Below are 57,671 nucleotides of genomic sequence, written 5' to 3'. Positions count from 1 at the left end.
GAGATCCTTCGTTTGCTAGGCAGTCTGGTCAACGTATCAAAATTGGGGGTCGTCATTAATGATTTACAAAGGAGTAAAATGGCTTACCGGCTTTTTCAAACCATTGCTGTTCTTTTTAGGTTAAATAGAATGACAAAAGTGGACGGGCTTGTTTCTATACTGCGTGGGTTTAAAAAAGAGGAACTTACTCAATTCTCCAATAAACTGAAATTAGAAAATTATAGCATCCAATGGAAATGGGCCTTTCGTTACCAGTGGATAATTTCCAATATATGAATGTTAAAATAATAACTGTTGCGAAGCAACTCCCTAGATACTCTTGTGCTACCGTTGATATCCTTCCGCTATTGGATATTTGGCTCCATGGACAAGAGCCTCGCTTTATTAAGAAGATCAAGAAACTTTTCGAAGGCTCCGCTGTGGAAAGACGATATGCAATTATGGATCCGAGAGAGGTCTTCACTGCGACGTCTTTTGAAGAAAAAAATAATGTGTACTGCCGGGAGGCAACGGTCTTAGGGGAGCAAGCACTTCGTAAGGCCCTTGAACAGACGGGATGGGATCCGCAGTCTCTGGATTATATCATTACAGTGAGTTGTACTGGAATTATGATCCCCTCCCTAGACGCGTATCTCATCAATAAGATGAAACTCCGACAGGATATTGTGCGGTTACCAGTTACCGAAATGGGCTGTGTTGCCGGTGTTTCAGGTATTATTTATGCTAAAAATTTTCTTCAGGCTAATCCAGGCAAACGTGCTGCGGTCATAGCCGTCGAAGCGCCAACAGCAACTTTTCAGCTGGAAGATTTCTCCATGTCAAATATGGTCAGTGCCGCAATATTTGGTGATGGTGCAGCTTGCTGTCTGCTTTCCTCCGACGAGTCAGACAATGGTCCGATGATTCTCGATCAGGAGATGTACCATTTTTACGATGCGGAAGATATTATGGGATTTAAGCTGACAAACAGCGGTATGCAGATGATACTGGATGTTGAAGTGCCGAATGTGATCGCGTCTCATTTTGACGCTGTTATACATCCATTTTTGAAGAAGAACCAGCTTAAAATTAAAGATATTGATTACATGATTTTTCATCCAGGTGGAAAAAAGATTGTAGCTACAATCGAAGATATTTTTGCTGAACTTGATAAAGATATTGAGGATACTAAGGCTGTGCTGGCACAGTATGGTAATATGTCGAGCGCTACGGTGTTATATGTCCTCGAACGTATTATGAAACGTAGTCCTCAGGTCGGTGAATTAGGGCTGATGCTGAGTTTCGGTCCTGGATTTTCGGCGCAGCGCGTTTTATTACAGTGGTAACCTACAAAATTTGAATGATGGATCTGAATTCTATACTAGCGAAATTGCCTTACAGTGCCCCGTTTTTATTTGTCGATGCGTTGACCCATGTCGATGAGGAAGGTGTTGCAGGTACCTATACCTTTGATGAAAATTTGGATTTTTATAGAGGACATTTTAATGAAAAAGCGATCACTCCAGGAGTTATTCTGATCGAAACGATGGCCCAAATAGGTTTAGCTTGTTTGGGAATTTTTCTGCTCAATAAAGACTTGAAAAAGGGTTCTTCTATTGCGTTGACTTCTACTGAAATACAATTTTTAAAACCCGTGTATCCGAAGGAAAAAGTTACGGTAATTTCAAAAAAAATATATTTTAGGTTTGGAAAGTTAAAGTGTACAGTTACAATGAAAAATGAAGCTGGCCAGGAGGTTTGTAAGGGAATATTGGCAGGTATGATTACTGAGGAGCTATGAAGAGAGTTGTTATTACTGGATTAGGGGTCGTTGCACCCAATGGAGTGGGAGTACCGGCCTTTACACAGGCGCTAAAAGAGGGTGTCTCCGGTGTTAGACATGATGTGCAGTTGGAAAAATTGCAATTTTCCTGTCAGATTGCTGGAATGCCACAAGTATCGGATGATCTCAAAAGACAATATTTCACGGAACTTGAGCTCAGGGGTTTTAACAGTACAGGCATATTATATGGTGTCATAGCAGGAATGGAGGCTTGGACAAATGCAGGTTTTCCTATTGCCTTAAATTCGGTCCCCGATTGGGATAGCGGAACAGTATTTGGTTCAGGCACCTCAGGTATCGATAAGTTTCGGGAGAGTATTTATAAAATTGATGAGCTGCAAACACGTAGGCTAGGCAGTACAGTCGTTGCCCAAACGATGAACAGTGGTGTCAGTGCATATTTAGGTGGGAAATTAGGGCTCGGAAATCAGGTAACCACCAATTCCTCTGCCTGTGCTACCGGAACCGAAGCAATTCTAATGGCATATGACCGGATTAGGTCCGGAAGAGCAAAGCGCATGCTAGCAGGTAGTACTGGAGATAGTGGACCTTATATTTGGGCTGGTTTTGATGCACTGCGTGTCTGTAGTTCGCAACATAATGACCGCCCTTCGGAAGGTTCTCGCCCAATGAGTGCAACAGCCGCAGGATTCGTCCCGGGTAGTGGAGCTGGAGCCCTGCTATTGGAGGATTTGGAAAGTGCCTTAGAACGCAAGGCCATGATATATGGCGAATTATTGGGCGGTCAAGTAAATTCTGGAGGGCAACGGGGAACGGGCAGTATGACAGCTCCAAATGCTGATGCTGTACGCCGATGCATTGCGGAAGCCCTAAAAAATTCGGGTGTCTCCGGATGGGATGTCGATGCCATAAACGGTCATTTAACGGCAACGGCCAAAGATGCTTTTGAAATAGAAAACTGGACTGAGGCCCTTGGACGTACAGGGAAAGATTTTCCATTGATAAACTCGCTAAAAGGAATGACTGGGCATTGTCTCAGTGCGGCAGGTAGCATAGAATGCGTGGCCACAGTTTTGCAGTTATATCATGGATTTGTATTTGGAAACAGTAATTGTACTGATTTACATCCTGAGATTGCAGCAATGATTGATTCATCAAGAGTACCATTACATCAAGTTGATGTCAAACCTCATATTATAGCCAAAGCGAGTTTCGGATTTGGGGATGTAAATGCCTGTTTAATATTTAAAAAATTTGATAACTAAACCTATGAACAGAGAAGAATTGATCGGTGCTTTAAAGCCAATTATAGCACCTTACACAACAAACGAAGAAGCATTTGGAAAGCTTACTGAAAAGACTGATTTTATGCGTGATCTACAAATCAATTCAGCAAATTTGGTTGATATTGTCCTGGATATCGAAGATCAATTTGGGATCGTTATTGAAAATTCCGATATGGAACGTATGCTTAATGTCGGAGCTGCAGTCGAAATAATCGAAAGCAAGTTACAAGAAAAATGATTGGTAATGACGTTATCGACCTGGTTCAGTCCAGAAAAGATAGTAATTGGAGACGTAGGGGCTTTGTTTCAAAGCTATTTAATGAGCATGAACAACTGTTGATTGTGAACAGTCCAGATCCAGAAATTGTTGTTTGGCTCTTATGGAGCATGAAAGAGGCTGCCTATAAAATATGGAATAGACAGACAGGAATTCGGAAATATATACCTAAAGGGTTGCTATGTTCAGTTACTGAACGGTCTTCTTGCAACGCAACGGGAGAAGTCATCTGCGAAGGGAAGAGGTATTACACTAAGACCATTGTTTGCCCTGATTTTATACATACCATCGCAGTTGGCGAATTGGTTCATTTAGGCAATATTGTAGAAATCGGAAAAGGTGAAATTGTTAAAGATGCTCAGGGGATACCAAGCATCATTCTGAAAGATAGCGGCACACACTTACCCGTTTCTGTAAGTAACCATGGCCGTTTTGAGAGAATAGTTGCGATTACATGAAAAGTTAGTGTCATTAACCTTTATGTTTTATGTAACTATATGTCATTAGTTGTACTATTCCAATTTATATGTTTAATGTTTTTTTTAATAGCGGCATTATACGATTGAGTTTTTTCCTGCAGCCTCCTAGTTGCATTGCATAACTAGGAGAGCCTGATGACAGCAGCTACTTTTCAATTCATAAGATAGCTAGCTAGGGTAGATCTGAAAGAAAAATTCCAAGAACCACGTATAGCTTATCAACTTAGTCAGACGAGCAAACACCTTATTGCACTTGGATTGATTCTTCCCGAAGCATCTGTTTGAATTTGGGATCTCGTATATAACGACTAAAATCATGGCTTGACATTCCTGTGAAATCAGTCATAGAAAAGATGCTGTAATTTTTCTTAAGGGCGTTATAACTTTCCTCTTTGTATCCAAGATCAGTTGGATTAAGTTTGTTCGATAAGAATCCAAAAAACTTCTTCAACATCTTGTCCGTTCCGTTGATCGTGATGTGTATTTTCTTGACTTGTGAGCTGAGATTCACAAATTTTTTTGTGTTACGCGCCGTATCCGTATATTGAAACTCGGAAAGTCCTATCGCTGGAGCCAGCATAATGCAGGTAATTCTATTTTTGTTTTCTAACAATGGCTTTGCCCGCTCGATATCAACATTGTGAACGTCTTTTGCTTGAGCAGAAAATGAGCTATTGTATTCAGGATTTGAAATAGCGCTCATAACCACAGATGCTCCACGACTATGTGATATGATGAAGACATCCTTATCGGCCATATTGTTCAGTATACGTCTTAATCCAAATTCACCGGCCATCTGGCTAAAAGAGGCCGCTGAAAACCAGTTTTTGGCGGAACGAAAAGGGGAGGTAGATCGTAGACCATCCCAATAAAATCGAATGATTTCATCGGTTTTAGGGTTTGTAACGATATGATCGGAAATATATTTATATTGTTTTACAACAGATTCTTCATCAGCATTGAAGCCATGGACTAAAATAAACACACGTTTTTTTGGGGCAATACGTTTAGACAAACGCAGCATGTTACCGCGTTCAAAAGCGAGTAATTGTTCGCGATCCCCTCTGTCGGTGGCAATTTTCATAAGCGAATAAGGATCTCGAGCAGCTTTATTGGAAGGAATGCCATAATTTTTCTTCCAATTGTCGGGGTAGAAATTACCATTTTGATCCACAAATGAATACCATAGGTTAGGATCTACACCGGTATTGGGGGTAGCCGAATCGGGAAGATTATGGATAAGGCCACACGAAGTGAACAAGCTGATAACGATGATAATATAGAAAAAATACCTTTTGTTCATATGATTTATTTTCTACTATTCCTGAATTTAATTTTTAACTAGGATCCAATGGCTACTAAATTGGATATATTTTCACAAAAAAGCGATTTGTTGTAATATAGTCATTATTTTGGATAGCGAAAAGTAGGCTTGTATTTTGAACCGTTAATGTTTGCTGAAATTTAGCGGTACCAAGCTACAAATCATTTCTTTGTGATTAAATAAAGTTTGTTGCGTTGGTTGGTGAAAAGTTGATAATTTAAAGCTGGATTCGTATAAAAACCATAGGCATTAAATTGGTCGGTATTCTCAAAGGTTAGTGTGCCGATGTTTTTATTGTTGATATCGACTTGAGACCAATGCCATTTTTCGTCCAAATATAAGCTGTCTTTAAATCTTAAGGTGTCATTTTCGACAATAAGCTGTGAGAATAGGCAGCCTTGCCAAAGATCTCCTTTTTCATATTTCCCCGTTTTGACGTCATGTCTATTGCGAACACGTTTGATTTTCTGGTAATAAACTGATCTAATGTTAGGGGGAGTAGTATTCGTTACCCATTCATTCTTATCCCAGTGACCGAAAAGATCATTTACGGTACGGCCCTTAGATGAGCTTTGTGGGTCTAAATTATTATCATCCGATATGTTTTCGTTGAATACATACCATTTATCGTCCATAAAATAAGTTCGCTTTGTATAGCTTTTCGAATTGCTTTGATCGAAATGATAGATTTTCTCTGACAGCAGATAGGTGGCTTTACTTTTAATATCATTTAGTTTTTGGTCTTGTTTATCTGTGGACCAATTTAGATTTGCGTTGAATACTTCAATTGTTTTTTTTGTAGTATCTCCATTCAATGGCCAGCTGCGAAAGTAATGTTTAGAAACGTTGATCAAATACCCTTCAAATAAAACTTCTGAATCCTCATCCTTGTCCTGTTTAAAGGAGTATTCATCAATCTGCTTACCATCTTTATCCAGTCTATAGCATGTATGAATAACTGTTGATGGACTATCAGTGTCGATTGCACCGGTTAAACAATGAATGATTAATTCATTGTTTTTGGTCAAAAACTGATCTATAGGGTGGTCACTTGCCTTGAAGAGTATGATTTCATGTTTCCCAAACTGGTTTTTTAGCTTGTTAATGTCATCATATTTGCTGTATTCATTTGGCAGTTTTGAGGAGTGGAAAAAGTTTTGAAGCCTAATATCGATATCAAAAATACCATTTGTATAAATAATAGTGCATGCGATCAGGGCACATCCCAGTAAGTAGTACTTCAAATTGCGTGTATCCTTTACCAGCAAAAAGAAATGGAAAAATATCCAGCTCAGTAAGCAAACAAGAGGTGAAAAAATAATATAACTCAACTTTTCACTGCTGCTTAGATCAAAAACGAAAAAACTGATGAGATATGCCGTCATAAAGATTAGGCATAATATAAAAGACTTCAATAACAGTTTCTTTTTGGCTTTCTTCGGTTCCTGATCTATCTGTTGCAATATCTTATAATTTAGTATACGCTATATCCGATCTAACGCTGGACCGATATAGGTGTAATTTAACTTTTTTCTTTAAGGTTTCAAATAATAGATTAAAATCGTTATTCTAGCAGCATCCATAGCGTTTCATTCATTTCTATTGGATCTTGGGAAAACTTCCTTAACTCCACCTTTTGTTAAAATAATGGAATTATAGCCATCTGTTTTGTCTTCAACAAACTCGATCGTTCTGTCGTTGTCGTCTGCTCTGAAAAATTTTGTTTTAGACTCGGGAATGAGTTCAATATCCGCATCATTATAATAGAGTTTGCCATCAATTTTTAATATCCGTATTTTTCCATACTCACCCACATAGTTATTGTATATGGTCGTATCTATTTTGGCGCGACGATGTTTGTAGGGCATTTCTACTTCTTTACCAAAGGCAATTGCTGAAAGTCCGTAACCTATGATATGGGAGGCTGAGCCGTTATTAGAAAGGACAGTGACAAAGAGTTTGTCGTCAGTAAATCGATTAAAAGAAGTCATTGTCCCAAAGAATCCGCCGTCATGTGCAATCAAATAATGTCCGTGATTATAAAATGGATTGATGATGAATCCATAGCCCCAATTTTCGGAGTTATATGGTGTAAACATTTTTTCCTTCATTGCGGCTGATAGAATCGTTGTTCCATAAAGTGCTTGGTCCCAAATGGCTAGATCTTCCACGGTTGAATAAATACCGTCGTGACCTAGGTTGATCTCCCAGTTGATATAGGGGTTATGGATAAAACCTTCGTCATTATGATAATATACTTTTGCTTTTTTCGGCACGATGGATTCATTGTTACTAACTCCGGTGTTATTCATCCCAGCTTTATCAAATATATTTTTCTTTAAAAAAGTAGCGTAATGCTCACCGGAGACTTTTTCAATAATCTTTGCTAACAAATAATAACCGATATTACTATAGGCGCTATTTGTTCCCGGTGAGAATTCGAAAGGAATTTTCTTGATGGCGGCATAAGCAGAATCGCGACTTATGCTGCTTAACGCGATTTCTTTGAAGCCCATAGCAAGTCCGGAGCTGTGTGACAGTAACATGTGGATGCTGATACTATCGGCTTTTGGATAATCGGGGAAAAATTTACTGAGTTTATCATTTAGGGATAACCGCCCACTGTCGACGAGCTGTAAAATAGCGGCTGCGGTAAATTGTTTTGTGACCGATCCCAACTGGAATTTAGTGTCTAACGTGTTTTTTATATTCCATTCATAATCTGCCAAACCGTAGGCTTTTTTTAATAAAATAGTGCCATTTTTCATGACAAGAACTGTTCCACTAAAATTATTTACATCAGCTTGTGCCTGCATATAGGCTGCAAGTTTGGCTGATGTTTTTTCTTGGGCCACAAGAAAAACTGGACAAAGCATAAGTAGGATTAAAAGCTTCATAACGTATTGCATAAATAATTATGGAGCAATGTTACTGTTTAATAAAATAGTGTGATTGTATTTTTGTAAACCTGCTAAATAAAAATCCATTTTATCTGGCTCCGTTCGAGATTAGCTATTTTGGAAAAGAAAACTTTTGGCGTAAATCCTGTTAATTTTTTAAAATCTCTAATCATGTGGGACTGATCGAAATAATCCAGGTTATAAGACAGACCTATTTTGTTTCTATCTTCGAGGTGGCTTTGAATTGCAGCTCGAAATCTGATGATTTTTTTGAATTGGGAGGGGGTTTTACAGATATGTTGATCAAATTGCTTATTTATGGTTGTTCTCGATCTTCTTGTTTTTAGCGAAAATTCTGACATCGATTGATTGACGTTGCTTGTATCTAACATTTCGGTAATTATGTTTTCGAGCAACGCATTTTCAAATGGCCAAAATTTTGATATCCAATAGTGTTCTAATGCCTTGATTCGCTCGTCCTGGTCATCTATGGACAGGATGGATCTCATAGCATCTTTATAATCCAGGTGTGGGTTAAAATCGGGAAATGTTCCGCTGTTATAATCGCTTAAATCATTGGGTATAAAAGCATTTATCCCAAGAGGTTTGAAGTAAGTGGTAATTTCATTTATTTTCCCCTCGTAACACACTAAAACAGGTTCATTAAAATTGCATACAAGGTTTGTTTCTATCGAATTGGATGGAAAATGCTTCGTAATCACCATATTTAAGCTTACCATCGTTTGGGTCTGCTCACTTATCGTCACAATGGTGTAAATACTCGGAAATGTAAAATATACCGTCGCTTTTTCTTCGTCAGTTTTCTCAAGTATATAGAAGCATTCAATATATTTTTTTAGGAGTAAGCTCTCTGGTCTATATATTTTTATCGTCATCTCTTTTCTTCATATAAATAGGCTTTGTTCTTGCCTCATCCTTTTAAATTTGAAAGTATTTGATAATCGATTTAAATATAGACAACCTTTATGATAATTTTCACCAAGCTTTATTTCTTAAAACACTTATTTTTAGATTGAGGAAAGGATGAATCCGATAGAAATTAATTTTTATTGTACTTTAGTAGCTAATTAACCGTTTAATTAAAAAACAAAATGAACGATTTGAACCCGGAAGAGAATTACATCGCAATAAACAAACACTCGTGGAATAACAGAACGGATACGCATTTAAAATCAGATTTTTACAATCTAACAGGATTTTTAAAAGGGGAGACTTCGCTGAATTCAATTGAGTTAGCATTATTGGGTGATATCAGTGGGAAAAAAATATTACACTTACAATGTCATTTTGGACAGGATACAATTTCTTTGAGTAGACTTGGCGCAAAAGTTACTGGTGTTGACCTATCTGACAAGGCTATAGAAAGTGCGCGCGAAATTGCGAAAGATACGCATGCTGATGTGCAGTTTATCTGTTGTGATCTATATGAGCTTGAGAATCATCTTGATGAACAATTTGATCTAGTCTTTACAAGTTACGGAACGATTACTTGGTTACCTGATTTAGATAAATGGGCGAAAGTAATTTCACGTTTCTTGAAACCGAAAGGGAAGTTTATTTTTGTCGAGTTTCATCCAGTTGTTTGGATGTTTGATGACAATTTTGATAAAATTGGTTATAATTATTTTAATATTGCTCCAATTGTTGAAACAGAGCAGGGAACCTATGCCGATAAAGATGCCGCTATTTCGCAGTCCTATGTCACCTGGAATCATAGTATGAGTGAGGTCGTTGGTGCTTTACTTCATAATGGGCTGAACATTCAAGACCTGAACGAATTTGACTATTCACCTTATCCCATTTTTAAAAACATGACAGAGCTAGATCCTAAAAAATTCAGAATAGCCCATTTGGGAAATAAGATTCCGATGGTCTATGCAATTGTTGCGCGTAAAAGTGAATAAATAAAATTCTGGGAATCGACCTGGTACTTATTTCTTTTTCAAATAACGATTTATCATGGGGCTAAAATCTATTTTGGAAGAAACCTGAATATGTTCGGCCAATACTGAGGCGGGAAATTCATCCAAAGTTTTGAAATTAATACAGCCTTTTTGAAACTTGGCCTTTGGTATTTTTAATTTTAGTTCTTCCATTAATTCGGGGTTAGTATAGATGACCAAGGAATGGAATGAAATATAATTCTTCGCGACTGTTAACCCGTATTTAAATACGCCTTGTTCATTAAAGCTGATTGCATTAGGGTTTGACATGAATTTTCCAAAGTTTTCCGAAACGGTATTGTCATTTTCTGATATTGCTTTCCGAAATTGACGAATTATTTGTTGCTCAGTGTCTGAAAGTGTATCAATATATTGATCTATTTCCATTAATTTTTTATTGTCCATAAAAGCTGTAGTTGTTCGCTAAAAATATTAAATTTTCTTTTATATCGATGTAGGCCAGCAGAAAAAGATTCGACGGGTTATGGCTAAGGATTGCTTAAAAGAAATTATTCAGGATTTTCTCGCGTTGGTATGATTCTGTGGCTACCCTAATATCGTGTTGTGAACGTATTTTGTATCGATTCGGACCTATTGTTGTACTATGACACTTAGTAGGAAGTTCCGTTTAGATTTTATATATTGCATCTATCAATTTTAAACCAACATTTAATTTCTCAACAATATAAATCTTCAGTTATGTGCAATAGTAGTCTTGAGGATCTTTTTCTTTTGGTGAAAGAGTCGAATGAAGATGCATTTGACGAACTTTATCATCGAACTTGGAAAAAATTGTATGAAATTGCTCTCAGACGCCTGCAACATGAAAACACAGCAAAAGAAGTTATTCAGGATCTTTACATTGATTTATGGGAGAAGCGGCATCGCAAAACAATTCAAGATGTCGATCATTACCTTTGCCAAGCCGTCCGTTTTAAAGTGATTGACAGGTTTCGAAAGGAAAAGAGGTATTTTGAAGAATTAGAAACAATGGTTGAAGAGCTAAGCGATGGATCAACCGCCGATGGCAACTATATTCAAACTGAATTAGAATCTATGCTGCATAACTGGATTGCACGTATGCCACAAAAACGCAGAGAAATATTCTTGCTTCGCTACAATGAGGATAAAACTGTTAAGGAAATTGCTAAATTATTAGGGTTGTCGACGAAAACTGTTCAAAATCAATTGCTTAATACAACAAATGCACTTAAGCTTCTAATCCAAAAAATTCTTTTTATGTTTTTTTAATTTTTTTTGGGAATTATCATTAGTCACAACGACATATAAGAAAGGAACCAATATAAACCATCTTATATGTCTGAAAGGAAACGTCATGTTCGCACAGTTTTAAAAGATCTTCTCGATCGGTATATTTCGGGAGATACCAATCCTGAAGAACGACAATTTGTTGAATACCTGTACGATGCAATGGACAGGGAGGGAGAGGTGCAAAATGATATGGACCGCATCGGAGAGGAGATTAAAGAAAAGGTTCATCATCGTATTAAAAAGCGTACTTTAAGTTTTCATATACCCAAAATAGGGTATGCTGCAGCAAGCATTATGATCCTTTTTGGGATATTTATATCCTATAGGCTCATCGATAGTTCAAAAACAAGCGAAAAAGTTCTTCATGTCACTAATCATAATCCGTCGTTAATAATCGGGAAAGAGAAACGGTTTGATTTGTTAGATACCTTGCCACAAGGAGCTCATTACACAACCATCAATGATGAAAAAGTACTAGCATTAAGTTCGGTTGCCAATGGGACAGATTTAGGGAAACTGCGCATAGAAAATCCTTCGAGAAATGTATTTTCTGTTTTACTGAACGATAGCACACAAGTATGGCTTAATTACTTGGCAACAATTGAACTTGAACCTGATTTTAATAAGAATAACCGTTCTGTCCATATTACTGGGGAGGTTTATTTTGATGTTCATAAACAATATTCTGCAGGTAAAAGGATTCCGTTTTCAGTCCGCTCTGCCTTGCAGACCATTGAGGTATTGGGAACAAAATTCAATGTAAATACATCGGGCAATTCCGAAGAAAATGTATTGCTTACAGAAGGGAGTATTCGTCTTACGCATAATCGCTATGGAACACAGGTGCTTATTAAGCCGGGACAGCAGGCTTTTCTGGAAAAAGATAAACCTAAAATCTTACTTATTCAATCTGAAAATATCGAAAAAGCAAATGCCTGGCGTAAAGGTTTGTTTTATTTTGATAATGAGAAGCTCGCTGAAGTTGCTCTCGAATTTGAACAATGGTACGGAATTCCAATTGTTATAGATTCAAAAATTGCAGGACTTCCCATTACAGGAATGATCAGCAGATATGAAAATATCAGCGAGGTTTTGGCGATCATTAAGATGACCAATAATATAAACTATATAGAAAGGAAAGGAACAATATATGTAACAGAAGCAAATCCATAAAAAATTAGGAATGCTGCTACATTCCTAATCGCGCCTTAACGGCTTTTGGTAATGATCAATTATTAATCAATTTTCAAATGTATAAATTACTTATGACATCCCGCAAACAAAATAAGTTTGCACGCAATTTTTTGTGCCTTTTTTTTGGCAGCCTTGTCTGGTTATTTAGTTCGGCCAAGCCAATCTTTGATGTACAGAAAAACATAACAATCGATTTTAATAATATTCCGGTTAAGCAGGTCTTTAAAGAGTTAAATAGTAAAACCGGTTTAAAATTTATTTATTCCCCAAATGACATCGACGACTCGAAACGTATATCCATGACATTTAGAGAGCAGCCGATAAAGACTGTTCTAGATAAGATTTTTTCAAGTTTAAAGATTTCTTACACGTTAAATGACAATACAATTATTGTGAAGCGTGACCTTCAACAAGCTTCAATACAAGAAGGCCGCGTCATTACGGGTCGGGTTCTTAATAAGCGACAGACGGCCCTGGCAAATGCTACTGTCGCGACAGGCCTTGGCAAGAATAGCACATCGACAGATGACCAAGGTCAGTTTACACTCAAGCTAGACCCGCAGGACAGTTATTTCATGGTTAGTCTTATCGGTTATGTAAGTCAGCGTGTACCACTTAAGACAAACGGAGAATATACGGTGATATTAGCTGATAGTATCAGCGCACTGGACGAGGTCGTTGTTGTCGGTTTTGGTACCCAAAGGCGTGCCTCTGTAGTAGGTGCGATCACGACGATCGAACCCAAACGCTTGCAAATAGGAACATCTCGCTCTATGAGTAACAATCTTGCGGGACAGCTTGCAGGTATTATTGCCGTACAGCGATCTGGAGAACCGGGGTACGATAATTCAAACTTTTGGATACGTGGTATCAGTACTTTCGGTGGAAGCAGAAGCCCATTGATTCTTGTGGACGGCGTTGAGCGATCTTTGGATAATATGGATCCCGAAGAAATCGAGTCGTTTTCGATATTGAAGGACGCGGCAGCGAGTGCAGTTTATGGTGTAAGGGGGGCAAACGGAGTGATTTTGATCAATACAAAGAGAGGAAAGGTGGGTAAGCCCAATGTTTCTGCTCGTTTTGAGCAGGGGATCACATCACCAGTACAGCTGCCTAAATTTGTTGGTGCAGCTGATTATTTGGAGGTAATGAATAGTATTCGGGAGGAACGTGGGGAGCAAGGCTTATATTCGAAAGAGCGGATCGAAAACATCCGTAATCATACGGATCCAGACCTTTATCCTGATGTCAATTGGTTGGATGCAGTACTTCGGGACCAAGCTGGAAATTCACGGGCGAATGTTAGTGTCAATGGAGGATCTGATATTTTGCGTTATTCCTTAGTAACTTCATATTATCGGGAAGGTGGGTTGATTGAACGCGATGAAAAACAGGCTTGGAATTCATCTTCACGGTTAAACCGTTATAATGTACGTTCCAATGTAGATATCAATGTTAGTCCAACCACTCTCTTCCGGTTGAATATTGGCGGATATCTCCAGGATAGGACAAGAGCTCCCCAAAGTGTTGATGAACTATTTCAGGAGGCTTTCACTATTCCTCCCTATGTACATCCTACCATCTATTCCTCTGGTGAAATACCTAGGACACCCCAGCGGACAAACCCCTGGGCATTGGCGACTCAACGCGGATATGAACGTATTAGCGCAAGTAAAATCGAATCTTTATTTGCGGTAGAACAGGACTTATCGTTTTGGTTGAAGGGATTAAAGGCTCGTGGGCTGTTTTCCTTTGATAGATACTCTAATACGTCTGTCGTTAGGAGTAAAAGCCCAGATTACTATAATCCAGCTATCGGAAGGGACGAAAATGGAAAATTAAAGTTAGTCATTGATAGTTATGGACAGGAATTCTTAGGCTATGAAAAAAATTCAGACTGGGGCGATAAAAGCATGTATCTTGAGGGAGCGATTAATTATGTTCAATCTTTTGGTGGCCATAACGTAGAGGGAATGTTTTTATACAATCAGCGAAATTATGATAATGGAGATCTTTTGCCTTATCGGAATCAAGGAATCGCAGGTAGATTTTCATACAATTATAGCAACAGATATATTGGGGAATTTAATTTTGGTTATAATGGATCCGAAAACTTTGCTCCAGGAAAACGTTATGGGTTCTTTCCTTCCTTTGCATTAGGCTGGTATATTTCCGAAGAGCCTTTTATGGAACATCTAAAAAGTACATTTTCCAAAATCAAACTGCGCGGATCTTATGGATTGGTGGGGAACGATAAGTTAGATGGTCGTCGGTTTGCCTATATCACAACCATTAATGAGACCGGTGGATATTCATGGGGCTTAAATAACGATTTTAAACGTAGTGGTCGTATGGAAGGTGATCAAGGTAATAGTGGACTTACTTGGGAAACAGTTGCTAAATCCAATATCGGTTTCGAATTAGGCTTATGGAAAACGCTGGAATTTCAGCTTGACCTATTTAATGAGGACCGGAAAAATATATTTATGCAACGTCGTTCTATACCCGGTTCGAGTGGTTTTACCAATGCGCCCTGGGCAAATTTTGGACGCGTAAACAATAAAGGCATCGATATGTCGCTTGAATTGAACCGGCAATTAAATCCAAACCTATTTCTTTCTGTTCGTAGCACATTTACTTATGCCCTAAACAAGATTTTAGAACAGGACGAACCTAGCGCAGTGATCGGTACCTCAAGGTCTTCTACCGGAAAGCCGATCGGACAATTGTTTGGCTTTATTGACGAGGGCCTATTTACGGACGCAGATTTTTCAGATATTGCTAACGGTACTCTTCGATCAGATATACCAAGACATACTTTTGGACCGGTGCGTCCAGGTGATATCAGATATCGGGATTTGAATGGTGATGGTGTGGTAGATGCCCTCGATAGAACTGCTATCGGTGGAACGGAAGATCCACAGATTGTATTTGGCTTCGGGTCCAACCTAAGGTACAAAGCTGTTGATTTCGGTTTCTTTTTTCAGGGTGTCTCTCGTACATACAGGATCATTGGTGGTTCAAATTTTATTCCCGGAAGTGCCAATGGAGCAATGGGAAATATTTTCGACAATGTTTCCGATCGATGGACCTTGGATAATCCTAGGCAGGACGTCTTCTATCCGCGGCTTTCTGATTATCAAAGTGCGAATAATAATTTGGCCTCCACTTGGTGGCTTAGGGACATGAGTTTTATAAGACTACGTAATATTGAATTGGGCTATAGCTTACCATCAAAAATTCTTGATCATCTCGCTATCCGTAATTTTAGAATATTTCTGCGTGGTAATAACCTGCTAACAGTGAGTGATTTTAAGCTTTGGGATCCAGAGCTTGGGGTTAATAATGGTATGCGCTATCCGATCATGAAATCTGTTTCTATGGGATTGGAATTGAATTTTAAATAGAAATAACCTATACAATGAAGACTATAAAATATAATGTTACCCGTATATTACTACTTGTTGCGCTGGGTTCCACAGTGACCTCTTGTTCGAAATATTTGGACAAGAGCCCTGATGATCAGCTTACTTTAGATATGATTTTTAAAGACAAAACCAGAACAGAGGACTGGCTGGCAGGAATATACAGCAATGTACCAGATCCATATTGGGGAAATACGCGAACACTTGGCTGGGATCCACTTTCGGATGATATGGCACCGTCTACGGGCTGGGAGCAATTTGGCTGGTCAGTTATAGGGATGCAGACCGGCAATTGGAATCCCAGTACCTCATGGGATCCTAATTATTGGGTAGAACTTCCCAAACGTATTCGTTCAGCTTATATTTTTCTGGACAATGTAAAACCAAACCCTGCGCAGTTGGTGACCGAGGAGGAGGTAAATCTTATGAAAGCTGAGGCTCGCTTTATGATCGTTTATTATTATACACTTCTGCTGGAAACCTATGGTGCTATACCGTTCCATCTTGGATTGACCGATCCGAATGCATCGGCCGAAGAATTGATGATTGGACAGACACCATTTGATCAGGTCGTGCAATGGGCAGAAAAGGAGCTATTGGATTTGTCTGCTATTTTACCCGTTAAATATAGTGCCGCTCAGAAATATGGTCGGGCGACGTCTATTATGTGCTTGGCAGTCAGAGCTCGTCTTCTACTATTTGCTGCAAGCCCATTAGTCAATGGTAATACCGCATACACCGGTTTTGTAAATAATAAGGGTGAAACCATATTCAATGGGAACTATAGTGTAGATAAATGGAAAACTGCGGCAGCGGCCTCAAAATTACTATTGGAAAAAGCTGAATCAGCTGGTCATAAATTATATATTGAATATAATGCTGATGGGTCTATAGATCCGTTTCTCTCGTATCAAAATATGTTGTTTAGACGACCTCAAGATGGGAATGATGAGATTCTTTTTGCTCGCCCTGATTGCAATATCTGGGAATATGATAGGCACGCACAACCAAGAGGTACTGGAGGAAACGGAGGACTGGGAATTACACAATCTTTAGTGGATGCCTTTTTCATGGAGAATGGCCGGAGGATTGATGACCCGTTATCTGGATATCAGGAAAAAGGATTCTCAAAGACGGCAGAAGTGCGAAATACACGCTGGACAGAATCTCAGGGAAATGGAAAGGTGACTTTGGAAGGTACCTATAATATGTATACCCATCGTGAACCACGATTTTATATTTCGGTTTTGTATAATGGTGCTTGGTATAGAAGAGAAAATCGGACAACCGAATTTTATAGTGGTAACTGGGATGGGGGACCTACACATGACGCCCCGCAAAATGGGTATCTTGTACGTAAGAAAGTCCATCCAGATCACGACCCCCGCAATGGAACAAATCCCTATAGACCAGGAATACTTTATCGGCTTGGCGAAGTGTATCTGAACTACGCCGAAGCACTAAATGAGTCCGACGCTAATCATCCTGATATATTAAAGTATGTCAATTTGATAAGGGTACGCGCAGGTGTACCACAATATGGTGTGGGAAAAGATGCTTTACCTGTGCCATCTTCGCAGGAGGGGATGCGCAAAGCAATCCGAGACGAGCGTCGGGTAGAACTAAATAATGAGGGTATCCGGTATCGTGATGTGCGACGCTGGAAAATTGGTGAAGCTGTGTTAAATGGGAATTTCTACGGAATGAATTTTTCTGGTACAGAAAAGGATGACAATGAATCTAACCCCAAAGCATTTTTCAAACGCTCAGTTTATCAAAAGCGTATATTTACAGCAAAGAATTACTGGTTTCCAATTCCACAAACGGAGATAGATAAGAATCCAAATTTGGTCCAAAATCCGGGCTGGAAATAAGTATTAAAAACCAATCCAGTTTCAATACTTATTGAATATGCTGCTTAGTTTTTTTGCTACGCGGCATATTCTTTTATAAAGAATATGTTGAATTTCTATTTCAGGTTCTAATTTAAAATTTTACCCCTCTTTATTTGTGATTTTACCCCTTGTGGTTGATAAGTTATTTATAATTTAATGTTATTAATCAAATTATAAAATTCGTGTTCGTCGGAATTAGAATACGTCTGTAAAAATTATAACAAATTATAAAACTAAAAACAACATTATGAGAAAATTTATGATGGTGATTTCTATTGGAGTCATTGGGCTACTGAGCTGCCAAAAGTCTGTTCAACTAGATTCTCCGACACCCTTAAAAACAAAAGCGAAGGCGAATCTGGCAAGTGTGGGCAATACTTACTACATAGATCCCAACGGAAACGATGATAGCACAGGAATGAGCACAACTACAGCATGGAGAACATTGGCCAAAATTAATGCCTCGGTTTTTGGCCCCGGCGACCGTATCTTATTCAAGAGCGGTGGCGTATGGAATGACACTTTGCATATGAAAAATTCGGGAACAGCTGAAGCTCCCATTATCATAGATAAATATGGCGGTGATGTTCGTCCGATTATCAACGGCGGTGGAAAGAGGAATGGATCAAATGCGCTATACCTTAATAAAGTATCTTATTTTGAAGTAAATAACCTCGAACTGACGAATACAATCCCAAGCGGGACAAGTTATGCTGCCACGGGAATCCGCGTGATTGGAGGTAGTTCTGCAGGAACAGCAATCAGCAATGTCTCCATTAGAAATTGTTATGTTCATGACGTCAATGGTGCTATCGATGGACAGACCAATTATAACAAAAGCTCTGGCGGGATTATCCTAGACGGTAAAATATACGGGGCTTTGGTACAAAGTTGTCATGTCGCCAACTGTTCCGTTGAAGGGATAAGGACCACTGGCGATAGGGCTATGGCAGCAAGATCAAAAGATATTATTATCGATAACAATTTGATTGAATATATCTACGGCGACGGCATCGTTATGTCTGGTGTGACGGGAGGAAGTAAAATTACACACAATACGGTCTATAAGGCATGTATGAACACAGGCTCTGAGAATTATGCGGGTATTTGGACAATTGGCAGCTTGAATACGCTGGTGGCTTATAATGAGGTTTACGGTATGACAGGCGGAGGGGCCAACGATGGAGTCGCGTTCGATGCCGATGGCTATGATACCAATTCAGTAACCGATGGAGATATCTTCGAATACAATTATTCGCATGATAATAACGGCGGATTTATGCTTTTTATGAATCAGTCTAAGAATATTAAAGTCCGCTACAACGTTTCTGTTAACGATATCGGTACAACAAGGTTAAAGAAGCTCTTTTTGATCGAAAAAACAACATACGATTCCCGTGAGATTTATAATAATGTATTCTACATCAAAAATCCAACCGCCAGCCTGTTTAACGTCATGAATGGCGTGAGTTCAGGAAAGCCTTATGCAACATTTTCAAATAATATTTTTTACACGACCTCGACCATTAGTAGTCTGTCTACTCAGGCCGATAACGGACTGAAGTTTAACAATAATTGTTTATTTCCGTCAAATACATTTACGTCATTGAACTGGGGAACTACCGTGCGGAACAACAATTTCTATGAAGATCCGGTATTTGTCAATCCAATTGGTGGAAATGGCCTTGACGCTGCAAAAGGTTATGATGTCGGTTCCAGTTCGGCTGCCCTTAATGCTGGTGTATTTATAAGTAACAATGGGGGCGAGGATTTCGCTGGAAATGCGCTGCCATTGGGTAATCCAGACGTTGGAGCGTTTCAGCATGCTGTTGTAGCCAATGCCGGAAGTTCTCTTGCCGATGCCTATGTCCGTAACGGTACCTATGCGAGTACAAATTATGGAACTACAGCTGATCTTGTCATCAAATCCGACGCTACATCTTACGCGCGTAAAGCATACGCTAAATTTGATATTGCGATGATTACTAAACCTAAAGTGAGTTCGGCAAAATTAAAAATGTATGTTGCAGGAGTGAATACAGCACCACAACGGACTATTAATATTTATACAACCTCCACGACATCTTGGTTGGAAAATAGCATTAATTGGAACAATGCACCAATGGATACTGTACTTGTCGGTAAGATTTCTGTTTCAGGGATAGGTTTACAGACTGTCGACGTCACCTCGGCCATTAACAGATTGCTTACCGGTACTGATCGTAAAGTATCCTTTCTATTTTTAAATACAGCTGCGGCTTCTTCTACAAATGATATGTCTTTTAGTAGCAGGGAAGCAACCGCCAATAAGCCAACGTTGGAACTGCTTTATTAACGGGTACTTATTTCAGCGGTAATTCTCTTGTATTTAGAATAGCTGGATTAAAAAGCCGCAAGGAATACCAATTCTTTGCGGCTTTTGATTGGGAGAGCGTAAAAGTCTGAAACTAATTCCTAATTGAAAGTTGTCGCTCGTGCGTCATACTATAGCCAGTTTTTAAAGTTAAATGGACGTACGATGCTCACAAAAATTATTATTTCGTAAATTCATACTATGAAGTATCCGATACACTATTGGATAGCTTCCTCATACTAATAAAAGGAATGCATGAAAAGCACGAAACGAAGTAAAGGTTTTCTCTTCAAACAATATGAAGAGCCGTTTCAAACGCCTTTTGATAAATTATTTGACATTTTCAAAGAACTGATTACCCATACCTCTGGTGATTTTGATGAAGCCATTGACTGGCTTAGGCAATTGGATAAAGAGTTCAAACTGACGACTCCAGCCTATACGATAGACGATTTCATTGCGGATCTGAAAGATAAAGGTTATATCCGAGAAAAAGTGGAGTTTGGTGGTGAAGGCGGCGTAGATATTACCTCAAAGCTGGAGAAAGCCTTACGTCAGCATGCCTTGGACCAGATTTTTGGGAAAATGAGGAAAGGAAAATCAGGCAATCATAAAACCAATCACCAGGGACGGAGTGACGAAAATATGGGCGATTTCAGAAACTATCAGTACGGAGATGGCTTGGAGAAAATAGTTATGACAGAGAGCTTGAAAAACGCACAGATCAATCATGGGATAGGCGAGTTTGCCTTATCAGAAAATGATCTCGTGGTAGAAGATACACAGTTTAAGTCGCAGATGAGTACAGTGTTGATGATCGATATCAGCCACAGTATGATTTTATACGGCGAGGATCGGATCACTCCTGCAAAAAAAGTAGCGATGGCTTTATCAGAACTTATTTTGACCCGATATCCGAAAGATTCACTTGACGTCATTGTTTTCGGAAACGATGCATGGCCTATCGCGATAAAAGACTTGCCTTATTTGCAAGTTGGACCATTTCATACCAATACGGTCGCAGGCTTAAAGCTAGCGATGGACTTGCTAAGGCGAAAACGGCATGCGAATAAGCAAATATTTATGATAACCGATGGAAAACCGAGCTGTTTAAATATGCCAGACGGTACCTATTATAAAAATCCTATGGGTTTGGATCCTTTTATCACTAGCAAGTGCTATAGTATGGCTGCGCAAGCCCGAAAGCTGGGAATACCAATTACAACCTTTATGATTGCTTCAGATCCTTATCTACAGCAATTTGTCGACGAGTTTACAGCTTCAAATCAAGGGAAGGCTTATTACACTGGACTTGGGGATCTAGGTGAAATGATTTTTGAGGATTACGAAGAAAATCGAAAAAAAAGAATACGATAAGAATATATGGATTACACGAAGATTACAACATTTGGTGCATTAAAAACTTCAGGTTATAAACCTAAAACAATAAAAGAAGAATTGCGTCAAAATCTGATTACAAACATAAAGGCGGGTGAAACCGTATTTAATGGAGTACATGGTTATGAAGATACCGTTATTCCAGAACTTGAGAGAGCAATTCTTTCCAAACACAACATTAATTTCCTGGGCCTTCGCGGTCAGGCGAAAACACGTCTAGCTAGGCTCATGGTCAACTTATTGGATGAATATGTGCCTGTGGTTCAAGGTTCAGAGATTAATGATGATCCGTTTAACCCCATATCGCGTTATGCGCTAGAACTTCTGCAGGAGAAAGGTGATGATACACCGATAAGCTGGCTTGGTAGAGGTGATCGTTTTGCGGAGAAACTGGCTACGCCAGATGTGACGGTCGCTGATTTGATTGGTGATGTAGATCCCATTAAAGCCGCAAACTTAAAACTGAGCTATGCAGACGATCGCGTGATTCACTTTGGTATGATTCCTCGGGCAAACCGTTCTATATTTGTCATTAATGAGCTGCCTGATCTTCAAGCTAGAATCCAGGTAGCTCTCTTCAATATATTGCAGGAGGGAGATATTCAGATCCGTGGTTTTAAGTTACGCTTACCGTTAGATGTACAATTTATATTTACTGCAAATCCGGAGGATTATACCAATAGAGGAAGTATTGTGACGCCACTGAAAGATCGCATAGGATCGCAGATACTCACACATTACCCTGCATCGGTTGAGATAGCAAAGGCAATTACAGCGCAGGAGGCGAACTTGGAAGCGGCCCAGAAGGAGCAGATATACGTTCCTGAGCTGGCTAGGGAACTGATTGAGCAGATAAGCTTTGAAGCACGAAATAGTGAATATGTTGATGAAAAGAGTGGCGTAAGTGCGCGTATGAGCATTACAGCATTTCAGAACTTATTAAGCACCGCTGAATTGCGCATGCTCAGAAGTGGGGCGCAAGCAACTGCAGTACGGCTGAGTGATTTTATGGGTATTGTGCCTGCGATAACGGGTAAAGTTGAGCTCGTTTATGAAGGCGAACAGGAAGGAGCGGGTATCGTCGCATTGCAGCTGATAGAAAACGCGATTAAAAACCTTTTTCCGATTTTATTTCCAAAAATTGAGAAACTGGAAAGAGAAAACGAACGTTATCCCTACGATGATATTGTTCGTTGGTTTTCAGAATCAGAGGGGATCGAGTTATCTGATGAACTCAACGATTCAACGTATGAGCAGGTTTTGGATCAAGTGAAACCTATACACGCTTTAATTCAGCAATACCAGCCGGAAACGAAGCCCGAAGATCTCCATTTTCTGGCCGAATTTGTATTATGGGGACTTACGCTCAACAATAAATTAAGTAAATATAGGTTGGGGACTGGCCTTCAGTTTCAAGATAACTTCCAGGGATATCTGAGAAATAATCTGTAACAGGCAACTAGTAACATGGTGGGTAAGTGTACAGCGCAAACTTACCCATCTGGTTTTTAATTAGGTCTCACAAGGAAAAAGGGTGGATAACTATCTTTTCATTAAAATTAAGTCAATCGATAGGCCAATAATAACGACGACGACAGTAAATGACAGATACCCTAAAATATAAACTGCGAGCGCTTTTAAATAACTGGGTATTTTGTAGGGATCGAAAAATTGTCCAATAGCCCAGATGCTATATAACATAGCGACGATGCTAGCTTGCACCATAACGCTTGTATGCGTTACACCTTCTACTAATGCAAAAATAGTATAGATCAACATCGTCATTCCTAAAATAAAACACAGCAGGATGACAATTTCAAAAAGATTAAAACCGTATTTATTAAAAAATAGTTTAGCCCAGAAAGCGATAAACAATCCAATCATGATATTAGCGTAACCATAGTGGTCTTGGATCCAGAGATATATCGAACCCGTGGTAGAATGCTGGGATTCGTAATAACTCACATATTTGTCGTTTACATGAAAAAAATGGCTTACTATAGAGTATATCAGTGAGGTGATGATGATAAAAATAATGGGTTTTACCAGGCGGCTTCGGTTCTCGGCAATATATTTTTTTACATTTTTTCCCGGCGTGGTAATAAGTTCACGAATCGTATATAAGATTCCGCGCTCGAAATGAAGGACATGTTCAATTTCGTGGACGATATAATGCGCATCAATTCTTTTAAGGACCGCTGGCTGCCCACATTTCGGACAGAAATTCAGTGTTATATCAGTCCCACAGTTTTTGCAATTTGTCATGTTTATACTATGCTACAGGTAATAAATTTGTTAATATTCGAGGATTCTATCCTTATCATGTTATGTAGATCGTTGGCTCTTGCTTCTTATCGATTAGAATTTGTCCAAAAATATTATAGATTATGTCAATCAATGCTACACCTAAGTGTAGTTTTATACAAACCTCCTTCTCCTGCGAAGAAAAGAGAATTAATGAGCTTTAGTGTAACCACCCCGTTCGCAGAATCTTTTGTTTATTTTGTTCAACCATTTAAATAAAACTATTATATTTGCAAAATACTTGACTAATCAAGTATTTTGCAAATAATAATATGACCGCAATTAATACGATTTTGAACATTATAAAAGTTCAATCTGTCATCACCAAAAAGTTTGATGGGTTGAGCTTGCATGGACTAAGTCTGACAGACTTTATGATCCTACATATTTTAAGTCAGGCTTCCGGGAACCGGTTACGGCGAATTGATCTGGCTGAAAGTACCGGTTTAACGGCCTCAGGGATTACACGGATTATTTCACCTATGGAAAAGATGGGGCTAGTTGTAAAAGAGCACAATGATAGAGATGCCCGGGTCAGTTATGTGAAGCTTACGGCGGCTGGTGATCGAATTTTTAAAGAGGCTACTGTTACAGCTGAGCACATCGCCAATAAGCTATTGGACGGAATGGCCGTAACAGATCTCCTTATTTTTGCTGCGCAATTGAAATCATTGGGTGGTGATTTATAATTTTAATTTAAAAGCACATGAACAAAATAGATAAAAAACAATTGAAAGCCGAATTCTTGGAAAGTAAACCATTGATGGGAGTTTTAACAATTTACAACAGGACCGAAAATAAAATACATATCGCTGATAGCATGAATTTAACGGCTCTTTCTAACAGAATCAGATTTATGTTAAACATGGGGCAATTTGACAACAAAAACTTGCAGGCGGATTGGAACCGATTGGGTGAGGGAAATTTCCTGTTTGAAAATGCAGTTATTATTCCATTTGAAAACGACAAAATCATTGATTATAAAAAAGTCGTACTTCACGCGGCAGCTGAATTGAAGAGTAAAGTGAGTGAAACAACAAGTATCTATTGATATGACAAGAAAGACGTATTTGTATCCCGGTTATGAAGCCGGAAGGAATTTGGCATTGAAAAATATCCAAGGCCCTATTGTAAATCTCAATTTAATTCAGTTGAGGAAAATCGCGGACTATACTAATTTTCCGGAGATTGCACCAATCAAAGAAATTTCGGGATACGATGCTTTCATGAATTATATAAAGCTAGCCAAACCTTTTGTGGAAGAAAGCGGCGGTGAGCTACTTTTTGTTGGGCATGGTGACCGGTTTCTGATAGGACCCGATCAGGAACAGTGGGATATCTGTATGCTGATTAAACAGAAAAGCGTGTCCGATTTTTTTTCATTTGAACAAAATCCAGCGTATATGAAGATTATAGGGCATCGGATTGCAGCTATCTCGGATTCAAGACTTTTACCCTTGGAAAATGTCCCGTTTTAAACGATACTTATCATAAAAAATACCGCCTATTTGAATAATAAATGTATATTTAACATTAATAAAAGTGAGCCTCGTATCGTATTCTTCTACAGCTTCGTGGAAAAGTGTTTTTGAGCAAATTTAAATTCGTGTTGAATATCCTTTCGAGATCAAGATAATTTGGAATTTGTGCATTAAACAATCCATCGTTAAGTTTTAATAAAGAAGGTTTGCTTGACAAATTAACATTTAGAAAAACCTAAAAATTGATCAGACATGAAACTAAAACAAATGGGGGTATTGAGTATTGCATTAATGAGTTTTACCAATGCTATAGCGCAAAAAATACACAATGCAGATAAGGCGGCGGGTTATCTTTTTGCTTATTTTGAGGGTTCGGGGGATAAAAATACACAAGAGCAATTGCGATTTGCAGTCAGTCAGGATGCGCAAAACTGGGTTGCATTAAATAACAATAAACCTATTTTGTCATCCGCAGATATATCCCAAACGGGAGGGATTCGTGATCCGCACATCCTTAGGGGAGAGGACAAAAAGTCATTTTATATGGTCGCAACTGATATGTTTACCGCCAAGAATGGTTGGGGAAGTAATCCTGGTATTATTCTGATGCGATCTGATAACCTGACGGATTGGAAACATAATACTATTGATCTGGCAAAATTATACCCTAAAAAATTTAAAAACGTAAAATGGGTATGGGCACCACAGACGATCTATGATCCAGTTGCGAAAAAATACCTTGTGTATTTTACGGTGAAATCATATGAGAACGATAAGCTTGATTTTTATGCAGCCTATGCGAATAAAGATTTTAGCGGATTTGAAAGGGAACCTACCTTATTGTTCAGTCCAAAATTTGGCGGTATTGATGGCGACATCGTCTATAAAGATGGGTTATACCATTTTTTCTTTAAGGGCAATACAAAAGATGGTGCGGGCAAAGAAGTGAAAAATGGGATTCAGCAGGCGACAAGTAAATCCCTAAAAGGACCATGGAAAGAAGACTTCCGGTATCTCGATGCCTATGCAGACACTTCTGTTGTTGTCGAAGGATCGAGTCTTTTTAAGTTGAACGGAACAGACGATTATATCTTGATGTATGATCTGTATGCGAATGGAAGATATGAATTTCAGCGCACAGATGATCTCTTTAATTTCTCCTCGAAACCTGAGGCTTTGCGTAAAAATTTTAACCCGCGACATGGAAGTGTGATTTCAATTAGCAAGGAAGAGTCTCGTCTTCTGAATAGTAAATGGGGTGGTGTACCCGGTGAATTACTATCTCCAGAGGATGTGGATGACAGGTATCGTTTTACCGCAAAGGGAAATCCGATTATTAAGCATCATTTTACGGCTGATCCAGCAGCAATGGTCAAGGGGGATACACTTTGGTTGTATGCAGGCCATGATTTTGCAGGTGGTCAGCAAGGCTATAAGATGAAAGACTGGATTGTTTATTCTACAACGGATTTAAAAAATTGGACGGAATATCCAGTGTCTTTGAGAATAAGTGATTTTACCTGGGCAAAAAGCGGCGATGCATTTGCGGGACACGTTACCGAACGTAATGGAAAATATTACTGGTACATAAGCTCTAATTGGTCGGGAATAGGTGTTGCTGTCGCAGATAGACCCGAAGGTCCCTTTAGAGATGCATTGGGGAAACCGTTATTGACCAATAAGGACTGTTTTGCTTCTTCCCATTCTTGGGCCTGTATCGACCCGGCTGTTTTTATTGATGACGATGGCCAAGCCTGGATTTTCTGGGGTAACCGTGAGTGCTACTACGCAAAGCTCAAGGAAAATATGGTTGAGATTGATGGCGAAGTAAAGCAATTGAATTTTGAAGGACTGGCTTTTACGGAAGCACCGTGGGTTCACAAGCACAATGGAAAATATTATTTGAGTTATGCCACGGAATTTCCGGAGAAGATCGCTTATGCCATGGCCGATAAGATCGACGGTCCTTATGTGTATAAAGGGATTCTGAATGAAATAGCAGGCAATAGCAATACGAACCATCAAGCAATTGTCCCTTTTAAAAACCAATGGTATTTCATTTACCATAATGGGGGGATTAACCCAGATGGAGGCAGTTTTAGCCGTTCGATTTGCATAGATACCCTAAATTACCGTGCAGACGGTACAATCCATAAAATTGAAATGACAACGGAAGGAACTACCGGGGACTAAAGTATGAAAAAGACGGCGAGCAAGCTAAAGTTGCTGCCGGAGAAGGTTGGGTGGAGACCGATTTAATAGATTAAAAATGTGGAACGACAGCATCGTTCCACAAAATGTTTTTCAGTGTAGTATTGTAGGATTCTTTTTACAGTATTCTTATCGAATCAATTCAGAAATTTAAAATGATGAGATAGGCATCTCCATTCATTTCAGCAATTACTTCTTTTGAGTCAAGTTTACTTATGAGGCAAATGTAACTTAGAATAGCAGTAGAAAGAATATGAAAAAGATACTTTTTTATGTGAAAATGGGAATATTTGGTTTTTTGCAAAAAAAATACCCCCTCTTTCATAATATTTTAGGCTCAAGCCCGGAATATCGAAAAATTTATCCAGGAAAAAATTTACCATTGTCGAATTAATAGATCTGAGTATGGCCAAAAACAATGAACTTCAGGTCGCGATAAAGCGTATTGTTATCTATTTTGAACGATAAAGTATGAGCTCAAATTGGTACAATATGATACATTGTATCAATTTTGCGCCGATTTGTTCCACCATGCTTAATTGTCATAAAAATTCTGTTGATTAGGCCTTTGTTTGTTATAGCTTTGGATTAGATCTTGTGTTTAACTTCATCAAGAATTGCCCTGTAGAAAATTACTGCGATGAAAGCCGATCAATCTCCTGTTGATTCCTTCGGATGGACATTAATGCTAAAATGCTAATTTTTAAAGTTATAGCAGATCAACTATAAATTCGTTCTATTCCATATAACCACATGAAAAGACAACATCGCTCCGTTTTTCTAAAATCTATTGTTTTAAGCAGCACAGCCTTTTTGGTTCTAGGTGCTCTTTTTTCCTGTTCGAGTAATCGAGGTTTTTCGGGTAAGCAGGAGTCGATATATCGCCATGAACTTGATCGTTTAAAGGAAGTGGCAAAAAATAACCTTACAGACAATATAAAGGAGTTCAATGCTTACGAGCACCGACCAAAATCGGACGGTGCTTTCGACGAATCCAACAACAAAGAATTCTTGGTCAATAACATTCCGTATTTTGAGAGTTCCAACGATACCCTAAGTCGCGTGTATAATTATCGTTGGTGGATGATCAGCAAGCATCTTCGGGATTATTACGATCCACATGATTCAAAGAAATATTGGGTTATAACAGAATTTTTCGGGTATCCCGCCTGGGGATCCTTGAGTGGAGCGATTACCTGCCCAACAGCGCATCAGTTTTACGATGTACGTTGGCTTCGTGATACAAAATACCTTCGATCTTATGCCGAATATTTTATGCTTGGATCAGCTTCCAAAATAAATCAACGGGAAAACGGTAATTTTTTGACCCATTTGAGCAGACCCGAAAGTGTTCATTTTTCCAGCTGGATGGTCGATGGTATTGAATCATTTTTAAAAATTCATCCCGATCAGGCCTGGACACAAAAGATGCTTCCCGCAATGGAGACCCATCAGCATCTTTTGGATAGCCTATTCACTGTAAAAAATCCAAATGCGAAGACCGACGGCATGTACAAAATTCTGGATCTGTACGATGGTATGGAATTCAGCCTTTCGGCGGTACTTGGCTTAATTGAAAGTAAAGGGCCCTATGCTATTTATACCGATAGTACCTGGAGAGACCTTTATTTAGGTTGGGGAACGACAGACAAGGCAGCAAATACGACTGCAGCGAAGGACTTTCCATTAGCCTTTACCAAAGGTTATCCTGATTTTTATTTGGTGCGCCCATCCGTTGGAAGTTATTCCTTTGGAAATACCAACGCATTGTACAATCTCTATAGACTGGAACAGCAACAACATCCTTCGATTACGAATAAGGTGAAAGCAGATTACTATAAGGTCAGAAGCCAGGAAATACAGCAGAAATTTCTCAGGGCACTTTGGAATTCAGATGATGGTTTTTTTAATACCTTGACTGCCGGTGACAACGCGTATGGTGTACGGGATTACGAAGCGCGGGTGCGGGAATCCGTTGGTTATACCCCCTGGTATTTCAATATGATACCGCCTGAGGATAATAAAAAGTATGAAGTAGCTTGGGCGATGTTTACTTCTGAAAAAGGTTTCAATAACCACAAAGGAATGACCACGGCCGAAAGGCAACACCCCTATTACAATGAGCAGGCTTATGCCTGGAACGGCAGAGGATGGCCTTTTCAAAACTCGGTCATCTATAAAGCATACAGCAACTATTTAAGAGATTATAAGAATCAAATCACTGCGCAGGACAAAGAGACCCTGTACGAACAAATTATGAAGCTTACCCGACTTCACGGTTATACCCACCCAAATATCGGTGAATGGTATATACCAAGTGACGGCGAGCAATTTGGTGGGCAGAATGATTATTTTCATTCAACCTATCCTGACATGATCATAGCAGATCTCATTGGCTTTAAGGCTACCCATCACAACAGCTTTCAGCTTCAGCCACTGATACCTGCGGGCAAAATGGATTATTTTTACCTCGGAAACTTAGACTATCACGGGAAAACTATCGACATTGTCTGGAAAGAAGACTGGGATCAAAACAAACCAGGAAAACAGTCTATGTTATGCATTTGGGTAGATCATGTTTTAAAGGCAAGCTGCAAGAATCTTGGTGTCAAAATAGACGTAAATTTAGACTAATATCAACAGGTGTTTAACCAATTTAAAATACATCGATTGGATGAATTTATTTTAACGGAAATTTAGAAAATAAGACTCTATTGCACAACCGTCATTTTAATTATACGGAACTCAATCGTTAAATTTGAGAAATTGAGCGGCACAATGGTAAATGATTACAAAAAATATGAGCTATTTGGAAGACCGATGATGCAAAAAATTGCTTTGAAGGCACCATTTACATTTGAATTTCCAGTAGCGGAACAGGCTTGCTTCCTCTATGTGCTGGAAGGGGAGATGCAATACCAAGCAAATGACGAAGATCTAACTATTGTGAAGCATTATTCCTTATTGCTGAATTGTATTAATTCTGGAAAGCGAATCCAAGATGTGAATCCAACGCAAGATTGTCAGCTGTTAATCGTCACTTTTTATCCAGATACCTTGAAGAAAGTTTACGATAGAGAGTTACCCTCGTTGCTGCTTGAACCCGAAAATATCATTTCAAACCAATCAAAAGAAAAAATTGACAATGATTTCCTGATCCAGAAATATGTGGAAGGCTTGCTGTTCTATTTTGAAAATCCTTCATTGATCAATGAAGATATACTGGTGCTCAAATTAAAAGAAATTATATTGCTCCTGTCCCAAACGAGAAACGCGTCGGTCATACGGGTGATATTATCACAGCTTTTTTCTTCAAGTACCTATTCGTTTAAACAGATCATTGAAGCCAATCTCTTTTCTCAATTGACCATTGAGCAGCTTGCGGAACAGAATAATCTGAGTGTTTCTTCATTTAAAAGAGAGTTTGCCAAATTATATCATGATACACCTGCCAGCTACATCAAAAATAAGAAGCTCGAAAAGGCGGCAGAGCTCCTTTTGGTTTCCAATCAGCGTGTTTCCGAAATTGCCTTTAACTGTGGATTTAACGACCTCGCAACATTTACAAAGAGTTTTAGTGACAAATACCACATATCGCCAACAAATTATCGTCGACAGCTTAAAAGCAACTAAAAACCAATGGTCATTTGTATATGGTATTCCATTTTTATCGAGGGGACCAAGTTTTCTCCAATAAGATTGTAGTCCTGTTATTTGAACTAAAATATCAAATCTTTGAACGAAATCAAAAAACCATTTTTCTTATTCTATTGCAACTTTGTAGTGTTCCATTAAAGGGGTGTTATTCCATGGATTGTGCCGTGAAAGCCTGACAACGACCTTACATTACAGGAACATTTTTTTGAAATTATCAACATTAAAAATAGAAAAAATGAATTTATCAGGTTTAGGAGTTTTCCACACAGTTATTGGTCTTACAGCACTTTTAGACGCTGTATTAGGTTTTATCAGCTATGGCAAGATCAATCTTAAAGTATTATCGGGGAAGTTATATTTTTATGCGACAGCCATCACTTCTCTTACGGCATTAGGAATTTCGAAACAGGGTGGCTTCAATGCCGGGCATGTTTTTTCACTCTTCATCTTGGTTCTTGTCACGGTGGCCTATTGGCTGCACGCAACAAAGAAAAGTAGTACGAAGGCCCGGTATTTTGAGAATTTTCTATGGTCATTCAGTTTTTTCTTGTCGCTGGTGCCTACTGTTAATGAGACCTTTACCAGAGTTCCAGTCGGACATCCCTTGGCAACGGATATAAATGATCCAATTATTGGACAGACCCTTCTTTTCCTTTTTGTGCTTTTTATTATTGCAGTCATTTTTCAATACTTCAAACAAAAGAAAATCAACACTGAATTGGGGGCAGAACTAAAAAGTCGAATCCAGTAGATCTATTTGATCCAAGCCGTTCTCGCACGCTCATCTTTAGCGCCTTTCGATTCATGTGATGCTGTACTCTAGTTTGTTGTACATTATTTAAAATATGACAAACTAATCTTTTGCTTTTATTGTTAAAATTTGTAAGAGTTTTAATAACATAATCATTTTGAAATATATGCTTAATTACGATTGTTTAAAGAAATTAAAGATGTGCGGCGCAAAAAATAATTCAACAGGATTAATTCTGGCAATGGTGGCGGGAGCGGCACTTGGTACATTGGTCGGTGTATTGGTGGCACCGAATAGCGGAAGAAAAACGCGAAAGAAAATCAAGGCAAAAACAAGGGATCTCAAAGAGCAGGCAAAACATAAATACGAAGAAGTAGCCGATAAAGTGAAAGAAGAGTATGATCATGTGTCATCCTCAATTAGCCAGACAGCAGGCCATGTGGCTGATAAGGTCTCTGATGAATTTGATAAGTATAAAGATCAAATAAGTGCTAAGACTGCCGAAGAGACAAAAGCGATTAAAGATGCGTTTAAAATTCAAAAAGAAAAATAACTTTTGATTCAAACAGCAGAACTGGCAATAGACATTGTGCGGTCTGCTGTTTTTTTTGATCTTCACCTCTTAAATTATAATGTCCATGCCCAGATGGATCATTTCTCCCATATCCAATGGTCATTCGATGGTTTTCGTTAGCTTTCAGTAGCTTAGTGAAATCCGGCTCTAAATTCCAGGGGCGAAAGTTTGGTTTTTGTTTTAAACAATTTGCTGAATGACTGTGCATGTTCAAAGCCTAATTCATAGGCGATTTGACTAACAGAAAGTGTCGTTGTTGACAATTTCTCCTTTGCTTTTTCAATCAGTTTTTCGTGAATATGCTGTTGGGTACTTTGCCCCGTTAGTACTTTAAGCAAACTGCTGAGATACTTAGAGGAAATATTTAAGCTATCTGCGATATATTGAACGGATGGAAGACCCTTTGAGATCAAACCATCTGTAGAAAAATAAGCATTCAGCAGTTCTTCCAGGCGATTTAAAACCTGATGATTGGCTTTCTCTCGCGTCAGGAATTGTCGGTTGTAAAAACGCTCCGAATAATTCAGTAATGTTTCGAGGTTTGATACAATAATGTTCTTGCTGAATTTGTCCATATTTGCTCGATATTCCCGTTGGATATTTCCAATAATATCGTTTAGTGTTTTCTCTTCACTTTCTGAAAGAAATAAAGCTTCATTTGCCGAATAATCGAAGAATTCATGCTCTTTAATGGTTTTCGCCAATGTGGTATTCCATAAAAAGTCTGGATGAATAAGCAACATCCACCCGCTTCGGTTTACGTTGGTAACAGCGTCATTTTCTTCCAGTTTCAGCAATTGATTGGGCGACATAAAGCCGAGTACACCGTTGTCAAAATCAAAGAGCTGCTGCCCATAGCGCATTTTGCCTGTGATGCCTCTTTTATTGGAAATGACATAAAAATCAAACAATAAGGCCGAAGCATCATCCAAAGGAGAACGTTTCATCTTTGAATAGTCCACAACACTGAGCAATGGATGCTCAGGCTGTGGTAAACCTCTTAATTGATGAAATTCACTGATCGTTTTTATACGCTGTGTTCGACTTTGTGGCATATAACAAATTTATAAATAATTCTGATGAACATCTTCCAATAAACCGATATGCGTAGGCGACCAATCTAATTGCTGCTGTGTCTCAAAACTTGTCGCCGGGCTATCGAAGGTGATGAAATGGCTCAGCCATTGGAAATGTTTGACAATATCTTCACCCCGTAATGAAGTAACAGGCAAATGTAATTTCGTGCCGATCAGTTCAGCAATTTCACTGATTTTAATGCCAATTTCACCAATAGCGTTGTACAATGCCCCAATTTCGGCTTTCTCGGCCGCCTTGCAGAAAACTTTTGCAGCGTCTAAACGATGAACTGCTGGCCAACGATTGTCCCCATTTAAGGGATAGGTCGAAACACCATGATCGCGTGCAAATTGGATCAGACTTGATGTGAAGCCTGCCATAAAGCCAAGATCACTGCTGCCGTGAACAGAGGGTGGTAAGCGAACCACTGAAGCATGGACACCTTTTGCTGCCAGGGCCATTGCCGCAGGTTCTGAACCTCTCGGTGAATTTAGGAGTGTACTTTCCTCTGTGACGAACCCGTTGATAAGTGGTAGACCCAAGGTTCCAGCTGTAACGACAAGCGGTTTTTGTGTACCGAGCAGCACTTCGCCCATGGCATTGATCGCATTGATATCAATTTCGGCAGCTTTTGCATATTCATTTGCAAACATCAGATCGTGGGAAAACCCCGTATGGATGACGGCGTCGGCGTTTGAAGCGGCTTGTTTTAATATATCCAAGTGTTGAAGATCGCTACGGATTACCTTAGCACCCAAATTGGCGATTATCTCCGCTGATTTTTCTGAGCGTGCTAAACCAGTTACTTGATGTCCCGCATCGATCATTTCTTGAACGACTGCTGAACCTATGAAGCCCGAAGCTCCAGTTATAAATACTTTCATAATCTTTTTTTTCTTGAGACAAAGTTCTGTGTAAAGTTGCCCGCAGATGTATCCAAATGTCAGAATGTTGTAGCCATCTTTCAGAAAATCGATGAACTTGTATTTCGTAAGCTGCAGTATTTTTCAAAACAAGGCTTCTGTCATGAAAGGAGTATCGTATTAAAACCTCGAAATGATCAGTCAAACTGTCCCATATACAAACGATAATATTTACCTTTTTGCTTTAAGAGTTCTGCATGCGAACCGAACTCGGCGATTCTCCCTTTTTCGATCAGACAGATTACGTCGGCATTCCTTATGGTCGAGAGTCTATGGGCAATGACGAAGCTTGTTTTGTCTTGCATTAACCGGTCAATACCTTCCTGAATAGCAATTTCAGTGCGTGTATCGATTGAGCTGGTCGCCTCATCCAATATTAAGATTGGCGTATTGGCCACAGTTGCCCGGGCGATGTTAATTAACTGCCGCTGTCCCTGACTCAGATTGGCCCCGTCATTGGTCAATTCGGTTTTATACCCTTGTGGCAGTTGCATGATAAAGCTATCTGCGGCAGCAAGCTTTGCTGCCGCTATCACTTCATCATCCGTTGCGGTGAGCCTGCCATAACGGATGTTTTCCATGACCGTATCGGTAAACAAATGGGTGTCCTGAAATACAATAGACAGTTTTTTACGCAGTTCATTGCGATCCAACTTAAAAATAGATGTCTTGTCTAAAAGAATATCCCCGGATAGCAAAGGGTAGAAGCGAGGTAGCAAATTGATAATTGTCGACTTGCCGGCGCCGGTCTCACCCACGAAAGCGATCTTTTGTCCTGGTTTTACGTCGATGTCAATATCAAATAAAACCTGTTTTTCGGGTACATAGCCAAAATTTACATGCGATAGTGTCACTTGGCCCTGAATCGGGGCCGGCATTGGCAATGGATCTATCGTTTCACTTTCAGGAGCAGTGTCAATAACGGCAAAAATACGTTCTGCGCCCGCAAGAGCTGCCTGTAAGCTGTTGTATTGGCTGGAAATCTCGTTTACAGGCCGTCCGAATTGCCGTGCATACTGTAAAAATGCAGTTAACCCCCCTAAATCAAATCCACGTGTGATCACTAGAATACCTCCTGCGATGGTAGTCAGCGCGTAATTAATGGTGCTCATATTCGCCATCAAAGGCATCATCATTCCAGAATAAAACTGGGCCTTTGTTGCTTTTTCCCGCAGTACCTGATTAAGCTGCTCAAATTGTTCTATGGCAGCGTTTTCGTGGCCAAAAACCTTCACTACCTTTTGTCCGCTGATCATTTCCTCCACATAGCCATTGGCATTGCCGAGCGCAGCTTGGTTGGCGGCAAAAAAACTCTTGCTCTTGTTGATGATCAGTTTCGCCAGATATAACATCAGCGGAATCATGATCAATGCAATAATCGACAGGATAGGGCTGATATACAGCATGAGGGCGAGTGTCCCCAACAAAGTAATTGAGCTGATTAAAAGCTGTGTGATACTATTATTCAGGGCATCGCTTACAGTATCCATGTCATTGGTGAAGCGGCTCATCAGATCACCATGCTGATGGGTATCGTAAAATTGCAAAGGGAGGTACTGCATGCGGTCGAACAGATCATTTCGGAGGTTAGAAATCGTTTTCTGTGCCACTTTTATGGTCAGTCGGTATTGCAACATGTTGAAAATTCCTGTAGCGATATAAATTCCGATCATGACCAGGGCAATATGTCCTAGACCAACAATATCTTTTTTGAGGACATAATTGTTGATCGCAGGCCGTAAAAGGTAGTTGCCTGCCAGTGTCCCCGCAGTTCCCAGCAAAAGTGAAATTAAAATCAGCAGGAGCATCAGCCGTTGCGAAGAAAGGTAGCGCATCAATCGCCATAAAGCTTTAAATCCCTGTTGAGGCTTTTCATTTTTAATGCGTCTTGAACTACCGGGGCCAGGTAAACTCACGGGAATGGATTTGTTTGAGGTACTCATTAAGCTTCTTCTTTTTGCAGGTGTTGTGACTGATAAATTTCCTGATAGCTGGTATTTGTTTGCAGAAGTACATCGTGTGATCCAGAACCGACAATGCGGCCTTCTTCCATGACCAATATTTGGTCGGCATGCATGACGCTCGAAATACGCTGCGCGATAATCAATAGTGTGGTGTTCTGCAGATAATTTTTTAAACCTTCACGTATTTTTCGATCGGTATCGATGTCCACAGCACTTGTACTGTCGTCCATAATCAAGATTTTAGGTTTCTTCAATAAAGCCCTAGCAATACATATGCGTTGTTTTTGTCCTCCTGAAACATTGACGCCTCCTTGTCCCAGTAGTGTCTGATAGCCGCTGGGAAAGGAGCGTATAAAATCGTCTGCACAGGCAATCCTAGCTGCGGCATAAATATCCTCTTCTGTTGCCTGCTCATTTCCCCATTTGAGATTTTCTAAAATAGTTCCTGAAAAAAGTTGGTTCTGCTGCAACACAATCGCAATCTGGCTGCGCAGTTCCTGTAGTTGGTAATTTCTGACATCGATGCCATCTACTAAAACGGCACCTTTAGACACATCATATAGTCGTGGAATTAATTGTACCAAAGTGCTCTTTCCCGAACCTGTGCCACCTATGATTGCAAGGGTAGTCGCAGGCTTTACTTCGAAGCTAATATTGTCAAGGTTGGGTTTTTCACTTTGTAAGTTATAACGGAAAGTGACTTGCTTAAATGCGATCCGTCCCGCTGTGATGGCGTATCTATTTTGGAGGCCTTCCGCAGTATCCGTTAAGGAGGGTTGTTTCTCTAAAACTTCTTCAATTCTATCGCCAGAAGCGATTGCCCTTGAAATCATCATGAAAGTCAATGAAAGCAGCATCAAAGAAATAAGGATTTGCGTGATATAACTAAGAAATGACATCAATCCACCCAGCGCAAGCGTTCCGGTCATTACTTTCTGTCCGCCAAACCAGGTCACGGCAACAAGCGACAAACCCATCACCAATTGCATGACAGGCATGATAAGGACAACGATGCTCGAAGCTTTGGTGGCAACATCCATCAGATCGAAATTCACTTTGTCGAATTTCTTTTTCTCAAAATCCTGTCGTACAAAAGCTTTTACTACCCGCACATTGAGTAGATTTTCCTGCACAACACTATTGACACGGTCAACTGCCTGCTGCATCTTGATAAAAAAGGGGAGTCCTTTGCGTAATAAAATAAAAATACTTAAGGCCAATATAGGTAATGCAATGGCCATCACGACGGACAGATCCTTATTAATAGAAACTGCAAAGATAATGGCAAAAACCATCATAAGGGGTGCTCTTAGAAGCATACGCAAGCACATCATCATGACTTGCTGCATCATATTGGTGTCGTTGGTGAGCCGTGTTGTAAGCGAGGCCGAACTGAAATAATCGGTATCCGCAAAAGCAAAGGATTGTATTTTTCGAAACAAGGCCGTCCGGAGATTCGTCGCAAAACCCACCGACGCGTGTGCAGAGTAATAGATGTTGCATAAATTGGCAACGATAGCAACGATGGCTAATCCGATCATGGCCAATCCAATTTTCAAAATGTAGTTGATATCTTTATGCAAGATTCCGTCGTCGACAACGATAGACATCAGACGGGGTTGTACAATCTCGCAAAATACATCGATCACAACGAAAAAAGGAATAATCAAAAAAGCCTTTCTAAATGACTTGGTATAAGGGGTAAACGTGGAAAGCTTCATCTGCCTGTATATCCATTAAATCATCTAGTCCAATTTGTAAGCCTGAACGCTGTTACTCCTAACGGTAGGCACATACAGCATACCTGAAGATTTGTCGTATCCGATATCGGCAGCGTTTATCTTTTTGTCACGTGTGTCAAGTAATACAGCGTTGGAGCCGTCAGGTTTGACATGGTAGATCAGTCCTTGCCAGCCAGAAACTACAAATTCGTTGGGTTTAATTTGTACGACACCGTCCAATCCGCCTTCCATACCTTTCGATATTACGGTAGTTTTTTTATCCTGATCTATCTTAACAAGCGCGCCATCCGATAGCACATACAAGTCTTTGCCGACAGCCAGCAACCCATTTGCACCTTTTAGGTTTTCTGCATACAGCATAGGAGAGTCGTTTTCAATGCGATAGACTTTTCCAAGTCGCGTATCACTTACATAAACGATACCCTTTGAGTCAACGGTAATGTCGTTGAGTAGCTCAGCGCCATCAATGGTAATTCTTTTGACGATGCTTGCTTTATCCGTATCGATGACGGCAATGGATTTAGAGAATGCTTCAGCCGCATAGAGCCGGTTTTTGTGGATTCCTATACCCAAAACAGCATTGAGTCCTGTAACCCAATCTCTTTTGATAAATTTTCCGTCCATATCCAGTTTACTGATGAATGCTGTAGTATTAGGTTCGAAGGCGATCGTATTTGAAACATAGAGTACTTTGTTCTTGGCATCTACCCAAACGGACTCTGGAGATCTTAGGGTGGTGTCCGATTGCCATTGAGGCGTTAAAGACTTCTGTCCAAATAGGACTTGTATAAACATGATAAGGGTTAATGTTAACGTAATTTTCATTGAAAATCGGATTGAGATTTATATTAGTTTAATTTATTCGAATTAAATAACGATTACCCAAGGGAACTTTGGTCTTCCGCTAAAGAAGAAATAGTTGTAGTCAAGAAAAAAATCGACCATTGAGTTCATTTAATATACAGAATTTAGATCGTATTGTTTTCTTTTTTCGAAAGAAAACCTCATCGGATCGCTCAGCTCGATTACTTCTTTATAAATAAACTGGTGCAGCATTTATTTTCAATATACAGCAAAATTACTGTACGCACATTAAACGTATTTATAAATAATTTTTCATTTTATACAGATTTATGGAAGCCATTAATTTCTTGTTAATAGTTCATTAATGGTACATAATAACTTTGATTTCAAGAATAACCCCAGTAAAACTTTAGCCTTCCGGAACAGCGAGGCAGTATGGGGACCAGCATTGAAATAAACCAATAGTATAAACCTGTCTTCAACCATTTATAAAAAAATCACTTAATTATGAGTATTAAACAGCAAAAAAAAGTATGTATAATCTTCTTGTTGATCGCTTTGATGATGTCCTGTTCAAAGAGCGAAAAGAAGATTGAAGAATCTATCCCGAAAGAGGAGGCCAAAAAAGCGAATGGCAACAATGGGCTTTCCGCGACAGGCGATGTCGTTGGGCAGATTACCGTGGGATACCAGGGCTGGTTTTCCTGTGCGGGTGACAATTCACCCATGGGAACACATTGGTGGCACTGGACTGAGGCTTGGCAGCAGACCCCGACCCAAGGTAATTTCCATATTCCTTCTTGGCCTGACAACAGCGAATACCAAAAAAAATACAATACCAATTTACCGGCATTGGACAATGGTTCGCCTGCATCTCTGTTTTCTTCATTTGACGATCAGACAGTCAATGTCCAATTTAAATGGATGAAGGATTACGGTATCCACACGGCGGCATTGCAGCGATTTAATCCCACAGGGATAGAAGGTCCCATTCGTAATGCGATTACGGCTAAAGTTAAAACTGCCGCCGAGCAACATGGTATCAAATTCTATATCATGTATGATGTGTCGGCTTGGGTTAATATGCAGGCTGAAATAAAAAATGATTGGCTAAATCTGATGAAACAATATACCCAGTCTACTGCCTATGCCAAACAGAACGGCAAGCCTGTGGTCGGTATTTGGGGATTCGGTTTTAATGACAACAACCATCCCTGGTCAGCAGCCGTTTGTCTGGAGGTTATTCAGTGGTTTCGCGATCAAGGCTGCTATGTCATGGGCGGTACGCCAACACACTGGAGGTTGGCACAAACAGGAGGAGATTCGAGACAAGGCTATATCGATGTCTACAAATCATTTGATATGTTGTCACCTTGGATGGTAGGCCGCATCGGAACCATTGCAGACGTGGATCATTATGCGCAGCATATCCAAAATGCTGATCTACAGTTTTGCAATGTAAATAATATAGACTATCAGCCCTGTGTATTGCCGGGGTCACTGCAGGAGGGGCAACGAAAACATGGTGATTTTATGTGGCGACAATTCTATAATTTGACCGCGCTTGGTGTCAAGAGTATGTATGTGTCCATGTTTGATGAGTACAACGAATCCAATCAGATAGCGAAGACAGCTGCAACTCAACAGGATGTTCCTGTTGGGCTGGGGATTAAATCTATGGATGAAGATGGGACTGTTTGTTCTTCAGATTATTATCTCCGGATTACAATGGATGGTGGAAAGATGCTAAAGGGACAGATAGGGCTAAGCCCAAATAGACCAACATCCCCTCAATAAGTCAACTTTAACGTACACAATTGGTTTATATAGTTTAATAGTGTAGCCGAATCTTTGTCATGAAGATTCGGTTTTTATACTGTTTATTATCCGATCAGAAAAGCATTTTTCATTTCCAATTCAGACTTTCTTTAGTAACTTTAATCCATTGTAAACGCTGAACTCATCGTTTATAAGACTTTGCAGGATACGTTTTGCCTTGTACAACGTTGATCGGCAAGGTTGTTATGTATCGTCCTTGGTCGCAAGTCCAAGGGTGTTCATCGACCTAAGTAAAGACGATTCTGGGATGGTTTCGTGCTTATATCGATTGTCATGTTTCAAAAAAAAATAAAAAAAATGCTCTTTATAATTTTATTCATTGTTGCGGTAGTCGCCGCAGGTGTGGCCTATTATTTATTCACCAATGGTAACGTTAATGTAGATATGGCTTTGAAATCAGCTACGCTATATGGATTTAAAGTTAAGGGGTTGGACGGCTCGTCCATTGATTTCGCGCAATTTAAAGGTAAAAAGATACTCGTTGTAAACACCGCTTCTAAATGTGGGTTTACACCTCAGTACGAGGGTCTTGAACGCTTATATAAAAGATTCAGTGATAAGTTGGTTATTATTGGTTTTCCTTCAAATGATTTTTTAGACCAAGAACCTGGTAAGGATGCCGAAATAGCTGCTTTTTGTCAACGGAATTACGGCGTAACTTTTCCGATGGCAGCAAAGATTGATGTTAAAGGAAAACGGCAGGCGCCTATTTATCAGTGGTTGACCAACAAAAGCTTGAACGGCGTAGAAAGTTCTGCTGTCTTGTGGAATTTTCAGAAATATCTAATCGATGAAAATGGCAGGCTTATGAAGCATTTTCTTCCAAAAATAGATCCCGAGGATCCTGCAATTGTGGCGTTGCTCGAGTAGTTAGATAGCGCTCATTCAACTTTCTTTAAACATTTGAAAGTCCGCGGTAGTGGATGGCTGCAGAATGGGAGAAATTCTTTAATAGAACCGCCAGTCAAATTACTAATGAGTTCATCGATTGATTTGCCAGCTTTTCTAAATCCTGTACCCTTAAAATCTGTTATATAAATATCCAGTTCGCCTGCTGCATCAATTTCATAGTCCCAAAAGAGATAGTAGCCATTGTCGCTGGAAGCGAAGGGAAACAATCGCTTTACGATTTGCAGCGAGCAGTCAGGACCTATTTCAAACCAGATATCATCATTTTTAACATCATCAATATAGGTATTTCTAATTTCATCGGATCTAACAGTTAATGAATCTCCATAGTTGCCCATCGGAATATAAATATGAAATTCACCTAATGCTAACCCGTATCCATAGTTTTTTACAAAGGATTTGTATGATTTAGGAAAAGCTTTTCCATTTGGGAATCTAAAATTCTCGAGAATTGACTGATCCCCAAATTCAGAAGGTGTACCTTCTATTTGCAGATCAAAGGTATTATTTAGCATAACGTTTTTATAAAAATTCGCATATTATGATTCAAAATTTCCTGCCTATTGTTGATTTTTTTTTGACTTATTTCTTTACCGCCACTTACTTACCTGCAGTACGTTTTCATCCAGTTGTGCCGCTAATGATTTCGCCCGTGCTTTTAAGATCAATTTTCTGCCAGTAATTGTTCGGGTAAAGATTAAATCACAATTCCCTACGTGCGCTTCCCACTGATTGCTAAAATATTCGGCAAACTCTTTTTTGCGTGCCAGCAGTTCCGGAACAGCATGATAATCTTCCTGCTTGACAAAAAAAGCAAATTTGTTTTTCCTGACAATCACATAACGCGGATTATTGATCGGCGCTATAATCTCCTGTAATGCATTGATGAATATTGATTTGTCGTATGTTGTACCCCCTTCTAAATGGCAGTAAACGGAACCCGAGCGGTCAACTTGCATTTCTACGCGTACTTCGTTTCGATCAGTCCGTATGATATGAGCTTTTAGCAAGCCATTTAAGAGCGCATAACTCACTTGGTTGAGATCTTTGGAAATATCTCGGTATTTCAAATATAGTCTGAGTGATCTGACGGTATTTCTCCCGAAAAGCAGCATTCCGACTGCACCCAAGCTGGCCATGTAAATATAAAAATCTTTTAGGCTTTGCATATTTTTTAATGTTCTAAAAAATCCCTGCACATTGTCAAGTCCAAAACTAAGCCAGGAAGTGCCCACTGTCGCGAGTAGGTTTCTAATTGTTTTGTTGAGATACAATGATTTTACACGTTGATAATCTTGTTTTTCCGTAAAAGGTATCTTGATCTCCTCGACGAGATTCACTCCTTTGCTAAGCGCATCATTCCACCGCTGTCTGAGGTTCTCTCGGTCGGCAGCAAATAGCAACATTTCCGCATTTTTCCGTGAAATTTCCCCAACGTTGTTTATGTTTTCGGGTAGATCAAAACGGCCTATACCATTTTCAATTTCAGGTTCTTGTCGCAGCGAGACGCCGACAAAACTTTTGAACCGTCGCTTTAATAATTTAAGGTCATCACCGCCCGTTGCGGAAGTGGAGTCTGCACATACCAAATGCCAGATATTTGACGTTTTGTCCTTATTGCCCTGTTGTGCTCTGATAGCCCGACCCCGCATCTGATTGGAAAGTACAAATGAGCCGACAAAGCTCGCTAAAATCAGGGCGTTGATTGCCGGAGCGTCCCAGCCTTCACCTAACAATGACTTGGTCCCCAGTAGGACTTCAATTTCTCCAGCCTGGAATAGCTGTGTGACGATGTGAACGATATCGTGTTTAAGTTCCTCTGTCTGGTTTATTAAAAGGTAATTTACATCAAAAGGAACAGGGCTCGCGGCGCTGTCATAAATATCATACTTTGCAGCAGTGGTTTGAAATGCAGCGTAAGTGCTTGCCGGAATAATGATCATGGATCCTGTAAGTACAGCGATTTTCTTTTTATTCTTATTTTCCCGTCTCAATTTTTCGAAAATAGGGATAACACCTATTTTGTTCAATTCAAGCGTATTGTGGTCGGTGCTTACATAGAATTCTTTTCGGATGAAATCCGAAAGGACTACCAACCGTAGGTTTTTACCCAATTTTTCATATTCAAAATCCACAATCGCTGTAATAGCGTCCATTTTACTGATACTGGATGTCAAATATTGTCGGACACGGCTATTTTGGGAAAAGTTCACCCGTTTTCTTTCCGTGGCACCATGCCTTTGTAATCTATTTTCTAGCATGTTGCGGTGTTCTTCAAACGCATTGAAATGTACCTTTTCCTGGTACAGATAAAATTCAAGTAGAATTTCGAGCCATTCATAATCCAGGTGAGGTATTTTAAAATCCTTGCCACCGATGATCTCCATATGGAGCTCGGGAATTGGAATTTGGTTGGCATGGAGAAAAATTAAGCATGCTGAGTAATATTTCAGGTTATTATAAACCCAGTCGAGATCATCCATCGGGTTTAACCATATCGGATGATTTTGGACTGCCTGAAGTACGATTTTGTCGCTGCTTACTTCCTTAAACAGTTTAAGCATGCTATCCCTATAATCGGCAATAAACTGTCTTTCCTTTTGGCTAGGATTGGTGAAATAGATATAATCCTGATGTGGACATAGATCACCCTCAATGACAAGTTCGGGGACGGAAATTTCTGCATCTATGGGGCCATTGAGATCCATGTAGCGCTGCCATTCTGTTGGGTTGACATCGTAAGGTGGAGTTGCTGTTAGACCAACAACCGTCGGCTTCAGTTTTTTCTTTATATGGGTTAATGTATGCCACCATTCATTTTTAAGATGGTGTGCTTCGTCGACGACAATCGTACCGATTTTTTGCGATTTCAATTCCTTTAGGATAAGCTCAAGGTTTGACCCGAGCTCCGGCGCATCCTGATCATTGCAGGCAGCATGCAGTCCCTGATAGGTTACTACGGTGAAAAATTTTGGATTCCGGATATCCCTGGAGATCCAGTCCGGCATGGTGTCCGTTTGAAGAAAAAGTTCACAGAACCGTTGTATCCATTGGTTACGGATTGCACGCGTCGGTGCGAGAATTAGGGTTGGTTTATTGATGCGTATAGCGACTTCAAGCCCCAAAACCGTCTTACCTGAACCGGGAGGTGCCACCACATGTAAATGACCATCTTTAAGATGCTCTTGTAATTCTTCAAGTACCCGTTGTTGGTACTTGCGCCATGAATATTTGAATTTAATTGCTTTAGGGTATTCAGTCAATAGATCCGGATAATTTAAAATTTACACTATATTGTAGCGCAATATACCAATTTTGGTTGCAAATACGATTTGCAGTAGAAGACTCGTATAATTCCTTCTATCGACCTCGAATATAAGTTATATATTGAATAAATTTTATTTAAGTTAAATTCCGTGTAAGCTTTCCGAAGAGGAAAAATAGCCGTTTTATCCAAAATGGAGGTGCCTCCTAAGTACGTTTAATGCATTTTAAAAGCACTAGTCCCTTGTGCCTGATCAGTGTTATATCCGTGCTTGATCCGTACATCCTTCAAAAACGGGCTAGTTTCAAGCGATTAATTTTAGCAGTTGGTTAATTTTTGATTAATTCTGGACGAGCGGGATTTGGCATCGTTTCATCCTCCGTTAGGCTTATTGGACAGCGGAACAATTATTATTCGCGGAGACAGAATTTATATTCGTACATCACTCCCGGAAAATAACTTGATATCTTTGTAAGCGTACTTAAAAGTGTTATCGATGAATAGACAACAGTAATTATAAAAATACGGGTAATATGGGGAAAATTATATTCAGATTTTGGTTGGTTAATGTACTGATAAGTGTCGCGCTATTTATCCTATACCGACTTGTTATTGCAGAGACGAATACGGCTGCTACAGGATTTCTGGAGACGATTATAGTTATACTGGACATTGTTGTCAATTTAGGTTTTTCAACAATTTACCTTTTCGTAGTGATTTTATGTTCTTTACTATTTTTTCTAAATCACATCGAAAAAATTCGCCGAAATAAAGTATTATCGTTTCTGACATTTTCGGGAATACCTGCTGTTTTTCTGGTCTTACTGATTATTTATATTTTGGCTGGAGTTTATAAATATCATATGGTTCTCGACCCGTTAAAAATGCTGCTCCTTTTTTCCGTTGTTTATCTAGCCAGCACCGTCTTAGAATTTGTCCTGTTCCGGAAAATAATCGAAAAACAGCAGGCTGCTCTGAAAGTTAAGCAATAAAACTGCATCATTGTCGTCTGTCTGACTATTTCTTTAATCAAATTAATCAAAATTGGCTGAGTTCAGATACCCCGATGATCTTAATGTTTCTAAGATGTAATTCGCTTCAGCTTGATCCATATCATTCGCGAATTTTATTGTTTTAAAACCATATTCAAATCGAATAGTGCCTCTATTTTTAAACAACGACAAATCATTCCTGCGGCCCCAAAAAACGAATTCAAAGGGCTCCTCTTCGATATGAAAATTCTTTACTTCCCGTAAATCAAATATCTTATTTCTGAAGAATATATCATTTTTTCTGGCGATGCTGATCTGCTCACGATCTATCACGATGATTTCTTTTCCAATTAAGTACCACGATAATGTTTTAACCACAAATAAGCCCCCCAGAGTCCAGCCAATCAACCAGATTACTTGAAATAACCGATCAAATTCTAACCCGCTATTTCCGTTATTAAAAAAGTCCTTTACGAACGAGCTTCCAACAAAATTTAATCCAATAAACCAAGCGACCAGCCACAAACTAAGGAATGCTATGACAGGCATATGTTTTTTTGCTGGGATGGTAATTGGTATCCATTTGACGTTTGGTCAATATTTGCAATACCATCATAAGGTCTTTCCATGGTTATAATTTGTTACTCGTTCAAAATTGGTTAATTTAACAGGGACTAATATGCGAAAAGTCAAAGAATAAAAAACTATTTTTTATCATTAAATTATATCAATTTTTTCAGGATAAGCCATTTGATTTATGCGTAATTCGCAGATCAAATTTTTTTATTGTTGTTCTCGATGAATTCTAATGCTTCCTCTAACTGATTTTCATCAAAATATCGCTCTTCTAAAGCCGAGTTAAATAAATGGAGCATCTTGTTTTCAATATTGACTATTGACTTCATGAAATCAGAATGGGATACAACCGCACAGCGTCCGATTTTTCCGAAATGTTTAATTCCCCATAATTCCCCTTCAAAAAATGCTTTTAATTTCATGTCTTTCATCATAGACATGTCTTTAACCTTAATCAATATGTTGACATGCGCATAACCTTCATTCAATTTTTCTTCGAAAAGTTGTTCTATCAAAAACGCATCAATTTCTGTAAATGATCCTATTAATTCCAACGCAAGTGCATTGCCTTTAAATTTTTTTATTTGATTGATCATGATGGTTTCTTGGTTTTATTGTTTTGCATGTCATCTATATCGTGAAGTTAAAAAATATGGAACGTAATTGAAATTCAGTTATTCACATGAATTAAAACCCAATTGCGGGGGCTGACGAATGAATGGTCACTTTCTGGCATATTTACTTTCCTTTACAAAAAAACGTAGGGGTAGAGCCGCGTGTTCCTGAGCATAAGCAATACCGATTCGTGCTGCTTTTCCGATTTGTGCGGGATTGTATTTTAATCCCTGATCTTCAATCCAAATGCGGTCGTCGGTCAATAGCGCATCATTAAACGACGCGTCAATTCCCAAAGCTTTGGCCGCAGAACCCGGTCCATTGGAAAATGAGGGTTTTTCAGGCAGCACGTGTCTCCGTAAAGCCATCACGTCAATGCCAACGAGCGGTTCAATACTCCTGATTAAAACGCATTGGGGATCCGCTGCGCCAGAAGTAACGATATTCAACAGATGGTGAATTCCATAACATAGGTATACATAGGCCACACCACCTTCACGATACATCGGCTCAGTCCTGGAGGTTCTCTTTCCGTTAAATGCATGAGATGCTTTATCCATAACGCCAAAGTAAGCTTCAGTTTCGACAATTCTACCCCCTGTTAGAAGGCCGTCTTTTTGCGTATAGAGTACCTTTCCTAACAGATCTTCTGCTAGGAATAAAGTATCGGTATTGTTATAATAAGATTTAGGCAGTTTACTCACTTTTTATACAAAAAATTGACTTATTTATCATTCGTATGTTACTCGTATCAGTAGAGGTATTCAATCCTTCTCTAAGCGCAATTTTGTTTACCGCTATTTCCCATTTCTTTTCTCGCAGGTTACATCACATGTGTTCTCCAAGATTAGCCAATCCAAATCTGAAAGCAATATAATGCTATAACTGGCAACATCAGTAACCTTATACATCATCATCTATAAATCAAATTGTCAACGATTATGTCCATCGTTTAACGGTGATTAAATATAGGGAAAATCATCATTTTATTGCTAACGAATAGTAGTTGAGCAAATGATTTTCAAACTCACCTGATAGGGCGGATAAAAAGTCTACTTATGTTAATTTTCGTGAGGCCTAACAGCGGCAATAGGGACGGTGGCATAGGCTGACAAATAGTAAGCAATGTATACGTATGGTCTGCAAAAAAAATATGATGACGGCGATTTTTTAGGTATCCATACCAGTATTGCTTTAACGTGGCACGCAGCAAATAAGATCGTTACACTGGTCATCGAGGGGATGTCAGATGTCCTTTTTGATCGGGAGGTGGACAATAGTGTGGCGCTGAGCATTGAGCCGACAGAAGCAGAAATACAAAAGGTATTTACATATTACCTTGTCCTGATTGACCGAGCCAAGGTTCGGGTTTTTGTGATGGCAAAAGATTTTGATGAGCTGCTGAACCGTAAAGAAAATAGGAGTGAGATCAAATTGCCTGACTAGTTCTGGGGAATATGTAAGCTCCTGGAAATACCTTTACGAACTAGATGAATAGGGGGAGTCATTTTTTTATTTTATAAGATATGGGTTGCACCAAATTGACCACGCATTAAAGTTGTTGCCACTTTGATCTTGCGTAAGGAGCTCAAGATCATCGACACCTGTGATATCTAGATCAAAAAGATACTGTTCATTGGGCTTGACATTATGGGAAGAAAGGATTTTCCTATTACCACGGATGATAAATTGAATGCCCTCTGGTTTTTGAGCGCCGTCACGTAAAGCTGCGATGATTTTTAATTGCCGCCACTTTTTTGCAAGCTTGTACTTATATAGGGATGGTGCATGGGCATATAATCCTTTGCGATATACCTTAGCGCTGTTTTCTAGAAAAAATAAAGCGTTAGATTCTGCTGTGTAATAATTTCTCGCTGGGTTTTCCCAACCTACGTAAGCTTCTTCCCATGCTGCGTCAGAAAGAAAGATACTATCCTTTTTTATGGTTTTAAGGTTGATGGGTTGGTCGTCCTGCAACAATTGATTTAAGACACTCAACTTGGCCTGTTTTTGATTATCCAGGCTGTCATTTTCTACTACTCTAATCAGGTCATTGACGGTAGCCTGACCAAAATTATTAATGGTTAGGAAATCTCCTTCGTTACTATGGCTAACCATTTTTCGGTATTCTTTAACTGATCCGTTGTCAAATAAAAACAGCATTCTAATTTCATAGGGTATATTGCCTTCAAAAGGAGCAATATCAATTTCTACAGAATTGCTCTGGTTGACTACAGCGGTAAAGCTGTTGCTCAAATACTCGGAGGTATTATAAGGGTGGATCAACGCTACAACGCCATATGGTACTGTACCTGAATGGTACTGAAGCTTTAATTTTGTCGTATTTTCGGCTTGAAATAGCATAAATGATTGTAATAGGAATTCGTTTTTTTGTTGGATAGGTTTTGGTCGCTGTGTAAATATGGGATGACTACTTAGTTGAAAGACTGAGGCTTTGGAAAATTTAGCTGATTTTAAACCACCCCATTTTTCGACTTTGTAGTGCCTGCTACCATGTTCTCCCATTAAGGAAATCGTTTTTCGATTGAACTCATTTGGAAAACCATGATCGTGTGGTAATCCGAATAGGTGGCCCATTTCATGTGCTATCCCACCAAGGTACCAACTGTTGAACTCTCCTACAGTACATTCTTTATTTGTGGCAAACATCTCTGTAAAAGTTATTTTGGTGCTTGCATCCGTGAGTAATGCCGGATCTAGGAGGTCGCAGTCTGCAACCATGCACAAGCCCGAGGAAGCAGAGCCCCTGCCATAGTATGGCGAATGAAATACGTAGGTCCCATTTTCATCTTTATGGCTTAAGGCAGTAATAACAAGGATATGTTCGGTGTTTGGATTGATAGCAGGCGTCAGTTTCTCGAAGATTTCATTTTCTATTTCACGCCCTGAATTTATTGTATAATCATTTGAGGGTTTCGCCCCTTGAACCAAGTGGTACTGATAACCCGAATCTTCTGCCTCAAAAGGGATACCATCACTTTTAAATCCCGAATTTCCAAGCTCAGTTTTGTAATAGGAGGAGATATCCTTCAATGTTCGGTCGAGACGATTTTTCCAATCGGAAGACAGTTTTGCGTCAGCAGGATAAAAATAAACAACCTTAACAGTATGAAGCAGTTTATTTTTATTTGTTGTGATTGCTCCTTGAGCGAATTGGTTAAGTGTTAATAGTAAATAGACAGCATTATCCAGAGGAAGTTTGGCTGACGTTTCATACATGGTGAATATACGATCGCTATTGAATTCAATTAGGTTTAATCTAGGTTTTATATTATCTATACACTAAGTTAAATAAAATCAGCATAGTTTTCTTTAATAATATGCATAAGTTCTTCTCCCTCTACAGGACTTATTTTAAAAAACTATTCAGATAACCTAAAATGCTTCCAGTTTGGCCTATCAGGCTGACGTGGCTTTGTGCTGGGATAATGGCTAATTGGGATTTCGGCATTTGTCCAAAGTCACCAACTACTGCACCGCCCAATAATTGATATGTTTTTACCAGCTCGATCTTATCTAGACCGTCGTTGTCTCCAGCAATCAAGAGTACAGGTGAAGATATTTTGGCAATATTTGCGTCTCCCAGATCAAATGGTTACTGTGCCAAAGAGATCATCTGTTCTAAAAATTTTGTCCACTTTGTTTTGTCGGGAGCAACGGCTTCATAGGCTTGCTGCATCGGACTATTTTCAAATAGTGCTGGTTTCATGTTCTGAAAGGCTTTGTTAATTTCCGGCATCCATCCCTTACTTTTATAGGTAGCAGAAATAATGACTAATTCATCTAAGCGCTTCGGGTACTGAATGGCAAATTGGTAGGCTACTGCGCCTCCAAAGCTGTAGCCAAGCACTGCAGCATGTTCAATTCTCAGATAATCCATCACTTTGGCAACATCAGCTGCAAGTATGGCGTGGTCAAATTTTCTATCAGAATAGGGTGAATGGCCATGGCCCTGCAGCTCAATGGCGATGACTTTCCTGTTTTTTGACAGTTCGGGTATGAGCTGACTCCAGTTTGTGCTGATGGTCATAAAAGCGCCGTGTAATAATACAATCGGTTTTCCAGTACCATAAACTTCATAATATACCTTTCTGTCCTTAAGGTGTACTAAACCTTGAGCCGAGGGTTTAATTTGGGCATAAGATTGCATAACAGTAGTCATCATAATGATATAAAGTAATGATTTAAAAATAGTATTTGGTTTTGATACGTGTGTTCATAACGAATTTATTTAAAATGTACATGACAAATATCATTACGATTTCCTAAGAAGATCCTGTGGAAATACGACAAATATAGGGGCGATTGCGTCAGAAATGCAAGCAGACAGTCCTTAAAAAAAGATTGGATCGCGATAATACCGAGGGGAAGATTTCGTATCGTTAGGGCAGTTGAGGTGTAATTAAAAAAGACAGGGACCAATATCCAATATCAGCCCCTGTGTTTTGCTATTATTTCAACTTATCTTTTACACTTTTAGCATGATCTAAGTGGTTTCTAAGTGTTGGTAGAGTTTTATCTACAAACGCTTTCAGCTCGGTATCTTTAAGGTTTTTACTAGCGTCCTCAAACAGTTTGATATCCTTTTCATGGTCTTTAACCATATCTTCAATATACGATTTATCGAAGTCTCTGGGCGACTTTTTGGACAATTCATCCTTCAAATTTTGCTCATCTTTACCCGAGGAGGCTGGTAGCGTGATATTTTTTGCTTGTGCAAGCGTTGCAAGTTCATCATTTGCTTTGGAATGATCTTTAACCATCATTTCGCCGAAGGCTTTTACCTCCACATGCTGGCCTTTTTCCTTTGCCAGTTTTCCAAGTTCTACCTCAGCCATGCCACCGTTTGCTGCTTCAGTAACGAATTTTGCATCGTCTTCACTGACAGCAACAGGCGTCGTTGCCGTATTATTATCGTCTATGTTTTCTGGTGCTTTTGTTTCGTTGATACTGTCTGCTGTTTTTTTGCTGTCGTTATTTGCATTGCCGCAACTTTGGACAGCAATAATAGAAAATGCAATTGCTAGGGTCAAAAATATTCTTTTCATGATCTTATGAGTTTTGATTTCTAGATAAACAGTGGTCAAAACAGTATCGTTTCAAAAAAATGACCAACGCAACTATTTCATATTACATTCACGCGTTTTTTAGCTTCAAAAATTTAATAGTGATACCCAGCTGACCCAGGTGGTAAAAATCGTGATGGATAAGGCCTGTCAGGAGGTATTTGAGGTTATGCGGGAAATCAGGATTCGCATGTTTATAGGGTTGTTCGAGGAAGGAATCGTCTTTGCCGTTGAGAAAGTGAATAACGTGTCGCTGACTATCCCAGAAATCTTCCAACAGCTTTTTCCAGCCTGTTGTCTTCAGTTCGTCATTCGTGCGCCAATTCCTAGCTTCGTTCATTTCGAGTCCCCGTGGATTTCCCTTCAAACGGCTCAGAACCTCCTTACGCCATTCAATGAGATGCGACATCAGTTCCGCTACACTATGCATTTCTGGGATAGGACGCTCATAAACAGATGATTCGGTAACCGTAGCTAATTTTTTTTCAAAATTTTCATCGATCCATAGATCGGCGTGCTCCACATCCTTTAATTGCTGAATGATATCTTTTATCAGAATAGTGCTCATAATGACTTAGTTTTAAAATGATTAAGTTTAAGACTTTAGAAATTAAACCGAACTATACAGGAATTAGTTTTAACCAATTGTGTATTCGCTTAAAATGCTAACATTGTACTGAAGAATTTCAGCTAGCAACGCTGGAATAGTTGCGGTGTGAAAAGGTTTTAGGGAAGATGTAATCAGTAGACAAACTATTATTTGCTGAATCGTGTCCTTCTATCGAGATTTCCTAGAAAAGGCAATCGCTTTATGATCCGGGCTCATACCCGCGTTTTATGGTCCCGAACACTCGTATTGAAATGGCTGATCAAAGATCCACAGCACGTCTGACTATCAACGAATTAATGAAACAGGCTAAATTGTTAGAATCCGAAGGGAAATTGGAGGATGCTGTCAAAAACTATCATACAGTTATCGCAAAAGATAAGCTGCATATAATCGGCTCATGATTGTATATCATAGGCAGAAAATGTACAAAAAAGAGCTAAGTACGATAAAGAAGGCGCTCGCTACCTATGAAAATGATCTGTTGAAAGATCAGCGCAAATGGAAGAAGCTTAACGGTGGGACAGCCGACTTAAGTCAGCGTTTGGCCAAAGTACTGGGATTAATGCACGAGGATGGCCTTCCAAGATATTAAGAACCGCAAGTCATGGCTTGGAGAAAGCGTTTGGAAAGGGTGGAGCAAGTTATCAAAAAGGCAAAAGGTGTAAAGACCTAGGCGCTTTTTTTTTGTTATAAAATCGTAAACGAAATTGTAGATGCTGCTGTTCAACTATAAAACTCATTAGTTTTAATAAGTCGATATTGAGCCGAAACCCATTTTAGAAATGACAATGAAATACATATTCTGTACAGTTGAAACCCCCAAAAATTCAAATGCCAAATACAATTATGAGCCAAAATGTGGCGGATTTGTTCTGGCAAAATACCTTCCTTTGGGCTCAGTTTTCCCCTATGATTTCGGTTTTATCCCGGGCACCGTAGGAGAGGATGGTGACCCCTTGGATATTATCGTTATTTCGGAACAAGGGACGTTTCCTGGCTGTATATTGAAATGCAGAATAATTGGTGCAATAAAGGCGATACAGCAGGATAAAGATGGCGACACTGTCGAAAATGACCGGTTTTTGGTCGTACCGGAGGCTTCAGCCGTCTTTGGTCACATTCATCGTGTCACCCAATTGCCTGAAACCGTGCTCGATGAACTGCAACAGTTCTTCATAAATTATAATAAACAGGAAGGCAAAAATTTCCAGCCTTTGAAAATTCTAAGTGCTAAAGATGCATGTAAGGCGATAGAAAAAGCAAAAAGTAACAGCCAGGCCATCAAAAAAATTGAACTTTTTCTTCCACTCTACGATGCGTCGGGAACACCCTTCTCCGCTCAACTATTTCAGGATATTAGTAAGCAGCTCATTAAAGACTTTGGCGGGATAACAGCTTATACGCGTGCACCTGCCATTGGTATATGGGTCGATCCTAAAAAACAGCCAATTAAAGACGAGAATGTGGTTTATGAAATCATGGTTGCTGAAATCGACCATGCCTACTGGAAACAATTCAAGAAAAAACTCGAATTACAATTTGCCCAAAAAGAGTTAGTTATTAGGCAAAGTGAGGTCGGGCTACTCTAGTCGCTAGATTAATACTGTAGATCTGCTGGAATGTAGACCAGTAGGCTTATAAATGCTATTTAGCTTGAAGCGTAGGTGAAGGGGAAATCAAAATAGAAAATAGATCCCTTATTCTTGGCGCTTTGAACATGTATCTTTGAACCATGTTTTCGCAGGATTTCTGCGACCAAATATAGGCCGATGCCAAATCCAGATATGTTAGAAGTATTTAGGTTATCCACCCGATAGAATGATTTAAAAATATTCTTTTGATGTTTGGGCTCGATTCCAATCCCTTCATCCTGAACATATATACGTACTTTTTCGCCTATTATCTGCGTGCCAATAATGATCGTCCCACCATGGGGAGAGTAATTTTATGGCATTGTTAAGTAAGTTGGCAAAAACCTGATCCATTTTGGGCCAGTCAGCTAAAATATGAACGGTGGGATCACAACGCTGTTCAATGCTGTGCCAATTCGTTTCCAAATCATTAATACAGTCCCGCATTAATTTGTCAAGCTGAAAAGTGGTTTGGTGAAGTTGCAATTTTCCTTCGTCTACCTCCGTTATACTAAGAAAATCCGCAATCGTGAGCATCATTTTTCTCACTTTGAGATTCGATCTTAGTTCCTATCTGGGCACTTTTTTCACCAAATATAGTTGCATGCTGTTGCATCATCTGCGTATTCATCAAGACTGTGGTGAGCGGTGTTTTGAGTTCGTGGCTTGCTACGGATATAAACGCATTTTTTTGCTTCTCCTCCTGCTTTTTCGGTGATATCCCGTGCAATTTTTGATACACCAATGATCTCGCCGAGATTGTTTTTTATGGGGATATCGTCAGCGACAAATCGATCAATTTGCCTGATTTTGTCTGCCGAACAGTTTCAAAATGCTTGATGGAATGCCCCATGCGGATTCGCCCCAGAATATAATCTTCTTCAGAATGCCTATCTCGTGGAATTAATTTTAGGATGGACTGACCAATCATTTCCGCGGTTGAATAGCCAAAAAGATTCGTCGCAGCGTCGTTCCAGCTGGTTATGATACCTTCTAGTGTTTTTCCGATAATCGCGTCATAGGATGAGTTAACAATGACTGCAAGTCTCCTGAAGACGTTATATTGATGCTTATCATTGATTTTAAGGATGATCTTGATACAGAAGATATTACCGAAGCAATTGCCCGCATCCGTACACGCATTAAAACCGAATTTCAATTTATCCATTATGTCATTATCCAACCAGAGTAAATATTAAACGCCAATTAACCTTGATAGCTATTTTAATAGCAGCGGCTTCGTTTTGCAAGTGAGCTTTTGCAAGGACATCGCGGGGGCTTATGCCAAGATTGCAAAGAACACAGCCTTGGCTAGCACAGTAAAATGTAGTGTTGGGCTATCTTTAGGATGGATAACCGAGTTTCGGAACTTTATCGAAAAATTATGTAAGAAGTAGAAGAATGACAATGTAAACGTGTAAGTTTGTATATCACCAATATTAAATTTAAGGTTATGCTATATTTAGGAATTCTGGTCGTTTTTGGACTTATTACATTATTTGCTTCATTTTATACCGTAAAACAAGAATCTGCTGCTGTGATAGAAAGGCTGGGTAAATTTTTAAAAGTAAGTCATGCTGGTTTGCATTTAAAAATTCCGTTTTTGGATCAAATATCTAAACGTCTGAATCTTAGAATAAAGCAATTGGATGTCATAATTGATACCAAAACACTGGATAATGTTTTCATTAAGATGAAAGTTTCTGTCCAGTACCAGGTAATCAGAGACAACGTAAAAGATGCTTATTATCGTTTGGAGAATCCCGAAAATCAGATCACATCGTATGTTTTTGATGTCGTGCGTGCTGAAGTTCCAAAAACAAAATTAGATGACGTTTTCGTAAGAAAAGATGATATTGCCATTGCCGTAAAAAGTGAATTGCAGGATGCGATGCAAAGCTACGGTTACGATATTATTAAAGCATTAGTGACAGATATTGATCCTGATGAACAGGTCAAACATGCCATGAACAGAATCAACGCTGCTGAACGCGAAAAAACAGCCGCAGAATATGAGTCTGAGGCTCAGAGAATACGAATTGTTGCAGTAGCAAAAGCTGAGGCAGAATCTAAAAAACTACAGGGACAGGGTATCGCAGATCAGCGAAGAGAGATTGCGAAGGGACTGGAAGAATCTGTAAAAATGCTGAATGCTGCCAATATCAATGCACAGGAAGCCTCTGCGTTAATCGTGGTTACGCAACATTATGATACACTGAATGCTATCGGCGCCAATAGCAGAAGCAATTTGGTCTTGCTTCCAAATTCGCCAACTGCAGCAAGCACTATGCTGAATGATTTGGTAGTTTCAATGGCCGCGGCACAGAAGATTGATGGACATAATAGTGCGCAATTGCCTGATCTTCCTAAAGATGGCGGTCTTTAGGGATAGAAATCCAAAGAAGCTCTTCCATAGACGTATTATCTAAATATTGATGTAACTGAATTCCTCAAAAGCAGGATATGGGATAAGATTACTAAGGGTACCACCAGGTTGGGCAATAAAGCATATGGAAATTGTAACATAGCAATATTTGGCTGATCATAAGCGATCAATTGTATAGGAATTGGGGATGACAGTATTCCTAGAAGAACAACAATGAGAACTGAGCAAATACCGAATATGTTCCATAATCTGAAAATCTGGAAATTGAAAATTTTACGAAAGAATATGCCCGTTATCAAAAATATTAAGGCAGTAATTCCGAAAACTATATCATAATTGCAGCCAATAAAAGTCATTTCTCGCGGCAGCATTTTAGCTTTGTATAAAGCATAGAGAATAAATTCTACTGGAATACGCAAGATATGGATCGCCAAAAGCAAATACATATTTATTTTTGTATTAACCAATAGTATCGAACAACAGACGATTGTTATAACTGTACCCAATAGCGTTAAGGCGAAAGATGGGGGAAATTGTATAAAGAACCCTGCAACAGCGGCAAATGATATGAAGAGCGACCAAATGATATAAACTCGCGTAGAAAGTTTGTGGCGTACAGCGAACCAAAATAATACAAAACAACTTATTGTAATAGCTATAAATAGATTCTGCATGATTAAAAAGCATATATCTTATAAAACTAAAGCATAAAAGGCCTAAAAT

The 57,671-nt window shown here is 39.3% G+C and carries 54 protein-coding genes (1 of these 54 cut by a window edge); 30 read left to right on the top strand and 24 right to left on the bottom strand.

Going from position 1 to position 57,671, the window contains the following annotated elements:
• The 6 genes in view from B4N43_RS06030 to B4N43_RS06005 are tightly spaced (at most 14 nt apart) and all read left to right on the top strand, a layout consistent with a single transcriptional unit that may run on beyond the window.
• Positions 1 to 276: the end of a methyltransferase domain-containing protein gene (locus B4N43_RS06030; protein WP_075992077.1), read on the top strand. 438 nt of this gene lie to the left of the window's left edge; the window shows 276 of its 714 coding nt (coding positions 439-714); its start codon lies beyond the left edge, outside the window; it ends in the stop codon at positions 274 to 276.
• Entirely contained in the window at positions 273 to 1,325 is a 1,053-nt protein-coding gene (locus tag B4N43_RS06025; protein ID WP_286733510.1) for a type III polyketide synthase, read from the top strand. Before B4N43_RS06030 ends, B4N43_RS06025 begins: the two co-directional genes overlap by 4 nt.
• A 14-nt stretch (positions 1,326 to 1,339) precedes the next feature.
• Positions 1,340 to 1,780 carry a 3-hydroxyacyl-ACP dehydratase FabZ family protein gene (locus B4N43_RS06020; RefSeq protein WP_232475751.1) on the top strand — a complete coding sequence of 147 codons (441 nt, stop codon included), beginning with the start codon at positions 1,340 to 1,342 and terminating at the stop codon, positions 1,778 to 1,780.
• On the top strand, positions 1,777 to 3,048 hold the full coding sequence (locus B4N43_RS06015; RefSeq protein ID WP_286733507.1) for a beta-ketoacyl-[acyl-carrier-protein] synthase family protein: 1,272 nt from the start codon (positions 1,777 to 1,779) through the stop codon (positions 3,046 to 3,048). Before B4N43_RS06020 ends, B4N43_RS06015 begins: the two co-directional genes overlap by 4 nt.
• A 4-nt stretch (positions 3,049 to 3,052) precedes the next feature.
• A complete protein-coding gene (locus B4N43_RS06010; RefSeq protein WP_075992081.1) occupies positions 3,053 to 3,307 on the top strand; it encodes an acyl carrier protein in 255 nt (84 codons plus the stop codon).
• Entirely contained in the window at positions 3,304 to 3,804 is a 501-nt protein-coding gene (locus B4N43_RS06005; protein WP_248933492.1) for a 4'-phosphopantetheinyl transferase family protein, read from the top strand. The genes B4N43_RS06010 and B4N43_RS06005 overlap by 4 nt, the downstream gene beginning before the upstream one ends.
• A 265-nt stretch (positions 3,805 to 4,069) precedes the next feature.
• Here B4N43_RS06005 and B4N43_RS06000 read toward each other — a convergent pair whose 3' ends face one another.
• The 4 genes from B4N43_RS06000 to B4N43_RS05985 all read right to left on the bottom strand — a co-directional run bounded on the left by B4N43_RS06000 (position 4,070) and on the right by B4N43_RS05985 (position 8,945).
• Positions 4,070 to 5,128 (bottom strand): alpha/beta hydrolase, encoded by a 1,059-nt coding sequence (locus tag B4N43_RS06000; RefSeq protein ID WP_286733504.1) that lies wholly within the window; start codon positions 5,126 to 5,128, stop codon positions 4,070 to 4,072.
• A gap of 182 nt (positions 5,129 to 5,310) precedes the next feature.
• Positions 5,311 to 6,534 (bottom strand): hypothetical protein, encoded by a 1,224-nt coding sequence (locus B4N43_RS05995; protein WP_075992084.1) that lies wholly within the window; start codon positions 6,532 to 6,534, stop codon positions 5,311 to 5,313.
• A gap of 204 nt (positions 6,535 to 6,738) precedes the next feature.
• Positions 6,739 to 8,046 (bottom strand): serine hydrolase domain-containing protein, encoded by a 1,308-nt coding sequence (locus B4N43_RS05990; RefSeq protein ID WP_286733502.1) that lies wholly within the window; start codon positions 8,044 to 8,046, stop codon positions 6,739 to 6,741.
• Between the two features lie 74 nt (positions 8,047 to 8,120).
• Positions 8,121 to 8,945 (bottom strand): helix-turn-helix domain-containing protein, encoded by an 825-nt coding sequence (locus tag B4N43_RS05985; protein WP_286733500.1) that lies wholly within the window; start codon positions 8,943 to 8,945, stop codon positions 8,121 to 8,123.
• 216 nt (positions 8,946 to 9,161) lie between these two features.
• Between B4N43_RS05985 and B4N43_RS05980 the strand changes: the two genes are divergently transcribed.
• Complete coding sequence (locus B4N43_RS05980) at positions 9,162 to 9,974, top strand: class I SAM-dependent methyltransferase (RefSeq protein ID WP_248933496.1); 813 nt, start codon at positions 9,162 to 9,164, stop codon at positions 9,972 to 9,974.
• Between the two features lie 27 nt (positions 9,975 to 10,001).
• Here B4N43_RS05980 and B4N43_RS05975 read toward each other — a convergent pair whose 3' ends face one another.
• Positions 10,002 to 10,418, bottom strand: coding sequence for a hypothetical protein (locus B4N43_RS05975; RefSeq protein WP_248933497.1), 417 nt, complete (start codon positions 10,416 to 10,418; stop codon positions 10,002 to 10,004).
• Positions 10,419 to 10,655: 237 nt separating this feature from the next.
• Between B4N43_RS05975 and B4N43_RS05970 the strand changes: the two genes are divergently transcribed.
• From B4N43_RS05970 to B4N43_RS05940, 7 genes are all read left to right on the top strand, one after another.
• Entirely contained in the window at positions 10,656 to 11,264 is a 609-nt protein-coding gene (locus tag B4N43_RS05970) for an RNA polymerase sigma factor (protein WP_157626019.1), read from the top strand.
• Positions 11,265 to 11,330: 66 nt separating this feature from the next.
• The gene (locus B4N43_RS05965) at positions 11,331 to 12,458 is read left to right on the top strand and encodes a FecR family protein (protein WP_248933498.1); all 1,128 of its coding nucleotides are present in this window, start codon (positions 11,331 to 11,333) and stop codon (positions 12,456 to 12,458) included.
• Positions 12,459 to 12,535: 77 nt separating this feature from the next.
• A complete protein-coding gene (locus B4N43_RS05960; RefSeq protein ID WP_286733498.1) occupies positions 12,536 to 15,886 on the top strand; it encodes a SusC/RagA family TonB-linked outer membrane protein in 3,351 nt (1,116 codons plus the stop codon).
• 14 nt (positions 15,887 to 15,900) lie between these two features.
• Entirely contained in the window at positions 15,901 to 17,778 is a 1,878-nt protein-coding gene (locus B4N43_RS05955; RefSeq protein ID WP_286733496.1) for a RagB/SusD family nutrient uptake outer membrane protein, read from the top strand.
• Between the two features lie 268 nt (positions 17,779 to 18,046).
• Positions 18,047 to 20,134, top strand: a complete 2,088-nt coding sequence (locus tag B4N43_RS05950) for a DUF7594 domain-containing protein (protein WP_286733494.1) — start codon at positions 18,047 to 18,049, stop codon at positions 20,132 to 20,134.
• 273 nt (positions 20,135 to 20,407) lie between these two features.
• A complete protein-coding gene (locus B4N43_RS05945; RefSeq protein ID WP_286733492.1) occupies positions 20,408 to 21,529 on the top strand; it encodes a vWA domain-containing protein in 1,122 nt (373 codons plus the stop codon).
• Positions 21,530 to 21,535: 6 nt separating this feature from the next.
• The gene (locus B4N43_RS05940; RefSeq protein WP_286733489.1) at positions 21,536 to 23,002 is read left to right on the top strand and encodes a sigma 54-interacting transcriptional regulator; all 1,467 of its coding nucleotides are present in this window, start codon (positions 21,536 to 21,538) and stop codon (positions 23,000 to 23,002) included.
• A gap of 90 nt (positions 23,003 to 23,092) precedes the next feature.
• On the opposite strand, the gene B4N43_RS05935 is transcribed toward B4N43_RS05940, so the two are convergent.
• Positions 23,093 to 23,815 carry a DUF3667 domain-containing protein gene (locus tag B4N43_RS05935; RefSeq protein ID WP_120334600.1) on the bottom strand — a complete coding sequence of 241 codons (723 nt, stop codon included), beginning with the start codon at positions 23,813 to 23,815 and terminating at the stop codon, positions 23,093 to 23,095.
• A 311-nt stretch (positions 23,816 to 24,126) separates the two neighbouring features.
• On the opposite strand from B4N43_RS05935, the gene B4N43_RS05930 reads away from it, so the two are divergent.
• The 8 genes from B4N43_RS05930 to B4N43_RS05895 all read left to right on the top strand — a co-directional run bounded on the left by B4N43_RS05930 (position 24,127) and on the right by B4N43_RS05895 (position 32,507).
• Positions 24,127 to 24,543, top strand: a complete 417-nt coding sequence (locus tag B4N43_RS05930; protein ID WP_088161148.1) for a MarR family winged helix-turn-helix transcriptional regulator — start codon at positions 24,127 to 24,129, stop codon at positions 24,541 to 24,543.
• Between the two features lie 17 nt (positions 24,544 to 24,560).
• Complete coding sequence (locus B4N43_RS05925; RefSeq protein WP_088161149.1) at positions 24,561 to 24,905, top strand: GIY-YIG nuclease family protein; 345 nt, start codon at positions 24,561 to 24,563, stop codon at positions 24,903 to 24,905.
• Between the two features lies 1 nt (position 24,906).
• The gene (locus B4N43_RS05920; protein ID WP_088161150.1) at positions 24,907 to 25,332 is read left to right on the top strand and encodes a DUF1330 domain-containing protein; all 426 of its coding nucleotides are present in this window, start codon (positions 24,907 to 24,909) and stop codon (positions 25,330 to 25,332) included.
• Between the two features lie 255 nt (positions 25,333 to 25,587).
• A complete protein-coding gene (locus B4N43_RS05915; RefSeq protein WP_205398701.1) occupies positions 25,588 to 27,528 on the top strand; it encodes a family 43 glycosylhydrolase in 1,941 nt (646 codons plus the stop codon).
• A 771-nt stretch (positions 27,529 to 28,299) separates the two neighbouring features.
• Complete coding sequence (locus tag B4N43_RS05910) at positions 28,300 to 30,180, top strand: MGH1-like glycoside hydrolase domain-containing protein (RefSeq protein ID WP_286733483.1); 1,881 nt, start codon at positions 28,300 to 28,302, stop codon at positions 30,178 to 30,180.
• 186 nt (positions 30,181 to 30,366) lie between these two features.
• A complete protein-coding gene (locus B4N43_RS05905; RefSeq protein WP_286733480.1) occupies positions 30,367 to 31,179 on the top strand; it encodes a helix-turn-helix domain-containing protein in 813 nt (270 codons plus the stop codon).
• A gap of 259 nt (positions 31,180 to 31,438) precedes the next feature.
• Positions 31,439 to 31,954: a hypothetical protein gene (locus B4N43_RS05900; protein WP_286733479.1), complete on the top strand. Its 516-nt coding sequence runs from the start codon at positions 31,439 to 31,441 to the stop codon at positions 31,952 to 31,954.
• Positions 31,955 to 32,153: 199 nt separating this feature from the next.
• The gene (locus tag B4N43_RS05895; RefSeq protein WP_286733478.1) at positions 32,154 to 32,507 is read left to right on the top strand and encodes a YtxH domain-containing protein; all 354 of its coding nucleotides are present in this window, start codon (positions 32,154 to 32,156) and stop codon (positions 32,505 to 32,507) included.
• A gap of 152 nt (positions 32,508 to 32,659) precedes the next feature.
• On the opposite strand, the gene B4N43_RS05890 is transcribed toward B4N43_RS05895, so the two are convergent.
• The 5 genes from B4N43_RS05890 to B4N43_RS05870 all read right to left on the bottom strand — a co-directional run bounded on the left by B4N43_RS05890 (position 32,660) and on the right by B4N43_RS05870 (position 39,059).
• Positions 32,660 to 33,583, bottom strand: a complete 924-nt coding sequence (locus tag B4N43_RS05890) for a helix-turn-helix domain-containing protein (RefSeq protein WP_286733476.1) — start codon at positions 33,581 to 33,583, stop codon at positions 32,660 to 32,662.
• A 9-nt stretch (positions 33,584 to 33,592) separates the two neighbouring features.
• On the bottom strand, positions 33,593 to 34,489 hold the full coding sequence (locus B4N43_RS05885) for an SDR family oxidoreductase (protein WP_286733473.1): 897 nt from the start codon (positions 34,487 to 34,489) through the stop codon (positions 33,593 to 33,595).
• 176 nt (positions 34,490 to 34,665) lie between these two features.
• Positions 34,666 to 36,471, bottom strand: coding sequence for an ABC transporter ATP-binding protein (locus B4N43_RS05880; RefSeq protein ID WP_286733471.1), 1,806 nt, complete (start codon positions 36,469 to 36,471; stop codon positions 34,666 to 34,668).
• On the bottom strand, positions 36,471 to 38,213 hold the full coding sequence (locus B4N43_RS05875) for an ABC transporter ATP-binding protein (protein ID WP_286733469.1): 1,743 nt from the start codon (positions 38,211 to 38,213) through the stop codon (positions 36,471 to 36,473). The genes B4N43_RS05880 and B4N43_RS05875 overlap by 1 nt, the downstream gene beginning before the upstream one ends.
• Before the next feature lie 24 nt (positions 38,214 to 38,237).
• The gene (locus B4N43_RS05870) at positions 38,238 to 39,059 is read right to left on the bottom strand and encodes an ATP-binding protein (RefSeq protein ID WP_286733466.1); all 822 of its coding nucleotides are present in this window, start codon (positions 39,057 to 39,059) and stop codon (positions 38,238 to 38,240) included.
• 486 nt (positions 39,060 to 39,545) lie between these two features.
• Between B4N43_RS05870 and B4N43_RS05865 the strand changes: the two genes are divergently transcribed.
• Both B4N43_RS05865 and B4N43_RS05860 read left to right on the top strand, forming a co-directional pair.
• A complete protein-coding gene (locus B4N43_RS05865) occupies positions 39,546 to 40,835 on the top strand; it encodes a glycoside hydrolase family 71/99-like protein (protein ID WP_286733463.1) in 1,290 nt (429 codons plus the stop codon).
• 339 nt (positions 40,836 to 41,174) lie between these two features.
• Positions 41,175 to 41,747, top strand: a complete 573-nt coding sequence (locus B4N43_RS05860) for a glutathione peroxidase (protein WP_182332579.1) — start codon at positions 41,175 to 41,177, stop codon at positions 41,745 to 41,747.
• Between the two features lie 11 nt (positions 41,748 to 41,758).
• Here B4N43_RS05860 and B4N43_RS05855 read toward each other — a convergent pair whose 3' ends face one another.
• Together B4N43_RS05855 and B4N43_RS05850 are read right to left on the bottom strand one after the other, a co-directional pair.
• Positions 41,759 to 42,301, bottom strand: coding sequence for an SMI1/KNR4 family protein (locus B4N43_RS05855; RefSeq protein WP_286733459.1), 543 nt, complete (start codon positions 42,299 to 42,301; stop codon positions 41,759 to 41,761).
• 75 nt (positions 42,302 to 42,376) lie between these two features.
• Entirely contained in the window at positions 42,377 to 45,049 is a 2,673-nt protein-coding gene (locus tag B4N43_RS05850) for a DEAD/DEAH box helicase family protein (protein ID WP_286733457.1), read from the bottom strand.
• Positions 45,050 to 45,584: 535 nt separating this feature from the next.
• Between B4N43_RS05850 and B4N43_RS05845 the strand changes: the two genes are divergently transcribed.
• Positions 45,585 to 46,043 carry a hypothetical protein gene (locus tag B4N43_RS05845; protein ID WP_286733454.1) on the top strand — a complete coding sequence of 153 codons (459 nt, stop codon included), beginning with the start codon at positions 45,585 to 45,587 and terminating at the stop codon, positions 46,041 to 46,043.
• Between the two features lie 42 nt (positions 46,044 to 46,085).
• Here B4N43_RS05845 and B4N43_RS05840 read toward each other — a convergent pair whose 3' ends face one another.
• The 3 genes from B4N43_RS05840 to B4N43_RS05830 all read right to left on the bottom strand — a co-directional run bounded on the left by B4N43_RS05840 (position 46,086) and on the right by B4N43_RS05830 (position 47,938).
• Entirely contained in the window at positions 46,086 to 46,592 is a 507-nt protein-coding gene (locus B4N43_RS05840; RefSeq protein ID WP_286733452.1) for a hypothetical protein, read from the bottom strand.
• A gap of 224 nt (positions 46,593 to 46,816) precedes the next feature.
• The gene (locus B4N43_RS05835) at positions 46,817 to 47,215 is read right to left on the bottom strand and encodes an STAS/SEC14 domain-containing protein (protein ID WP_286733449.1); all 399 of its coding nucleotides are present in this window, start codon (positions 47,213 to 47,215) and stop codon (positions 46,817 to 46,819) included.
• 126 nt (positions 47,216 to 47,341) lie between these two features.
• On the bottom strand, positions 47,342 to 47,938 hold the full coding sequence (locus tag B4N43_RS05830) for a DNA-3-methyladenine glycosylase (RefSeq protein WP_075992119.1): 597 nt from the start codon (positions 47,936 to 47,938) through the stop codon (positions 47,342 to 47,344).
• Positions 47,939 to 48,359: 421 nt separating this feature from the next.
• On the opposite strand from B4N43_RS05830, the gene B4N43_RS05825 reads away from it, so the two are divergent.
• A complete protein-coding gene (locus B4N43_RS05825; RefSeq protein ID WP_286733447.1) occupies positions 48,360 to 48,680 on the top strand; it encodes a hypothetical protein in 321 nt (106 codons plus the stop codon).
• Between the two features lie 66 nt (positions 48,681 to 48,746).
• On the opposite strand, the gene B4N43_RS05820 is transcribed toward B4N43_RS05825, so the two are convergent.
• From B4N43_RS05820 to B4N43_RS05805, 4 genes are all read right to left on the bottom strand, one after another.
• Positions 48,747 to 50,474 (bottom strand): NPCBM/NEW2 domain-containing protein, encoded by a 1,728-nt coding sequence (locus tag B4N43_RS05820; RefSeq protein WP_286733445.1) that lies wholly within the window; start codon positions 50,472 to 50,474, stop codon positions 48,747 to 48,749.
• 376 nt (positions 50,475 to 50,850) lie between these two features.
• Positions 50,851 to 51,420, bottom strand: coding sequence for an alpha/beta fold hydrolase (locus tag B4N43_RS05815; RefSeq protein ID WP_286733443.1), 570 nt, complete (start codon positions 51,418 to 51,420; stop codon positions 50,851 to 50,853).
• Positions 51,421 to 51,706: 286 nt separating this feature from the next.
• Entirely contained in the window at positions 51,707 to 52,303 is a 597-nt protein-coding gene (locus tag B4N43_RS05810) for a DUF4142 domain-containing protein (protein ID WP_286733442.1), read from the bottom strand.
• Between the two features lie 88 nt (positions 52,304 to 52,391).
• Complete coding sequence (locus B4N43_RS05805; RefSeq protein ID WP_286733440.1) at positions 52,392 to 52,889, bottom strand: DinB family protein; 498 nt, start codon at positions 52,887 to 52,889, stop codon at positions 52,392 to 52,394.
• 269 nt (positions 52,890 to 53,158) lie between these two features.
• On the opposite strand from B4N43_RS05805, the gene B4N43_RS05800 reads away from it, so the two are divergent.
• The 3 genes from B4N43_RS05800 (at position 53,159) to B4N43_RS05790 (ending at position 54,520) form a co-directional block, all read left to right on the top strand.
• Positions 53,159 to 53,332 carry a hypothetical protein gene (locus tag B4N43_RS05800; RefSeq protein WP_286733438.1) on the top strand — a complete coding sequence of 58 codons (174 nt, stop codon included), beginning with the start codon at positions 53,159 to 53,161 and terminating at the stop codon, positions 53,330 to 53,332.
• Between the two features lie 20 nt (positions 53,333 to 53,352).
• Complete coding sequence (locus tag B4N43_RS05795) at positions 53,353 to 53,523, top strand: hypothetical protein (RefSeq protein WP_286733436.1); 171 nt, start codon at positions 53,353 to 53,355, stop codon at positions 53,521 to 53,523.
• 196 nt (positions 53,524 to 53,719) lie between these two features.
• On the top strand, positions 53,720 to 54,520 hold the full coding sequence (locus tag B4N43_RS05790) for an inorganic diphosphatase (RefSeq protein WP_286733434.1): 801 nt from the start codon (positions 53,720 to 53,722) through the stop codon (positions 54,518 to 54,520).
• A gap of 59 nt (positions 54,521 to 54,579) precedes the next feature.
• Here the strand turns inward: B4N43_RS05790 and B4N43_RS25480 are convergent, their stop codons facing one another.
• From B4N43_RS25480 to B4N43_RS05775, 4 genes are read right to left on the bottom strand one after another with little or no spacing between them, the layout of a single operon-like run.
• A complete protein-coding gene (locus tag B4N43_RS25480; protein WP_376749011.1) occupies positions 54,580 to 54,813 on the bottom strand; it encodes an ATP-binding protein in 234 nt (77 codons plus the stop codon).
• On the bottom strand, positions 54,797 to 55,102 hold the full coding sequence (locus tag B4N43_RS05785; RefSeq protein WP_286733433.1) for a hypothetical protein: 306 nt from the start codon (positions 55,100 to 55,102) through the stop codon (positions 54,797 to 54,799). Before B4N43_RS05785 ends, B4N43_RS25480 begins: the two co-directional genes overlap by 17 nt.
• On the bottom strand, positions 55,074 to 55,292 hold the full coding sequence (locus tag B4N43_RS05780; protein ID WP_286733431.1) for a histidine kinase dimerization/phospho-acceptor domain-containing protein: 219 nt from the start codon (positions 55,290 to 55,292) through the stop codon (positions 55,074 to 55,076). The genes B4N43_RS05785 and B4N43_RS05780 overlap by 29 nt, the downstream gene beginning before the upstream one ends.
• Before the next feature lie 36 nt (positions 55,293 to 55,328).
• Positions 55,329 to 55,730, bottom strand: a complete 402-nt coding sequence (locus B4N43_RS05775; RefSeq protein WP_286733430.1) for a PAS domain-containing protein — start codon at positions 55,728 to 55,730, stop codon at positions 55,329 to 55,331.
• Between the two features lie 285 nt (positions 55,731 to 56,015).
• Between B4N43_RS05775 and B4N43_RS05770 the strand changes: the two genes are divergently transcribed.
• Complete coding sequence (locus B4N43_RS05770; protein ID WP_286733428.1) at positions 56,016 to 56,948, top strand: SPFH domain-containing protein; 933 nt, start codon at positions 56,016 to 56,018, stop codon at positions 56,946 to 56,948.
• Positions 56,949 to 57,671: the final 723 nt, after the last annotated feature.

It is taken from the genome of Sphingobacterium sp. UBA1897, assembly GCF_002337775.1.
In the GTDB taxonomy this organism is placed as follows: Bacteria; Bacteroidota; Bacteroidia; order Sphingobacteriales; family Sphingobacteriaceae; genus Sphingobacterium; species Sphingobacterium siyangense.
Note: the sequence above shows the minus strand (reverse complement) of the source record. Positions and strands in the feature narration are given on the sequence as shown.

Coding starts and splice junctions, on each gene's coding strand:
- B4N43_RS05965 (WP_248933498.1), top strand. CDS start 11,331: ATGTCTGAAAGGAAACGTCATGTTCGCACAGTTTTAAAAGATCTTCTC.
- B4N43_RS05900 (WP_286733479.1), top strand. CDS start 31,439: ATGAATTTATCAGGTTTAGGAGTTTTCCACACAGTTATTGGTCTTACA.
- B4N43_RS05825 (WP_286733447.1), top strand. CDS start 48,360: ATGTATACGTATGGTCTGCAAAAAAAATATGATGACGGCGATTTTTTA.
- B4N43_RS05990 (WP_286733502.1), bottom strand. CDS start 8,046: ATGAAGCTTTTAATCCTACTTATGCTTTGTCCAGTTTTTCTTGTGGCC.
- B4N43_RS05795 (WP_286733436.1), top strand. CDS start 53,353: ATGTACAAAAAAGAGCTAAGTACGATAAAGAAGGCGCTCGCTACCTAT.
- B4N43_RS06025 (WP_286733510.1), top strand. CDS start 273: ATGAATGTTAAAATAATAACTGTTGCGAAGCAACTCCCTAGATACTCT.
- B4N43_RS05785 (WP_286733433.1), bottom strand. CDS start 55,102: ATGATGCTCACGATTGCGGATTTTCTTAGTATAACGGAGGTAGACGAA.
- B4N43_RS06000 (WP_286733504.1), bottom strand. CDS start 5,128: ATGAACAAAAGGTATTTTTTCTATATTATCATCGTTATCAGCTTGTTC.
- B4N43_RS05820 (WP_286733445.1), bottom strand. CDS start 50,474: ATGTATGAAACGTCAGCCAAACTTCCTCTGGATAATGCTGTCTATTTA.
- B4N43_RS05770 (WP_286733428.1), top strand. CDS start 56,016: ATGCTATATTTAGGAATTCTGGTCGTTTTTGGACTTATTACATTATTT.
- B4N43_RS05985 (WP_286733500.1), bottom strand. CDS start 8,945: ATGACGATAAAAATATATAGACCAGAGAGCTTACTCCTAAAAAAATAT.
- B4N43_RS05925 (WP_088161149.1), top strand. CDS start 24,561: ATGAACAAAATAGATAAAAAACAATTGAAAGCCGAATTCTTGGAAAGT.
- B4N43_RS05895 (WP_286733478.1), top strand. CDS start 32,154: ATGTGCGGCGCAAAAAATAATTCAACAGGATTAATTCTGGCAATGGTG.
- B4N43_RS06010 (WP_075992081.1), top strand. CDS start 3,053: ATGAACAGAGAAGAATTGATCGGTGCTTTAAAGCCAATTATAGCACCT.
- B4N43_RS05800 (WP_286733438.1), top strand. CDS start 53,159: ATGGTCCCGAACACTCGTATTGAAATGGCTGATCAAAGATCCACAGCA.
- B4N43_RS05880 (WP_286733471.1), bottom strand. CDS start 36,471: ATGAGTACCTCAAACAAATCCATTCCCGTGAGTTTACCTGGCCCCGGT.
- B4N43_RS06020 (WP_232475751.1), top strand. CDS start 1,340: ATGATGGATCTGAATTCTATACTAGCGAAATTGCCTTACAGTGCCCCG.
- B4N43_RS05940 (WP_286733489.1), top strand. CDS start 21,536: ATGGATTACACGAAGATTACAACATTTGGTGCATTAAAAACTTCAGGT.
- B4N43_RS05960 (WP_286733498.1), top strand. CDS start 12,536: ATGTATAAATTACTTATGACATCCCGCAAACAAAATAAGTTTGCACGC.
- B4N43_RS05875 (WP_286733469.1), bottom strand. CDS start 38,213: ATGAAGCTTTCCACGTTTACCCCTTATACCAAGTCATTTAGAAAGGCT.
- B4N43_RS05815 (WP_286733443.1), bottom strand. CDS start 51,420: ATGATGACTACTGTTATGCAATCTTATGCCCAAATTAAACCCTCGGCT.
- B4N43_RS05805 (WP_286733440.1), bottom strand. CDS start 52,889: ATGAGCACTATTCTGATAAAAGATATCATTCAGCAATTAAAGGATGTG.
- B4N43_RS05840 (WP_286733452.1), bottom strand. CDS start 46,592: ATGCCTGTCATAGCATTCCTTAGTTTGTGGCTGGTCGCTTGGTTTATT.
- B4N43_RS05955 (WP_286733496.1), top strand. CDS start 15,901: ATGAAGACTATAAAATATAATGTTACCCGTATATTACTACTTGTTGCG.
- B4N43_RS05950 (WP_286733494.1), top strand. CDS start 18,047: ATGAGAAAATTTATGATGGTGATTTCTATTGGAGTCATTGGGCTACTG.
- B4N43_RS05885 (WP_286733473.1), bottom strand. CDS start 34,489: ATGAAAGTATTTATAACTGGAGCTTCGGGCTTCATAGGTTCAGCAGTC.
- B4N43_RS05935 (WP_120334600.1), bottom strand. CDS start 23,815: ATGACAAATTGCAAAAACTGTGGGACTGATATAACACTGAATTTCTGT.
- B4N43_RS05865 (WP_286733463.1), top strand. CDS start 39,546: ATGAGTATTAAACAGCAAAAAAAAGTATGTATAATCTTCTTGTTGATC.
- B4N43_RS05790 (WP_286733434.1), top strand. CDS start 53,720: ATGAAATACATATTCTGTACAGTTGAAACCCCCAAAAATTCAAATGCC.
- B4N43_RS05810 (WP_286733442.1), bottom strand. CDS start 52,303: ATGAAAAGAATATTTTTGACCCTAGCAATTGCATTTTCTATTATTGCT.
- B4N43_RS05905 (WP_286733480.1), top strand. CDS start 30,367: ATGATGCAAAAAATTGCTTTGAAGGCACCATTTACATTTGAATTTCCA.
- B4N43_RS05945 (WP_286733492.1), top strand. CDS start 20,408: ATGAAAAGCACGAAACGAAGTAAAGGTTTTCTCTTCAAACAATATGAA.
- B4N43_RS05775 (WP_286733430.1), bottom strand. CDS start 55,730: ATGGATAAATTGAAATTCGGTTTTAATGCGTGTACGGATGCGGGCAAT.
- B4N43_RS05995 (WP_075992084.1), bottom strand. CDS start 6,534: ATGACGGCATATCTCATCAGTTTTTTCGTTTTTGATCTAAGCAGCAGT.
- B4N43_RS06015 (WP_286733507.1), top strand. CDS start 1,777: ATGAAGAGAGTTGTTATTACTGGATTAGGGGTCGTTGCACCCAATGGA.
- B4N43_RS05890 (WP_286733476.1), bottom strand. CDS start 33,583: ATGCCACAAAGTCGAACACAGCGTATAAAAACGATCAGTGAATTTCAT.
- B4N43_RS05920 (WP_088161150.1), top strand. CDS start 24,907: ATGACAAGAAAGACGTATTTGTATCCCGGTTATGAAGCCGGAAGGAAT.
- B4N43_RS05835 (WP_286733449.1), bottom strand. CDS start 47,215: ATGATCAATCAAATAAAAAAATTTAAAGGCAATGCACTTGCGTTGGAA.
- B4N43_RS05855 (WP_286733459.1), bottom strand. CDS start 42,301: ATGCTAAATAATACCTTTGATCTGCAAATAGAAGGTACACCTTCTGAA.
- B4N43_RS05980 (WP_248933496.1), top strand. CDS start 9,162: ATGAACGATTTGAACCCGGAAGAGAATTACATCGCAATAAACAAACAC.
- B4N43_RS05910 (WP_286733483.1), top strand. CDS start 28,300: ATGAAAAGACAACATCGCTCCGTTTTTCTAAAATCTATTGTTTTAAGC.
- B4N43_RS05975 (WP_248933497.1), bottom strand. CDS start 10,418: ATGGACAATAAAAAATTAATGGAAATAGATCAATATATTGATACACTT.
- B4N43_RS05860 (WP_182332579.1), top strand. CDS start 41,175: ATGCTCTTTATAATTTTATTCATTGTTGCGGTAGTCGCCGCAGGTGTG.
- B4N43_RS05930 (WP_088161148.1), top strand. CDS start 24,127: ATGACCGCAATTAATACGATTTTGAACATTATAAAAGTTCAATCTGTC.
- B4N43_RS06005 (WP_248933492.1), top strand. CDS start 3,304: ATGATTGGTAATGACGTTATCGACCTGGTTCAGTCCAGAAAAGATAGT.
- B4N43_RS05870 (WP_286733466.1), bottom strand. CDS start 39,059: ATGAAAATTACGTTAACATTAACCCTTATCATGTTTATACAAGTCCTA.
- B4N43_RS05915 (WP_205398701.1), top strand. CDS start 25,588: ATGAAACTAAAACAAATGGGGGTATTGAGTATTGCATTAATGAGTTTT.
- B4N43_RS05845 (WP_286733454.1), top strand. CDS start 45,585: ATGGGGAAAATTATATTCAGATTTTGGTTGGTTAATGTACTGATAAGT.